The sequence below is a fragment of the Rhizobium ecuadorense genome, assembly GCF_001187535.1.
Lineage (GTDB): Bacteria > Pseudomonadota > Alphaproteobacteria > Rhizobiales > Rhizobiaceae > Rhizobium > Rhizobium ecuadorense.
The window spans coordinates 169,644-226,834 of the sequence record NZ_LFIO01001304.1 but is presented as its reverse complement, the minus strand read 5'-3'; the positions used below and the strand labels follow the sequence as shown (position 1 = coordinate 226,834).

Sequence of the window (57,191 nt, the reverse complement as noted above, 5' to 3'; positions counted from 1 at the left end):
GTGCTGATCCGGCAAACGGCGTCGTCGAGATCGGCGGGGTGGCGCATGGCGCCGACATGAAGCGATCGCCGCTGTCAACCGAAGTGCATTATCTGATGGCCAAGCATGTGTTCGAGGAGCTCGGCTACCGCCGCTACGAATGGAAATGCGACAATAAGAACGAGGCGAGCAAGACGACGGCCGCACGGTACGGCTTCAGCTTCGAGGGCGTCTTTCGCCAGCACATGATTTCCAAACACCGTAACCGCGACACCGCCTGGTTCTCGATGATCGATAGTGAATGGCCTCTGCTCAACGATGCCTTCGAGGCCTGGCTTTCGCCGGAAAATTTCGACGCCGCCGGCAACCAGATCCGCCGTCTGCAGCATATTCGCGCCGATCTCGAGAAGGAAAGGCTTGCATGAGCCCGGAGAGCCGCTCGCAGGCAACCGCCGCCGCCATCATCCTCCTCGGCGCCGGCCTCGTCCTTTATTTCCTGCCGACTATCGTCCTGTGGATCGGCAATTTCTCGCCGACGCTGGCGATCTTCGTCGGCGTCTGCCTGATCATGGCATTTTTTGCGGTCTTCTGGCTGCGGGCGCGTTACCAGCGCGGCAGGGGCAAATAGGGCTAGCCCTGCAGGGAGGCGCCGAGCAACAGGGCGCCCATCAGGATGACGAGCACGGCACCGAGGATTTCGATGGCGTTGCCGACCCAGACCGAAGCGGTCGAACCGCGTCCGGAGAGGCGGACGGCGGCACTCTTGGCGGTGACGGCAAGGGTGGCGAGCAGGGAAACGGTGATCGCCGTGCCGAGCGACATGGCGGCGACCGACAGCACGCCGCCGAGATAGAGCCCGTTCAGCAGCGAGAAGGTCATGACCAGAAGCGCGCCGGAGCAGGGGCGAAGGCCGACGGCGACGATTGCCGACCAGGCCTCGCGGGCGCTGAACCTGTCGCCGGCGAGCAAGGCGGGATCGGGCACGTGGGCGTTGCCGCAGGTCTCGCAGGCCATGCCGGGAACGAAGGTATGGCCGGCTTCGACGGGCTGCGCCTTGCCGTTGAAGGCATAGGCCTGGCGTTCGGCGGCATTGTCCTTCCAGTCGAGCATCATGCTGACCGGACCGGCTGGCGTCGCCATCAGCCGGCGGCGCGGCATCTTGCCCACCATCGAGCGCAGTTTGCGCAACAGCAGCCATCCGCCGAAGAGAATGACCATGACGAAGCTTGCGATCTCCATCGCGTGGGTCGCCGCCGTCAGCGTGATGCCTGTGCCGCGCAGCACCAGCCAGGCGCCGCCGACCAGCGCCACCGCCACAACGCCCTGGATGAAAGCCGAAATGAAGGAAATCACCACGCCGCGCTTCAGCTCGATCTCGTTGGCGATCATGTAGGAGGAGATGACCGCCTTGCCGTGGCCGGGGCCGGCGGCATGGAAGACGCCGTAGGCGAAGGAGAGGCCGATCAGCGAGGCCAGCTGCCACGGATCCTCGCGCATCGCCTTCAAGGCATCGGTCAGCGCCCGGTAAAAGGCCTGCTGCTCATAGTTCACATAGAGCAAAAGCGGCGCGAGCGGCCCACCGGTCGGCTGGAAGCTCGGCTCCGCCGTGCCGATGCCGAGCGGCGATTGCGCATGGGCGAGGCTTGCCGCCGCCAGAAGCGCCAAGACCGAAGCGGCAAGGATGAACGGCGGGCGTTTCGTCAGCATGTGACCTCCAGCCGGGTGGCGAAGAGTTTGGACATGTTGGTGCCGGTGGGGTCATTGAAGAAGGCGTCGGTCAACGACTGCTTGTTCTGCGAGATCACCTGGTCGGCATCCGGCCGCACCACCTGATGCTTGCAGGCTTTGAAGCCGTCGCCGACGATTGCCAGTTCGTTGTCGGTGGGAAAGTCGATCGAGGTATAGAGCGTCGGGTCGTAGACGCCGAAGCTGAGCCTGCCTTTCAGCGGCATCTTCTCCACCGGCTTGACCGCGAAGAACATCAGCAGCTGGCCGTCCTTGTAATCGACATGGATGATGTCGGGCTTCTGAACCGTGATGTTCTTCCCGTTGATCGTCAGGTTCATGTAGTAATCATATTCGGCAAGCGACTGCTTCACCGTTTTTCCGACCTCCGCGAGCTCGTTCGGCTCCAGCTTCAGATCGGTGTTCTTGTCGAAATCCATGACGACCGAGGAGGAGAAAACCTCGTCGAAACGCCAGACATTGCGCAATTCTTCGACGTTGCCATCCTTGTCGGCCACGACCTCGAGGCGAGCCTCCACGAAAATATGCGGATGGGCAAGAGCGGCGGTCGGCGCCAACGAAACAAGCGCGGCCATCAGTATCGTCGAATATCTCATCTATTCCGCTGCCTGTTCGTGATCCTGACTTCTTGCCAGAAATTGGGACGGAATTGGGACCGGATTCCGTGCCGGATTCAGATAGCCGCGGGTTGGACCGGGGCGCGATGTCGCAGCCGCAGGAGCGGCGCTACGGATGTTTCTTGAACCAGGTGTTGAGGTAATCGACGAAGATCCTGACCTTGGCCGGCAGGTAGCGGCGGTGCGGATAGACGGCATAGATGCCGCGGTCGGTCGGCAGGTAGTCGTTGAACAGCGTCACCAGCTCGCCGCTCTCGATCGGCTTGCGGGCGATGAAGTCAGGGATGAGGGCGATGCCGATGCCGGCAAGGGCCGCGCGCAATGTCGCATGCGGGCTGTTGACTTCCATCGGGCCGGAGACGGCGACGGCGAATGAGGTGTTGTCGGGATTGTGGAAGCGGATGCTCGCCTGGGTGCGCGAATTGGTGTCGATGATGAAGGGAACGTTGGAAATGTCGCTCGGATGCGCGAGATCGGGATGGCGCTCAAGAAAATCGGGGGTGGCGCAGAGATGGACGCGGAAATCGGAGACCTTGCGGGCGATCATGCCGGAATCTTCGAGCTTGCTGATGCGGATCGCCACGTCGAAGCCTTCCTCGATCAGATCGACGAATCGGTCGTCGGCGGCGATCTCCAGCGAAAGATCCGGGTTCTCCCTGGAGAAGTCGATCAGCGACTGGCCGACATCGGCATCGACGAAAGTGCGGGGCACGGATATGCGCAGCCGTCCCTTCAGCTGCGCATTGTTTTCGCGCACGAGATCGGCAAGGTTGTCGATCTCCTTGAGGATATCCGAAGCGCTGCGGTAATAGGTGTGGCCGGCCTCGGTCATGGAGAACTGCCGGGTGGTGCGGTTGAGCAGCAGGGCGCCAAGCTCATCTTCTAGCTCGCGCACATATTTGGAGAGCAGCGCCTTGGAACGGCCGGTGCGTCTGGCGGCGGCGGAAAAGCCTTCGGCCTCGACGACATCGATGAAGGCGCGTATGCGGGTCAAGGTATCCATGAATATCCCTCAGGCTGTATCGGAATGTTGAACAAATCGGCTCGCCCTGTTCAATTATTTTTTTAACCCTGAGATCAAAAAAACGCTTGATTATGAAGGCGAATATTCTTATTTCCACCTCAGCCCAAAGTCGCACGTGCCCATGGGTGTCCGCCGAACCCTCGAATTGGTGAGGAAATCGGTAAGGTACCTGGAATTAACCCCTCCAGTCGCTATTCCGGCCAACCGGAAAATGCGAGGACGCCTGAAGCAACGACGGTGCGGGCCTTTTTGTTCTCTCCCTGCTTTCCATCAGCGGGGGTTACTGAAGAGGCACACCATCATTGCCGGAAGTGCGGTTGGGATTCTCCCTCCAATCCATGGCAGACAAAGCCGAACTTACACCGCATCGCGGCGTTGGTTCACGATCAGCGCATCGAGCGCTTGCTATGGTTCCGGGGTCTCCACCGGCTGGTTCCAATGCGAGTTCTCGTATGCCCTTTGTCCTCCGGCTGATGCCGGAGTTCTGGAACTGGAAGAGGGAAACGATATGACCACCCAGCGCATCCGCGACTTTCTCGCAACCCGACGTCCCGACGGTCCCTGCCTCGTGGTTGACCTCGATGTCATCAGCGACAATTTCCACGCCTTCCGTCACGCCATGCCGGATAGCGCCATCTACTACGCCGTCAAGGCCAACCCGGCCCCTGAAGTGCTGAAGCTGCTCGCAGGCCTCGGCTCCAATTTCGATTGCGCATCCGTTGCCGAAATCGAAATGGCGCTCGAAGCCGGTGCGACCGCCGCCCGCATCTCCTACGGCAACACGATCAAGAAGGAACGTGACGTTGCCCGCGCGCATGCGCTCGGCGTCAGCCTCTTTGCGGTCGACAGCCATGAGGAAGTCGAGAAGATCTCGCGCGCCGCTCCCGGCGCCCGTGTCTTCTGCCGCGTGCTGACGGACGGCGAAGGCGCCGAATGGCCGCTGTCGCGCAAGTTCGGCTGCGTTCCGCAGATGGCTGTCGACGTTCTCGTCTACGCTCATCAGCTTGGCCTGCAGTCGTACGGCGTCTCGTTCCATGTCGGTTCGCAGATGACCAAGGTCGATGCCTGGGATTCGGCGCTCGCCGATGCCAAGCGCGTGTTCGTGTCGCTTGCCAAGCAGGGCATCCACCTGCAGATGGTCAACATGGGCGGCGGCTTCCCGACCAAGTATCTGCGCGACGTTCCGTCGGCGGAAGCTTACGGCAAGTCGATCTACCAGGCGCTGCGCACGCATTTCGGCAACCAGATCCCGCAGACGATCATCGAGCCGGGCCGTGGCATGGTCGGCAATGCCGGTGTCATCAAGGCTGAGGTCGTGCTGATTTCGAAGAAGTCGGACAATGACGATGCGCGCTGGGTCTTCCTCGACATCGGCAAGTTCGGCGGTCTCGCCGAGACGATGGACGAAGCCATCCGCTATCCGATCCGCACGGAGCACGACGGCGACGAGATGGAGCCCTGCGTCATCGCCGGCCCGACCTGCGATTCGGCCGACGTGCTCTACGAAAAGAACCTCTATCCGCTGCCGATCTCCCTTTCGATCGGCGACGAGGTTCTGATCGAAGGCACCGGTGCCTATACGACGACCTATTCGGCGGTCGCCTTCAACGGTTTCGAACCGCTGAAGGCCTACGTCATCTAAGGTCGTTTCCGCCGGCCCCGTAACCAGCCGGGGCGGCAATTTCACAATTTTCCTTCATCGCCGCTGATAACGGTATTGGGTACGGGAGGCCAAGATGGCCGCTGTTCTTGATTCTGTCCGCGCATTCTTTGCGCCTACCACTTTCGCCATCGACGCCGAAAATCCGTCGGATGTCGTTGCCCGTGAAAACCTGCTCGACCGAGTCATGGGCGCCGACCGCCGCAAGAAGTCATCGGAAAAGATCCGCCGTAACCGTGTTCCGGCCGAGGGCCTGGCGCTCGTCGCGCGCGATCGCGACGGCCATGTCATCGGCTCGGTGCGGCTCTGGAACATCGAGGCCGGCGTCAACGACGAGGGCACGCCGATCAATGCACTGCTGCTCGGCCCGCTCGCCGTTGCGCCGCATCACGGCGGCAAGGGCATCGGCTCGGCGCTGATGCGCGCGGCGCTTCTCGAAGCCAAGAAGCGCGGGCATGGCGCCGTCCTGCTCGTTGGTGACGCCGCCTATTACGAGCGTTTCGGCTTTTTTGCCGAAAAGGCTCGCCATCTTGTCATGCCGGGACCGTTCGAACGCTCGCGCTTTCTGGCGCTCGAACTCACGGAAAGCTGGCTTGACGGCGCCGCCGGCATGATCGTCCCCTCGGGACGCATGCTGGCTGGCGCGCAGGTTCGCCGCGCCGCCTGAGGCTGTGCCGATCGGCTGGCCGGGGTTGAACGTCCTTACCCCGGCCGGCAATATCCGCGCCGCTTGACCATGGGGGCAGGCGGGCCTGCCATGGTTGCGGCGCGGATTGTTTTTTCGGATGCCGCGGCGCAGGGTGGCCGGGATGCCCGGTAACCGTGGCAACACAATCGCGTGAGAAGCGCCGCCAGCCCGCGAACATGCCGCGGCGATGTCCTATCTTGCGCCGCATGATCCGCGTTCTCTCCCTTCTGCTTCTCTTCTGTCTGCCGCTTGCCGCAACGGCGCCGGCCGCTGCCCAGAGCGTGGCCCGAGCCGACACCGGGCTTGATCCGCGTCTCGATCAGGCGGCTGCTGACCCGGCGATGCGGCCGCTCAAGGTGGTGATCGTCGCGCGCGGCGGGCGGGTGCTTGTCGAACGCGGTTTCCATGGCCATTCGCCGTCGGAATCGACCAATATCAAATCCGCTTCGAAATCGATCATTTCGGCGCTGGTCGGCATCGCCATCGGCAAGGGCTTGCTGAAGGGGCCGGATCAGAAGATCGCAGCGATCCTGAAGGCCGATCTCCCAGCGACGCCGGACCCGCGCATCAACGATGTCACCGTCGGCCATCTGCTCTCCATGCAGGCTGGGCTCGATCGCATGTCGGGGCCGAATTACGGCCGCTGGGTCTCCTCGCGCAACTGGGTGCGTTTTGCGCTCTCGCAGCCTTTCGTCGATCAGCCCGGCGGGGAGATGCTCTATTCCACCGCCTCCACGCATCTGCTGTCGGCCATCCTCACCAGGGTTAGCCGGCGGTCGACGCTGGCCTTGGCGCATGAATGGCTCGGCCCGGTCGACGGTTTTCGCATCGGGGCATGGGAGCGCGATCCGCAGGGCATCTATCTCGGCGGCAATCAGATGGCGATGAGCGCCCGGTCCCTGCTTGCCTTCGGCGAACTCTATCGTAATGGCGGGCGCACCCAAGAAGGAGCACAGGTGGTTCCTGCCGACTGGATTTCCCAGTCGTGGCAGCACCGCACCAACTCGCGTTTCTCGGGGGACGAATACGGCTATGGCTGGTTCACCCGGCAGATCGGCGGCGAGCAGGTGCATTTCGCCTGGGGTTACGGCGGGCAGATGCTCTATATCGTGCCGTCGCTCGATCTGACGGTCGTCATGACCTCGGAGGAAAGCGGTCCCTCGGCCCGAAACGGCTACCGGGATCTATTGCACGGGCTGCTGGCTGATATCATCGGCGCGGTGCGGGCCGCCTGAAAAACCCGATGATCGTTAAACTTCTAGCGAAGCCCCCAATCAAACCGCAAAACGCTTCCTGTATGTTCCGCGAGAATTTCGGGAAAGCGTCATGCTGCTGGATCTCAGGACGATCTATTTCATTGTTGCCGTCAGCTGCTTCGTGCTGGGCATTCTCCAGCTTGCAGCCTATGCGACCGGCCGCTTCGAGAGGTGGCCGCTCTGGTGGGGCTTGAGCAACATGCTAGTCGGCGTCGGGTCCTTCCTCGTCGCACTGCGCAATATCGTTCCCTATGCGGTCTCGATCGATGGCGGCAATATCGTGACCATTGCCGGCTATATGCTGATGTTCTTCGCGGTGCGGGTCTTTGCGGGCCGGGCCCTCGACCAGCGCTATTTCTGGCTCGCCATCCTTCTCGTCAGCGTGCCTGTCGCACTTATCGTCAGCGATCCCTCGGCGGTGTCGGCGAGGCTCTTCTATGTCTCGGTCGTCTGCTGCCTCTGCGATCTGGCCGTCGCAAGGGAGGCAATCGGTATTGCCCGGCGCGAGAAGCTGTATTCGGCCGCCCTGCTCGTCGGTCTCTATGTTTGCACTGCCATGATCTTTGCGGTGCGCAGCGTTCTTGCGGCAACCGGGGCAATCGGCGGGCCGGATCCTTTCGGCGGCAGTGTGGTCCATAGCTGGATGGCGGTATCGGCGGTCGCCTTCATCATGCTGCGCAGCATGGCCATGGTGCTGATGGCCGCCGAGCGCAGCCGAAATCAGCTGACCGAACTCGCTCACCACGATCCGCTGACCGGCGCGCTCAATCGCGGCGGCCTTGCTCAGCATCTGCCTGCTCTCGGCTCCCAGCCGGTCGCGCTGCTGATCATCGATATCGACCATTTCAAGCAGCTGAACGACCGGCATGGCCATGCGAGCGGCGACGATATCCTGCGGCTTTTCGCCAGTGTTTCCAGAGGTGTCATGCGCTCCGGCGATCTGCTCGCCCGGCAAGGCGGAGACGAGTTCCTGGCGGTGCTGAAGAATGTGTCCGGGCAGGATGCGGTGGCGATTGCCGAGCGCATCCGTCTCGCCTTCGCCGCCGCCGTGCTGCAGCGGCAGGATCTGGCCGTCTTTCCGACGCTGAGCATCGGCGTCGCCGCGCGAGGGGAAACCGGCGGAGATCTTGAACAGCTGATGCAGAAGGCGGATGAGGCGCTCTATCGTTCGAAGCGCGAAGGCCGCAACCGGGTCGAAGCCTTCGGAGAAAATCAGCAGGCCGCGTAACGAACGGGGAGAACCCGCCGCGGAACGGCTCTAAAGCACGCCGCATCAAATTTGATTCATGCAACGCGCTTTAGCTCTTTGTTTTGTCGTTATCCCGGAACCGCGGCACACTTCCGGCCGACATGCATTAAATATTCTGATCCATTGTCTCCGCCGGGATTTCGTCGGCGCGGTGGACGCGCACCAGCGTTGCCGGCACGCCGGCGACCGTGCAATGTTCGGGAACCGGCTTCAGCACGACGCTGCCGGCGGCAATCTTGCTGAAGGCGCCGATTTCGATATTGCCGAGAACCTTGGCGCCGGCGCCGATCATCACGCCATGGCGGATCTTCGGATGGCGGTCGCCGGTTTCCTTGCCGGTGCCGCCGAGCGTGACATTCTGCAGGATCGAGACTTCATCCTCGATGGCAGCGGTTTCGCCGATGACGATGCCCGAGCCGTGGTCGAGCATGATGGCAGCGCCGATCCGTGCGGCCGGATGGATGTCCGGGCCGAAGACCAGCGAGGCGAGATTGGCGAGCCAGGTGGCGATCTCCGGCCGGCCGGCATTCCAGAGCGCGTGGGCGATGCGGTGCGTCTGCAGCGCATGAAACCCCTTGAGGTTCAGGAGCGCGTGCAGGAATGTCGTGCAGGCCGGGTCGCGTTCGCGCACGGCGACGAGATCGGCCTCGATCTTGCGCATGATATCGTCGTTGAGGGTGGACAGGATCAGATCGAACAGATCGCCGGTCTCCACCTGTGTCGCAGCGAGCCGCGCGGCGAGCACGCGGGCGATGATCTCATTGCTGCCCGAGGTGGCCGTTACCTGCGCGGCGAGCAGCCGTTGCAGGATCGGTTCGCGCGCGGCAAGTTCGAGTGCCTCGGCGCGGATTACCGCCCAGACGAATGCCTTGTCCAAGGACTGCGGCTGTTGCGCGGCCAGACCAAGGCCGGTCGATTTCGGCATTCCCGTTTCCTCTGTCGGCAACTGCGCAGCCAATGCCTGCGCGATTCATGTTTTGCCCGGGCAAGGCGTTTGGCAAGCCCTGATTTTAGCCGCCAGACGGTCGCAGGCCAGGCGTCAGCTCCGGAAGCTGCCGCCAGTGATAGCGCACATCCGGTTCTTTTTCCTCGTTGTCGGCGCCGTCGGTTTCTTCCTCGACGGAAAAACCGTGCCGCTCGTAGAAGGCGCGGGCGCCCGTATTGCGCTGGAAGGTCCAGAGCCTGATTTCATCCATCTCCTCCTGGGCGCAGCCGAGAAGCAGGGAGCCGATGCCGATGCCCTGGAAATCGGGGAGAACATAAAGCTGCTCTATCCAGTCGTCGCCATAGGCGATGACCCCGGCCAGCCGGTTTCCCATGGCGGCGCCGAGGATGGTGCAATTCGGCAGCAGATGCATGCGCCAGTACTGCTCTTCTTCATCAGGCGTATGCAGATCCGGCAGCCATGGCAGCCGCTGCCAAAGCGCCAGGCGCCTGATCTTTGCGGCCGCCTGCATGTGATCGGCGCCGAGCGCCACGATTTCCGCTTCCGTCACGATGTCTTCCTAGAGCATGATGCCGAAAAGTGTGAGCGGTTTTCGGACGACATCATGCTCTAACTCTTTAAATTTAGAACAGGATTCAGATTTTAGGCCAAACGGGCCTAAAATCATCCTGTTCTAGCCGGCACTATGGCTCAAGCCGAAATATCGATGACGCCGCAATCGCCGGCTTCGGAGGCGAAGGCGAGCAGCTTGCCGTTTTTGCTCCAGCTCATCGCCGTGACCGCGCCCTTGCCGGGGCGGCGCAGCAGCGCCTCCTTGCTGTCGGCGATGCGCACGGCGAGAATCATGCCGTCGATGAAGCCGATGGCGAGGATATCTTCGAGCGGATGGAATTTCACCGCGGTCGCCATGATGTTGGCGCGAGTGCCAAGCTCGAGCGGCGCCTTGCCCATCGGCCCGTCCTTGCCCTGGAAGGGCCAGACGATCGCCGCCGGCGCGCCTGACGAGGCGAGCCATTTGCCCTTGACCGACCAGGAGAGCGATTTCACCTTGGCGGGGTAGCCGGTCATGCGCATGTGGCGGGCTTCAGCGCCGGGCTTGCTGTCGAGTTTCCAGCCGTGCAGCGCGTTTTCCTGCATCGAGGTGACGAGGAAATTGCCATCGGGCGAGAAGGTGACGCCGGTATGGGCGCCCTTCCATTCGAGATCGATCGGCTTGGCGTTCATGCCGATCCAGTGCAGCGACACGCCGTTATAGCGCGCGGCTGCGATGCGCAGGCCCTTCGGCGCGAAGGCAAGGCCTTCGACCGTGCGCTCCTCGGCAAATTCCTTGGTCGTGCCGTCGGCAAGGCGCACGAGCGAACTTTTGCCGTAGGAATAGGCAATGGCGCCTTGCGGGCCGGCCGCGACCTGCGAGATCCATTTGCGCGGCGCGCTGGCGAGCTCGCTGATGCTGCCGTCGGCGGATATGCGCAACACCTTGCCATCCTCGCCGCCCGAGATCAGGCTCTGGCTATAAGGATCGCGGATGGCGGTGAGCATGCCTTGATGGGCTTCTGAAACCCTGTCGCCGCCGTCCAGCCGGTGAAACGTGCCGTTGGCGCTGGCGAAGAAGGGGACATCACCTAAAAAATCGACGGCCAGAATGTGGCCGTCGAGATCAAGCGGTGCAACTGTCGGCATCAGGCGGCTGCCTCACAGGCCTTGAAGGAGGCTTCGAGCTTCTCACGATCGAGATCGCGGCCGATGAAGACGAGACGGCTCTCGTGCTTTTCGCCTTCCTTCCATGGCCGCTGGTGATCGCCCTCGATGATCATGTGCACGCCCTGAACGACATAACGCTCGGGATCGTCCTTGAAAGCGATGATGCCCTTGAGGCGGAGAATGTTCGGCCCCTGCGTCTGGGTGACCTTCTGGATCCAGGGGAAGAAGCGCTCCGGGTTCATCTGGCCGCCGCGCAGCGATACCGACTGCACCGTCACATCGTGGATCGCCGACATGGCGCCATGCTGATGATGCTCGTGCCCGTGGTGATCATGATGATGGTGGTCATGGTCATGGTCGTGATGGTGGTGGTCGTGATCGCAATCCGGGCCGCAGACATGGTCGTCATGACCCTGCTCCAGGAAATGCGGATCGTTTTCGAGCGCGCGCTCCAGGTTGAAGGCGCCCTGATCGAGCACGCGGGCGAGGTCGACGCCGGAGCGGCTGGTCTTGTAGACGCGGGCGGCCGGGTTGATGGCGCGGACGATGTCCTCGATCACATCGAGTTCGTCCGGGGTCACCAGGTCGCTCTTGTTGATGACGACGACGTCGGCGAAGGCGATCTGGTCTTCGGCCTCGCGGCTGTCCTTCAGCCGCAGCGGCAGGTGCTTGGCATCGACAAGCGCGATGACGGCGTCGAGCTCGGTCTTGGCGCGGACGTCATCGTCCATGAAGAAGGTCTGGGCGACGGGTACCGGATCGGCAAGGCCGGTTGTTTCGACGATGATGCCGTCGAAGCGGCCGGGGCGGCGCATCAGGCCTTCGACGACGCGGATCAGGTCGCCGCGCACCGTGCAACAGACGCAGCCATTGTTCATCTCGTAGATTTCTTCGTCGGATTCGACGATCAGGTCGTTATCGATGCCGATCTCGCCGAACTCATTGACGATGACCGCATATTTCTTGCCGTGATTTTCGGACAGGATGCGATTGAGCAACGTCGTCTTGCCGGCGCCGAGATAACCGGTGAGCACGGTGACGGGAATGGGCTTCTGGGTGGAGATCGCGTCGGTCATGAGAACCTCTAGGATTAGGCGTGCGGCCGAGCGGTTTCAGATCGGCTGCTTCAAACGGTTGGTCTCATATAATGGCATGGGCGCGGCAGTTCAAAGGGTTTTATAATGTTATAAGATCACATCATCCGCCCGCTGCAGATCACCCTTTTATCGCAGTTGCGCAACGTCGAAGGCATCGACGTCCTCCAGCAGTTCCACCAGCCCCTTCACCGCATGCGCAATCAGCGCCTCGCCCTTTTCGGCCGTCGCCGCCGCGGCGTTGCCTGCCGCGCCTTGCGGATTGAGATCGGCCATCTTCCAGCCGAAGGCATGCGGCCCGTAGGCGCGCAGATGTTTGAAACGCCCGGCAAATTCACTCTGTCGCGAGGGAAAATCCGCGGCCTTCGCCATATCGACCTTGCCGGGGTGAAGGGCCAGCATCACCGAGGTCTCGATATCGCCGCCATGAATGCCGATCGCCTTTTCCTCCGGCGCGATCACGCCGTCCGGCAGGCCGAAGCGGGTCCAGCTCGTCGCCACCGCCAGCATGGCGAAGCGGATCCGCGCCTCGGTGGCCACGATCGTCATCAGGGGAGAATTGCCGCCATGGGCGTTCAGCATCACCAATTTGCGGGTGCCTTGCTTCGCCAAGCTTTCGGCGATGCCGAGCCAGCGGCTGACCGCTTCGTCGAAGGCGAGCGTCTTCGTTCCTTCAACATCCATGTGCTCTATGGAATAGCCGACGGATTCGGCGGGCAGGAAGGCGACCGGCAGGCCGGCGGGCAGGGCCATCTTCAATCGTCCGGCGATGCCTTCAGCAATCAGGGTGTCGGTTTCGAAGGGCAGATGCGGGCCGTGCTGTTCATGAGCGCCGAGCGGCAGCACGGCGATCGGGCGGCGCCCGCCGCGGACGGAGGCCGGGTCGCTGTCGTCGAAGCGGGGCGAAGGCGTCATCATCCGGTCGTTGCCTCTTGTTTATGACGAGATCCTGGGCAATGTCATATCGCAGCGGCGCCGGAGCTTAAAGATCAAAGGGATGGCTATGGGAAAGAAGCATAAGGACGGTAAGAAGAACAAGTCCAAGAAGAAGGACCAGACCGAGTATACGCTCGTCGACCTCTCGCCGGCGCTCACCCAGGCGGCTCGTTCCATGCGCACCGTGCTCTCGCGCAACCTGCTCGAAAGCGGCCTCTATGCCGGCCAGGACGGCGTCATTCTTTCGCTTGCCGAGAGCGACGGCATGACGGCCGGCGGCCTTGCTCAGAAGCTCGGCGTCAAAGCGCCGACGATGACGCGCACGATCGGCCGCATGGAGGCGCAGGGCTTTCTCGAGCGCAAGCCCGATGCCGAGGATGCGCGTCTCACCAAGGTCTATCTCACAGAGCTCGGGCGCGGCAGCGTGCGGGGGATCGAAATGGCGGCTTCCGCCTGCGACAGGTTGGCGACGCAGGAATTCTCCGAAAAGGAAATCCGCAATCTCGTCCGGTTGCTGAAGGCGATCGACGGCAATCTGCAGGCCGAAGCCCTTCATATCGAAGAACCGGATGAAGAGTGAAATTTCCCCGAAAGACGAATTGCCTCCGCCGGTTAAATCTTTTAATTAAACATTTTAAGGGGCCGCGCCTGATACCGGCGGGGCTTGCTGTCTTGCGTGCTGCCTGGAGGAGGACACGTGGTCCAGAAGATCAAGCTTTCGACGATCGCCGAAACGCTCGGCATTTCAACGGCGACCGTATCGCTTGCCTTGCGCGACAGCCCGCTCGTCGCCGGCAATACCCGGGAAAAGATCAAGGAACAGGCGCGCGCGCTCGGTTACATCTACAATCGCCGCGCCGCCAGCCTTCGTACCTCGCGCTCCGGCATCATCGGTGTCGTCGTGCACGACATCATGAACCCCTTCTACGGGGAGATCCTGAAGGCGATCGAGAGCGAGCTCGATCGCAGCCGCCATACCTTCATCCTTTCCAATCACTACGACAATGTCGAAAAGCAGCGCACCTTCATCGAGACGCTCCTGCAGCTCGGCGGCGACGGCGTCATCATGTCGCCGGCGATCGGCACGCCGCCTGAGGACGTGCAACTGGCGGAAGAAAACGGCATGCCGGCGATCCTGGTCGCCCGTTCGATGGAAGGCCAGGACCTGCCGACCTATCGCGGCGACGACAGCTACGGCATCTCGCTTGCCACCAACCATCTGATCGGTCTCGGCCATCGTTCGATCGCGATGATCGGCGGCACGGACCAGACCTCCACCGGCCGCGACCGCTACCAGGGTTATGTCAATGCGTTGCGCAAGGCCGGCATCGAGGTCGATCCGAACCTGCGCATTCCCGGCCCGCGCTCCAAGCAGGGCGGCTTCGAGGCGGCGGTGCATTTCCTGTCGCTGCCGCAGAAGCCGACGGCGGCCGTCTGCTGGAACGATCTCGTGGCGATCGGGTTGATGAACGGTATTGCCCGTGCCGGCCTGGTGCCCGGACGCGACATTTCCGTCACCGGCTATGACGATCTCGAGGAGGCGTCGATCGCCACGCCGGCGCTGACGACCGTCTGGAACGGCCAGACCGAGGTCGGTCGCCTGGCGGCGCGGGCGCTGCTCGATCGGCTTGCCGGCAGCCACGAGCCCGACGGCATGCATCTGATCAAACCGGAAATGCGCATCCGCCAGTCCACCAGTCCCCATCGGCCCCGCGCCTGAGCCAAGACCGCATCCAAGAGGAAAAGCCATGTCCCGCATCGCCATTCTCGTTCCCGGGAAGATACACGAGCGCGTTCTCGAAAGGCTGGAGGATCGTTTTGACATCATCGCCGTCGCGCGCGAGGAAAGGCTTGCGCTCGACGGCGAGACCGCCGGCCGCATCCGCGGTGTCGCCGTCTCCGGCGCTTTCCCGGGTGTGTGGATGGACCAGCTGCCGCATGTCGAAGTGATTGCCAGTTTCGGTGTCGGCTATGACGGCATGGATGTGAAGCGGGCCGCCGAAAAGGGCATCGTCGTCACCAATACGCCTGATGTGCTGAACGACGAAGTCGCCGATACGGCGATCGGTCTGCTGCTGAACACCGTCCGCGAATTGCCGCGGGCCGAGGCCTGGCTGCGGGCGGGCAACTGGAAGCCGGGCACGGCCTATCCGCTGTCGCGTTTCTCGCTCAAGGGCCGCCATGTCGGGCTTTATGGCCTTGGCCGCATCGGGCTTGAGATCGCCAAGCGGCTGGAGCCGTTCAAGGTGAAGATCAGTTATCACACGCGGTCGCGCCATGCCGATGCACCCTATGATTATCATCCGACGCTGAAGGGGCTGGCGGAAGCGGTGGATACGCTGATCGCCATCGTTCCGAAGACGCCGCAGACGCACAAGACGATCGATGCCGATATTCTGGCCGCCCTCGGCCCGAACGGCATTCTCGTCAATGTCGGCCGCGGCTGGACGGTGGACGAGGCGGCGCTGAGCGCAGCCCTTGCCTCCGGCGCGCTCGGAGCGGCCGGCCTCGATGTCTTCTATGACGAGCCAACCGTGCCGGCCTGCCTGCTGGAACCGGCCAATGCGGTGCTCCTGCCGCATGTCGCCTCGGCTTCGGTGCCGACCCGCAACGCGATGGCCGATCTCGTTGCCGACAATCTCATCGCCTGGTTCGAGAAAGGTGCTGCGCTGACGCCGGTGCCGGAGACGCCGCAGAAGCGTTAAAACAGCACGCTTTCAGCTTCGCCGGTGTCGCACCATCAGGCGATCGCCTGCGCGGGGGTGAGCGGCAGCTTGCCGGCGGCGTAGGCGCGGACGGCATCGCCGAAAGCGGCAAATAGCTGGTTCGAAGGCTCGTCGGTTTCGGCCCAATATTCCGGATGCCATTGCACGCCGACGGCGAAGGCCTTGGCGTCGATGACGGAGACGGCCTCCACCGTGCCGTCTTCGGCGATCGCTTCCACCTGCAGGCGCGGTGCGGTCCTGGCTATCGCTTGACGATGCAGGGAATTCACGCGAACCTCGCCGGGGCCGAGAATAGTCGCGATGCAGGAGCCTTCCTTGACGTGGACGCTCTGGCGAATGGCGTACATGCCGTCGCGGTCGACGCCCTCAGGCCGGCGGTGGTCCGAGATGCCCGGCTGCTCCTGGATCTCGCTTGCCAGCGAACCGCCGAGCGCGACGTTCAGCTCCTGGATGCCGCGGCAGATGGCGAGCAGCGGGATGGCGCGGTCGATGGTGCGGCGGATAAGCGGCAGGCTGATGGCGTCACGGGCAGGGTCGAAGGGACCGTCCCTGTCGCTCGCCTCGGCACCGTAGAGCGAGGGATGCACATTGCTGGCCGAGCCGGAAACCAGGAGGCCGTCGACGCGGTCGAGGATCGCGTCGGTATCGTAGCCTTGCTCGAAAGCGGGGATGATGAAGGCCATGACGCCGGCCGCGTTCAAGGCAGCACGCAGATATTGATGCTGCACGGCATGCCAGGTCGCGCCGTCGAAGCTGCGGATATCGGCAGGAATGGCAACGATCGGTTTCGTCATAGCAACTCCGGTAAAAATCTCTGTGCTTGCTGTTTCTGGCGCCAGAATGGCCCTTAAGTCAACGCTTGGCTGCGCGTGGTGGCCAAAATACGGCGGAAGCGCCCGGTGGCTCCGGGTTCGCCGCTAAGCCGCTGATTTTGATAGGGGCACGCGCATTGCCTTATTGCCGTCTTGATGCCAAAGGCTAATAGACTAAAGCTTGAATCGCGGCCCCCGCCATGCTTAGGTTTGCGCCGGCTGCGGGTGGGGTGAAGATTGGCCGCGCAGTGCCATCCATACGGGAGGTTTTTGATGGATCGTCGTTCGTTTTTCAAGAAGGCGGGAACCGCCAGCGCCGGCGCGGTCGCCGCAACTGCATTGGCAGCGCCTGCGATCGCGCAGGAGAATCCGAAGATCGCGTGGCGCATGACGTCGTCGTTTCCGAAGAGCTTGGATACGATCTATGGCGGCGCCGAGGATATCGCCAAGCATGTCGCCGCGGCGACGGACGGCAATTTCACGATCCAGCCTTTTGCGGCCGGTGAAATCGTGCCCGGCCTGCAGGCCGTCGATGCGGTGGCCGCCGGCACGGTCGAGGCAGCTCATACGACCTCCTATTATTTCGTCGGCAAGGACCCGACCTATGCCATCGGAACGGCCATTCCGTTTGGCCTGAACAGCCGCCTGACCAATGCCTGGTATTACGAGGGCAACGGCAATAAGCTGATGAATGAATTTTATGCCACCCAGGGCATGTATGCACTGCCGGCCGGCAATACCGGTGCGCAGATGGGCGGCTGGTTCCGCAAGGAAATCAATACGCTCGACGACCTCAAGGGCGTCAAGATGCGCATTGCAGGCCTTGCCGGTCGCGTCATGGAGAAGGTCGGCGTCATCCCGCAGCAGATCGCCGGCGGCGACATCTATCCGGCGCTGGAAAAAGGCACGATCGACGCGGCGGAATTCGTCGGCCCCTATGACGACCTGAAGCTCGGCTTCCACAAGGTGGCGAAGTACTACTACTATCCCGGCTGGTGGGAAGGTGGCCCGACGGTGCACGGTTTCTTCAACCTCGAGAAATGGAGCAACCTGCCGAAGCATTATCAGGCAGCGCTGACCGACGCCTGCGCCTTCGCCAACACCAACATGCTGGCGAAGTACGATACGAAAAACCCGACGGCGCTGAAGCAGCTCGTTGCAGAAGGTGCGACGCTGCGCCCGTTCAGCCAGGAGATCATGGAAGCCTGCTTCCAGGCGGCAACCGGCATCTACAGCGAAATCTCGGGCACCAACCAGTATTTCAAGAAGATCTACGACGATCAGACCGCCTTCAAGCGGGACGCCTATCTCTGGATGCAGCTTTCGGAATACACTTTCGATACGTTCATGATGATCCAGCAGCGGGCCGGAAAGCTCTGAGGCTTTCATCGGCGCATGACACCAACGCATGACAAAACCCCGGATCGCTTGATCCGGGGTTTTGTTTTGGCCCTGTTATTTGGCGGGGTTATTTGGCGGGAGGCGGCGGTGCTCCCGGCAGGCCGATTGGCGGCAGGGTCAGGCCGGGGATCTGCGGCGAGCCGTTGCCGCCGCCGCCCAGCGGCGGCAGGCCGAGCTGGCCTCCGAACCCCGGGACTTCGATCTTGATCGAGTTCGGGTCGACCTTCGGGCCGTGATCCAGCCAATAAGTCACCGATTGCGGCCAGAAGATCACAATCGCCACCAGGATCAGCTGCATGCCGACCCAGGGGAGGGCACCCATGTAGATATCCGAGGTCTTGACGTCCTTGCCGGCGATCGAGCGCAGATAGAACAGCGCGAAGCCGAAGGGCGGATGCATGAAGCTCGTCTGCATGTTGACGCAGATCAGCACGCCGAACCAGATCAGGTCGATGCCGAGATGGGAGGCGACGGGGGCAAGCATCGGGATGACGATGAAAGCGATCTCGAAGAAATCGAGGAAGAAGGCGAGCACGAAGATGAAGATATTGACGAAGATCAGGAAGCCGACCGGGCCGCCGGGAAGGCCCGACAGCATGTGCTCGATCCAGCGCGAGCCGTCCATGCCCTGGAAGACCAGGCTGAAACAGGTGGAGCCGATCAGGATCATCACCACCATTGAGGTAATGTGGGTGGTCGATGCCATCGCCTCGCGGATCAGCGGCCAGGTGAGGCGGCGATTCATGGCGGCGAGCGCCATGGCGCCGACAACGCCCAGCGCACCGGCTTCCGTCGGTGTCGCAAGGCCCATGAAGATCGTGCCGAGCACCAGAAAGATCAGCACGATCGAGGGCACCATGCCCATCAGCACTTTGGCGAGCAGCGCCCAGTTGAAGTCGCCGCGCACTTCCTTCGGCAGCGGCGGCATCGATTTCGGCCGGATGATCGACATCACCAGGATGAAGAGCACGAAGATCGACACCTGCAGGATCGAGGGGCCGATCGCGCCGAGATACATGTCGCCGACCGACCGGCCGAGCTGGTCGGCGAGAACGACGAGCACGAGCGAGGGCGGGATCACCTGGGTGATGGTGCCCGAGGCGGCGATGACGCCGGTCGCAAGGCGCGGGCTGTAGCCGTAGCGCAGCATGATCGGCAGCGAGATCACGCCCATGGTGATGACGGAGGCGGCGACCGTGCCGGTGATGGCGCCGAGAACCGCGCCGACGAGGATGACGGCATAGGCAAGGCCGCCCGGTATGCCACCGAAAAGTTTGCCGGTGCCTTCGAGCAGGTCTTCGGCGAGCCCGCAGCGCTCCAGCACCGCGCCCATGAAGGTGAAGAAGGGGATGGCGAGCAGCAGGTCGTTGGAAAGGATGCCGAAGAAGCGCAGCGGCAGCGCCTGCAGGAAGACTTCGCCGAAATGGCCGGTGACGATGCCGATGATGCCGAAGAACAGGCCGACGGCGGCCAGCGAAAAGGCGACCGGAAAGCCGTAGAGCATGAAAATGACCATGCCCAGGAACATCGCCGGCGGGATGATACCGAAATCAAACAAATCCGTTTCTCCCCGGGAGCGCTATTGCAGCGGCTTTTCGTATGTCGTGTCGATCTTGATGTGGCCGGTCAGGGCGGCGATCCGCTTGATCAGCTCGGAAACGCCCTGAAGGGAGAGCAATGCGAAACCGGCGACAAGGACCAGCTTGACGGGCCAGCGGATCAGCCCGCCGGCATTGCCCGATATTTCGCCCTGCTGATAGGACAGCGTGAAGAAGGGCCAGCAGATCCAGGTGAGGAAGACGCAAACCGGGATGAGAAAGACGATGAGGCCGACGATGTCGATCCAGATCTTGGCTTTGTCGGAAACCGAACCATAGATCAGGTCGACGCGAACATGCTCGTTGTTGCGCAGCGCATGCGAGGCGCCGAGCATGACGACGAAGGCGAAGAGATACCATTGGATCTCGAGCCAGCCGTTCGAACTGTAATTGAAGGCGTAGCGGACGATGGCGTTTCCGGCGCTGATCAGACAGCAGAACAGCACCATATATTCGGAAAGTTTGCCCATGATCCGACTGACCGAATCGATCAGCCGGCTTGCCGCCAGAAGTCCCGACATTCGTTTCCCTTGTTTTTGCCCTGCCGTTTTTCCGGCAGCTTTCCCTCTTGCAATCGATGTAGACCACGGCCTTCGAAATTGGAAGGATAAATGCCTCGGCTTGGAGTATAGTCTTAGATGGCGTGACCCGGTGGTGTGGCCGGATACTAATTCGACAACCCAGGCGTGGATAAAAATTTCAACAACCTCGCCAAGAGGCTGCAATAACGCGTGTAAGCTGCACGGTTCATCCTCTGGTTTTAGAAAATTTGACCAAATGTTTGATTCCATTGAAATCAATTTTTAAAGGGTTGGGCTTAGAATTCCCGCGCACAGGGAAAGTGTGGATGAAGCCAGATAACCCGAACAGGGTCCCTTTAGATGTGTATCTGTCGTTTGTGAGTTCCCTTTCCGGGAACCGCATGACGCTTCTCGCCGGCGTGATCGTGCACGTCGCGACGTGCCTTGCCGTTGCCGCCAAGACCCAATCCTTCGTCTACATCCTGCTGGCCGCTGCCTTCCTCCTGGTCTTCTGCATTCGCATGGTCATTTTCCGGCAGTTCGATGGGGTCGACAAGGAGAGCCTGTCGCACGCCGGAATCGAGCGTTGGGAGCGGATCCTGGTTGCCGGTGCGGCCTGCACCACCGCGCTGCTTGGCCTTGCCAGCGGTTACGCCATCTTCGTCGTTCACGATTCCTTTGCCGAACTTGCCTGCATCGCCGTCACCATGGCGACCATGGTTTCCGTCGTCGGCCGCAATTACGGTTCACGCCTGGCGGTCGACCTGCAGACCTTCTCCTGCTGTCTGCCGATGATCGTCTGCAGCCTGATGGCGCTGGATTTCTATCGTGGCCTGCTGTCGATCTTCCTCATTCCCTTCTGGCTGACGACGCGGGCGATGGCGAACGGCGTGCGCGAGTTCCTTTATGAGAATGTCATCGCGCGCCGGGAAATCACCATCATCGCCGACCGCTTCGATACGGCGCTGAACAACATGCCGCATGGCCTGGTCATGGTCGATGCCGAAAACCGTATCCAGGTCGTCAACCGCAAGGCTTGCGAGCTTCTGAAGATCGGTGCGCCGGAGCGGCTGAAAGACCGCGATCTCGGCGCCGTGCTGCGCTACGGCGCGCGCTACAGCTTCATGGACGCCTCGCAGCCGGAACTCATCCTGCGCCAGCTCACCCAGGTCGCCGAAGGCAACCTGTCGCGCACGCTCGTTCATTTTCCCGAGGGCCTGTCGCTGGAATTCTCCGCCAGCCGAAGGGCCGATGGCGGCGCCGTGCTGATCTTCGAGGACGTGTCGAGCCGGGTGAAGGCGGAGCAGAAGATCATGCATATGGTCCGCTTCGATGCGCTGACCGGCCTGCCGAACCGGGAATATTTCGGGCAGCTGGTGCAGGAGTATCTCGCCAAACATCCGAGAAAGACCGGACCGCTCGGCTTCATGGTGCTCGATATCGACGAATTCAAACATGTCAACGACATGCGCGGTCATGTCACCGGCGATCATCTGCTCTGCGCTATCGCCGCCCGCGTCAAGCAGGCCTCCGGCAACGCCATTCTCGGCCGGCTGATGGGCGACCAGTTCATCCTGTTCTTCCCGCATGCGAGGGAGCCGGCCTCGCTCGACATCGAGATCCGCCGTGTGCACGCCGCGATCCAGGGGCACTACGAGGTCGACGAGCTGACTTTCCTCGTTTCGCTCAGCGCCGGCTACGCCATCCTCGAAAGCACCGCCTTTGCCATGGACGAATGGAGCGTCAAGGCGGATCTTGCCCTGTTCGAAAGCAAGTCGCGCTTCAAGGGCGGCATCTCCGGCTTCGAGCGGGAGATGGACGGCCGCTACATCGAACAGCAGAAGCTGAAGGCGGATCTGCGCGAGGCGGTTTCGGCGCAAGCGCTGCATCTGGTCTTCCAGCCGATGTTCAGGGCCGACGGTTCGCGGATCGAATGCGCCGAGGCGTTGGCGCGCTGGGTGCATCCGGAGAAGGGCTCGATCCCGCCCGATGTCTTCATCCGGCTCGCCGAGGATATGGGCATCATCTCCGATATCACCCGCTTCGTCCTGTTCAAGGCCTGCAGCGAATGCATGAACTGGCCGGACCATATCGCCGTCTCGGTCAACCTCTCGGCGCGGGACCTCAGGGATGCAGACATCCTTCAGGTGGTTGCCGCTGCGCTTGCTCATTCCGGCCTCGACGCGGCGCGACTGCATCTCGAAGTCACGGAAAGCTGCCTGATCGACGAGCCGGCGGCTGTGCGCGCCATCCTGGCTGAACTCAGGGCCCGCGGCATCACCATCGCCATCGACGATTTCGGGACCGGCTTCTCCAGCCTCAGCTATCTCGACACGCTGCCGCTTGATATCGTCAAGATCGATCGCTCCTTCGTCCGCAATATCGTCGAGGACACCCGCCGCCTCAAACTCCTGCGCGGCACGGTCCACCTCGCCCGCGAACTGGGCCTGAAGATCGTCATCGAGGGCGTCGAGACCGAAGAGCAGCTCGCTCTGCTCAACAAGCACCGCAGCACCGATCTCGTGCAGGGCTATGTTTTCTCGCAGCCCGTGCCTTCCCAGAATATCCCGCTGTTGCAGCAGGGCATCGGCCGCCGCCCGGTTCAGCGCCGGCGCAACAAGGTCGCCTGAGCCTCCGCATCGGCCGCTTTTCCTCTGACAATTTTCCCCAGCGTTAACCTTAATACTTTATAAACGGCCCGAATTATCGGATTTCCTTGCCTAAATCCCGCCGGCATATGATTAATGATCCGTTAACGAGCGGATCGGGAAAATGTCAGAGACACTGTTCAAGCGTAGCGATTTCAGCGCGAAAATTTTGGAAGTTTTGGATCATGTCGAGTATCGCCGCGTCGAAAGCAGCGAAGACATGGAGCAGGTGGAACGCCTGCGCTACAAGGCTTACAAGGCCCACGACGTGCTCGCGCTCGCCCCGAAGGGACTGCTTGACGACAGCGATTTCGACAGCCACGCCTATATCTTCGGCCTGTATTATTATGGGGAACTGGTCAGCACCATCCGGGTTCATTATGTGACACCGGAGCATCGCCTCAGCCAATCCGGCGGCGCCTTTCCCGAGGCGATGGACGAGCTTCTGGATGCGGGGCTGACGCTGATCGATCCGGCGCGTTTCGCGGCCGATCCCGAACTCACCGCCGATTTGCCCTGGGTTCCCTATCTGACTCTGCGGCCGACCATCGTCGCAGCCGCGTATTTCCGCGCGGACCGCGTTCTCCAGTTCGTTCGGCCGCCGCATGCAGCCTTCTACAAGCGGGTCTTCTATGCCGACACGGTCGTGCCCGGCCGGCTGGCGAAGAATTACGGGATCGACATGACGCTGATGGCGACGAATGTGATCGAGGTCGGGCGCAAGCTGCTGACGCGTTATCCCTTCTTCATCTCCAGCGCCAGTGAGCAGCGGATGATGTTTTCGCGCAATCCCAACGACACATTGCCACCGCTCACCATCATTCCGACGGCGCGCTTCGTGCCGCAAGGCGAACTCGGCACCGACCTGCCGCTGTGATCACGGCGCCGCGGGCTTGAGGCTTGTTCCAGCCCCAGGACATGGCGGTTATCAAGCGCGTCTGCGGCATTCTCATGCATTGCGCTTTCGCCTGTCATTGTGTAATCCCTGCAGGCAGGGACTTCCCGCGCCTGGGCGCGGGAATCAGGCAGCGCAGAGGCATTTCAGGGAGACGATATTTATGGCCGAACATCATACCGGACCGGTCGAGACCGGGGCACCGATGGATTACAAGGAACATGAAAAGACCTACGACATGTTCATCACCGCCACGAAATACGGCTCGATGCTTCTCATCGTCCTCCTGCTTGCGATGACCGCAGGTTTCTTCGGCGGCGCCGGCCTTCTCGGCGGCCTCTTCGTCTTCATCATTCTTCTCGCTGCCGGCGTCTTCCTGGTCCGCTGATCGCGGCAAAGGGGGGAGGGCTTCGCCGAAGCTTGTCACTGAAGCGCGTCGCGATCGGTCAGATTCGCTGCTCGCGCTTCAGGTCTTTATTTTCTCGCATATCGTTATCGCAGAACCGCCGGACAGTTTTGCGCGACATGCTTTAGGTGCTTGGCCTGCGCAGGGAAGCCTGCGGCGGTCTGGCTGACCCGGAGGAGGGGGCAGTTGGGCAATATCGTTTTCGTTGCTAGGGAAATTGCGGGTGAGGAGACGCGCGTCGCGGCCTCCGCCGAGACCGTGAAGAAGATGAAAAGTTTCGGCTTCGACATCGTCGTCGAAGCCGGTGCCGGTGCGGCGTCGCGTGTTCCGGACGGAGAGTTCGAGGCTGCGGGCGCCAGGATCGGCAGTTTTGCCGATGCAGCCTCCGCCGACGTCGTGCTGAAGGTGCGCCGCCCGACCGAACAGGAAATCTCGGGCTATAAAAGCGGTGCCGTGGTCATCGCCATCATGGATCCCTACGGTAATGACGAAGCGATCGCGGCGCTGGCAGGCGCCGGCCTCTCGGCTTTCGCGATGGAACTGATGCCGCGCATTACCCGCGCCCAGTCCATGGATGTGCTGTCGTCCCAGGCCAATCTCGCCGGCTATCAGGCCGTCATCGAGGCGGCGGCGGTCTATGACCGCGCCATGCCGATGATGATGACGGCTGCCGGCACTGTGCCGGCCGCCAAGGTCTTCGTCATGGGCGCCGGCGTCGCCGGTCTTCAGGCGATCGCCACCGCACGGCGCCTGGGTGCTGCGGTCTCGGCCACCGACGTGCGCCCGGCCGCCAAGGAGCAGGTGGCCTCGCTCGGGGCCAAGTTCATCGCCGTCGAGGACGAGGAGTTCAAGGCGGCGGAAACGGCCGGCGGCTATGCCAAGGAAATGTCTGCCGACTATCAGGGCAAGCAGGCCGCACTCGTGGCCGAACATATCGCCAAGCAGGATATCGTCATCACCACCGCGCTGATCCCCGGCCGCGCGGCGCCGCGGCTCGTTTCGCGCGCCATGCTTGCCGCGATGAAGCCGGGCGCGGTCGCCGTCGACCTCGCGGTCGAGCGCGGCGGCAATATCGAGGGCGTCGTCGCCGGCGAGATCGCCGATGTCGACGGCGTCAAGGTGATCGGTTTCGCCAATATGCCGGGCCGGGTCGCGGCCAGCGCTTCGGCGCTCTACGCCAAGAACCTCGTCACCTTCCTGGAGACCATGGTCAACAAGGAAAGCCGGAGCGTCGTCGTCAACCTCGACGACGAGCTCGTCAAGGCGACGATGCTGACCTATGCCGGCGACGTGGTTCATCCCGCCTTCGGCGGCGCGAAGAAGGGAGATCTGTGATGGCCAGTGAAGCAATGGACAGAGCGCTGGAACAGCTCGACCAGGCGGTGACCGCCGTTGTCACCGCGGCGGCCCATGCACCTGAGGCGGCCAGTGCTGCGACCGGCGGGGCGATCGATCCCTTCGTCTTCCAACTGGCGATCTTCGTGTTGTCGATCTTCGTCGGGTATTATGTCGTGTGGTCGGTGACGCCGGCGCTGCACACGCCGCTGATGGCGGTCACCAATGCAATCTCCTCCGTCATCGTCGTCGGCGCGCTTCTGGCGGTCGGCATCTCGACAAGCGGGCTTGCGACCGGCTTCGGCTTCGTGGCGCTCGTGCTCGTCTCAGTGAACATATTCGGCGGCTTCCTCGTGACGCAGCGGATGCTCTCGATGTACCGCAAGAAAGACCGGTGAGGAACCGATGACCAATATCGCAGCCTTCCTCTACCTCGTCTCCGGCGTTCTCTTCATCCTGGCACTGCGGGGTCTCTCGCATCCGGCCACCAGCCGCAGGGGCAATCTCTACGGCATGATCGGGATGGGGATCGCCATCCTGACGACGCTGGTACTGGCGACGCCCAATTTCGGCGGCTTCGTGCTGATCATCCTCGGCCTTGCCATCGGCGGCAGCGTCGGCGCCTATGTCGCCCGCACCATCGCCATGACCTCGATGCCGCAACTCGTCGCCGGCTTTCATTCGCTGGTCGGCCTTGCCGCCGTCCTGGTCGCGGCCTCGGCGCTCTATACCCCCGCCTCCTTCGGCATCGGCGAGATCGGCCAGATCCATACCGAGGCGCGCGTCGAGATGGCGCTCGGCGTGGCGATCGGAGCGCTGACCTTCACCGGCTCGATTATTGCCTTCCTGAAGCTCGACGGGCGCATGTCCGGCAAGCCGATCCTGCTGCCTTACCGGCATGTGATCAACGCGACCCTGCTGGTGCTGATCGTGCTGTTCATCATCGGGCTTGCCGCCACCGAAAGCCATTTCGACTTCTGGGCCGTTGTGGCGCTGTCGCTGGCGCTCGGCGTTCTGCTTATCGTGCCGATCGGCGGCGCCGATATGCCGGTCGTCGTCTCGATGCTGAATTCCTATTCCGGATGGGCTGCGGCCGGCATCGGCTTCACGCTCGGCAATCTGGCGCTGATCATCACCGGCGCTCTTGTCGGTTCTTCCGGCGCCATTCTTTCCTACATCATGTGCAAGGGCATGAACCGCTCCTTCGTCTCCGTCATCCTCGGCGGCTTCGGCGGCGAGACGGCATCCGGCGGGCCGGACACTTCAGACAAGACCGTCAAGCTCGGCTCGGCCGAGGATGCGGCCTATCTGATGGCCAATGCATCGAAGGTCATCATCGTGCCGGGATACGGCATGGCGGTCGCCCAGGCCCAGCATGCGTTGCGCGAACTCGCCGACAATCTGAAGAAGAACGGCGTCGAAGTGAAATATGCGATCCACCCGGTCGCCGGCCGCATGCCCGGCCACATGAACGTGCTGCTCGCCGAAGCCAGTGTTCCCTATGACGAGGTCTTCGAACTCGAGGATATCAATTCGGAATTCGCCCAGGCCGACGTCGCCTATGTCATCGGCGCCAATGACGTCACCAATCCGGCGGCGCGCGACGACAAGACCTCGCCGATCTACGGCATGCCGATCCTCGACGTCGACCGGGCAAAGACCTGCCTGTTCGTCAAACGCTCGCTCGGCTCGGGTTATGCCGGCATCGACAACACGCTGTTCTACAAGGACGGCACGATGATGCTGCTCGGCGACGCGAAGAAAATGACCGAGGATATCAACAAGGCGATCGCGCATGGGTGACGCCGATACAGCCGCCCCTCGGGCGGCTGTTCGATTGAGGGGGATGGCCTGTGCCGTCATACCTCGCCCGGCACGAGCGTCATCTTCTCGACCCCGATGGCAAGGTTCAGCCCTTCCTGGGCCTGGACATTCAGCGGCTGCAACATGAACGCCTTGTTGGTGCCCCCGGCGATCACCTTGGCGCCGGCGCCTGCACCGATGCTCGCATCCGCCCCGACGCCGTAATATTCGCCGGCCAGCGCGTATTGCGGCATATCCGTGCCGGTTTTTGCCAGCACCTGCCAGATCATCACGCTCTTGCCGGTTTGGCCGATGTCGAGGCCGAACTTCTCGATTTTACCGGCATACACAGCCTTGGCGCCGCCCGATGCCGGCGTATAGGTGCAGATAAGGTTCTTTTGCGAGGTGATGATCAGACCCTGGCCGCCATCCGATCCGCAGACCAGGCGGCCAAGCGTGACATAGTTTTCCGCGCCGGCCTGATTTGCCCAGGCAGCGGCCGCCAGAGTAGCGGCTGCGATCATCGTTTGCTTGAACATGATCTTTCTCCTTGAGAACGACCTGTTCGAAACGGGTAGGGGTGGCGATTGTTCCGGGAGTTATTCCCGCTCTAGCGTGGCGCGCTGCGCCGTCAGCACCCACAACAGTCCCTCGGGCCGGAAATCGACCTGCACCGTGCCGCGGAAGGCGGAGGCGGCATGCGCCTTGATGACGGTCGTGCCGAAGCCAGAGCGGGTCGGTTCTACCACAGGCGGGCCGCCGCGCTCCTCCCAGGTGAAGCGGAGCAGGGCGTCCGGCTTGTCCTCCTCCCTGACATCGTGCCATTCGAAGCGGACACGTCCTTGCGGGACGGAGAGCGCACCATATTTCACCGAATTGGTGGCGAGTTCATGCAGGGCAAGGCCGAGATTCTGCACAGCATCGGGCTTCAGCACGAAGTCTTTGCCTGTGATTTCGATCTGTTCATGCGATTGCGGAAAGGCCTGCAGGTGAATGTCGACAACCCGCCGCAGCGATACGCCTCCCCATTGCTCGCTGGTCAGAAGCTCGATCGAACGCCCCAACCCCTCGAGACGATCGGCGACGGCGGCCTGGAAGGTCTGGACGCTGTCGGCCTGTTTGGCGAGCTGGCGCATCATTGCCTGGGCCAGCGTCAGAAGGTTTTTGGTGCGGTGGACGAGCTCGTGCATGACGAAGCGCAGCCGGTCCTCGGTCTGGCTGCGATCGAAGGAGGCATTCGAAAGGGCGATCGCCACCTGGTTCGCCTCGATGACGCTGGTCTCGACCGGCGAGACGATATGGCCTTCACCCATGCGGTCGGCCATTTCGGCGATATCGCGGATGGTGGTGCGCACCTGTCTTGCGACTGCATAGGCGCCGAGCACCGCCACGAGCACCAGAGCCACGCCGCCGATGATGAGGAAACGCCAGGTGCTGAGGATCGATGCCTGGGCGATCGGTCCCCAGATCACCGTTTTCCACGACCAACCGGGAATCCTGGAATAACCGAGCAGCATGTGCGGCAGGATCGTCTCGTCCTGGAAGACGCCGCGTGATGCGGTGAACGCCGGCAGGATGCGCGGATCGAAGGGCGTACCGGGTTCGAGATTGGCGGGGCCGGTGGCGGCGACGACGTGGCCGCTCTGATCGATGACGGCGGCCGACCAGCCGGGAGCGAGCCCCTCGGTCGTCACCAGTTTGCCGAGATCCTTGGCGTCCTGGGTAATGATCAGGGCTGCGACGGGATCATTCTTCCGCGGCAGGGTGACGTTATAGACCCAGTCGCCGCTGGTGCGGCCGCGAAAGACGTCGGAGGCCTCGATGCGACCGGAAGTCATGACTTCCTGGAGGGCCGGGATGTTCGCTATCTCGCCGAGCGGAGTGCCGAACGCCCGGCGCGTATTCAAGAGTTGCTGGCCGGCGCGGTCGACGGCGATGACGAACAGCGTATTGTCTCTGAGGGCCGTTTCCGTGCGCTGATGGAAGGCGGCGAGATTGCCGTCTTCGAGTTCCGGTGAACTCGAAAGCAGTCGCAGCGTCGTCGCCATGTCCTGAAGCTGGCGGTCGATGATGCGTGACAGGGCGAGCGCATCCTGGGCCGTCTCACGCTTCAGCGTCGAGCGCTGATTGTCTTCCAGCTGCAGCAGAAGCAGCGCCACGAAGGCGAAGATCGGCACTGCGATCGCCACCGCCATGGCGACGAGATAGGTGCCGATCGAGGCCTTGGGAAAGAACAGTGCGACGATTTTCATTTGTTGCGCCACATCACATGCAGCGGGCAACGGTTTTTGCGAGCGGTCAGGAAAGCAAAGATCCGCATCTCTCGCAAGCCGCCCTCAAACTGGTTCGAACGCCCGATAGCAGGCTATCGAAGCAGCGCCATGTTAGGGGGAGCAGGAGCAGGTTGCAACATACTATGATATGTCATCGAGGACGACGGCAGTTTTTCGGCTTCTCGTTTCGAGGCCGTGCGGCGGCCGATATTTCGGCCGCCCGTTTCATGTCCTTAGCCGGCTGAAGCGCCGACGCGGGTGAGGCCATCGCGGGCCGGCTGGTACTTGGGATCGAGGCCGACGGCATGGCGATAGGACCGGGCGGCCTTCGCCTTGTCGCCGCGCCGCTCGTAGACGAGCGCCTGGTTGGCCCAGGATTCGGCGATGTTGCCATTGAGTTCGATCGCGTGGTTGAAATCGGCAAAGGCGTTGTCGTTGTCGTTCAGCGCGATGTAGGAAATGCCGCGGCCATTATAGGGCTCGGGCGAATTCGGCGCGAGCGAGATCGCCTTCGAGAAATCGTCGATCGCCTTGTCCTGCTGATTGCGCTTCTGATAGATCAGGCCACGATTATGATAGGCGCGCCCATCGGTGGTGCCGAGTTGGATCGCCTTGTCGAAATCGTTGAAGGCCTGGTCGTCCTGGCCGGCCATGCGATAGACGTTGCCGCGGCCGATATAGGCGACGTCGTAGCTCGGATTGATCTGCAGCGCGGCATTGTAATCGCTGATCGCCTGGGCCTGCTGGCCCATGTTGCGATAGACCAGGGCGCGGTTGGCATAGGCCTGGAAGAACCGCGGATTGATCTGCAATGCAGTGTTGAAATCGTTCAGCGCCTGACGGAACTGGCCGCCGCGGCCATAGGCGGAACCGCGGACGTTGTAGCCTTCGGGATCCTTGGGATTGGCGTTGATGACAGCCGTCAGCGAGGCGATATTTTCTTCCGAACCCTGCGCCTTGTCGATGCGGATCACGGCATCCGTGGTGTTTGTCGTCTCACAGCCGGCAAGGCCGAACATTGCCGCCAGCGCCAAAGCGGGCAGGAATGCGGTTTTCTGCAGGCGCCAGGCGCGGGACGGATTGAAGGTGTTGACAGCCATTCGGGCTCGCTTTCCCCATGCGGCATATCCGATACCGGGATATGCGATCTTCAGCGGCAAACTAAAAAAGGCGGTGGCGAACCCATCGCCCCCGCCACAATGCATCTGAAAACGTCGAAAAAACGACGGCAACGCTCAGCGTGCGACCAGACCTTCGCGCTGGGCGCGCTTGCGGGCCAGCTTGCGAACGCGGCGAACAGCCTCGGCCTTTTCGCGCGCACGCTTCTGCGACGGCTTCTCGTAGTAGTCGCGCATCTTCATTTCGCGGAAAATGCCTTCACGCTGCATCTTCTTCTTGAGAGCGCGGAGAGCCTGATCGACATTGTTATCGCGGACAAGTACCTGCACGAGAATCACGTTCCTTTGGTTGGTGATGCCTGCGGCGGCGCAGCGCCAGGGGCAAAAATATAACGTTCGCGCGGCCGCAGCCTTGCGATTGGTGATGCGGGATAGCAGATCGGGTATTGGAAGTCCAGATGGATATGGGAAGCGGGTGGAAAAATCACGCTTGCCCCTATCCGGTCACGATCCGGCCGCCCCGGGCGCGGTTTCATCAAGTGCGGCGATCGCCTCCTTGAGAGCCGTCCTGACCCGGAGGCGATCGGCCGGCTCCAGCCGGCTCATATCCAGATGCAGGTCGAGGCCCGACAGGTGTTCGCTGAGCACGCGGCTCTTATGGTCGGCCCCGAGCGTCAGCCCATCCACCGCATAGGGCACGATCTCGCGCTGTATGCCCTTCATCGTGATCGGCGGCAGCGGGTGCGCGTCGACGATTTCGGTCACCAGCGCATAGGTTTCGTAGCTGATGACGATTTGTCCGCCCTGGGCGATCGATTGCAGCCGGGCTGCGAGATTGGCCTCCGCCCCGATGATCGTATAGTCCATTCGGTCGCTGCTGCCGAAATTGCCGACATTGCAATAACCGCTGTTGATGCCCATTCGGACGACGAAAGGCTCTTCGGTGCCGTTTCTGCGCCATCTGTCCTTGAGTTCGCCGAGACGGCGCTGCATGTCGACGGCCATGCGCAGGCAGGCTTTCGCGTCCTCCTCCGGACCTTTGGTTTCCGGGTCGCCGAAAAACACCAGCATCGCGTCGCCGATGAACTTGTCCACCGTGCCGCCATGTTCCAGGGCAATGTTCGACATCTCCGTCAGATATTCGTTGAGCATCTCCGTCAGCGCTTCCGGCTGCAGGCGCTCGGTGGTCGCGGTGAAATCCTTGATGTCGGAGAAGAAGATCGTCAGGCGCTTGCGCTCGGTGTGAACGACGACGTCCTTCTGCCCGGAGAAGATGCTTTTGTAGATCTGCGGCGAGAGATAGCGCGAAATCTTCAGGGAAACGCTGGCCAGAAACTCGTTCGCCGCTTCCAGATCCAGGTTGGCACTATGGATCGCACGCGTTTGCTGCCGCTGGAGCAGAATGAAGCTGATGCCGATGAGAGCGACGAACAGGAAATAACAGAGCAGATATTTGAAGGCGAAGACGTTGCTCACATAGGGCTGCCGGATGATGACTTCCTGAATGCCGCGCACATCGCCGACTTTCCAATCGGTTTTCGGGCTTTCGGGATGGGTATTGTGGCAGGCAACGCAGGCCTGGCCCATGACGACAGGGGTGATGAGCCGCAAGGTATCGGTCAGGCCGACACGGGTGAGGTCGTTCAGCGTCTGCTGCGGATTGGCGCGCAGCGCGGCGAGCGCTTTGCTCTCGAAATCGTCGAGCTCGTGGGATGCGCGGCTCTTGAATGGCAGGTCGGAGACGAAACGATAGGTGATATTGGCCTGCTGCTCCTTGATGACGTCGCCGAGTTCCAGGGAAAGGGTGGCCGGCAGCGGAATGGCGCCTGGTATATTCGCGTAATTGTGGGAGACGGTCGTGCCCTCGGTCGCACCGCTGGCGTGGGCGGCGAGAACACGGCCCACGACGTTGGCGGAATAATAGGAGCGGATGCTCGATATCAGCGAGCTCATGTCGCGCGCCTGACGCCGCAGGGTATTTCCCGAAAGATCGCTGATATCGAGCCAGACGGCCAGCGGCAGTCCCGCGAGCATTGCCAGCACGACGACTATCAGCCAATAGCCGCTCCGGCGCGCGGCGGTTTCGGAAATCACGGCGACCCCTCGTTCTTCTCTGGAAAGGCATTCGATTTTCGATCGCTACAAGAACATTTCGCCGGCTGCCCGGCAAGATCGAAGCCCTACCATCCCCTGTCATTCCGGCAAAAGCCCGGCCAAAACTTAAGGCGTAGCGCGGCCCATTGAAAGAGAAGGCCCGGACGGCATGTGCGAATGGCGTTTGGAGCGAAAGCGGCGTAGCCTGCCGGCAGGTGCGGGCGGTTCTGCGGGCCGTGGAAGGGACACCCGGTGAGTTCATGACGCGCGTCCAGCAAATCGGTGTCGTTATCGGCCTGGCGATCGTGGCGCTGCTCACGATCCTGCGGGCAGAAGATCCCGGGATTTTCAAGCTGATCCGCGGTGTGACCTTCGACGAATATCAGCGGCTGGTTCCGAGGACGTTCCAGCCGATGCCGGTCCGCGTCATCGATATCGACGAGGCCTCGTTGCGCGAGTTCGGACAATGGCCCTGGCCGCGGGACCGGCTTGCCCTGCTGGTGGACCGGCTTTCCCAAATGGGCGCTTCCGCCATCGCCTTCGATATTCTGTTTTCCGAGCCGGACCGGCTGTCGCCGCGCAATGTCGTGCGCGAGGCCGCCGGGGTCGATCCTTCGCTTGCCGAGAAGCTGCCCGATAATGACGAGATATTCGCCCGGTCGATTGCCGAGAAGCCCGTCGTGCTCGGCTTCGGCCTTTCCAACGAGGGCAATTACCGGCCGCCGGTCAAAGCGGGCTTCGCCTTCACCGGCGAAAGCCCGGTCGAGGCGCCGCCCTATCTCGGCGCCTCGACGCCGCTCAGGCCGCAATTGGAGGCGAATGCGGCGGGGCTCGGCCATATCAGCCTCAATCCCGGCAATCCCTCGCCGGTGGTGCGGGCGGTTCCGCTGTTTTTGACCGACGGCCAGCAGCTCTATCCCAATCTCGCGATCGAGGCGCTGCGCGTCGCGCAGGGGGTCTCGACCTATGTTCTGTCGGGCGCGCCCGATCGCGCCGGGATCATGACATCGGCAAAGATCGGCGATTTCATCGTGCCGCTGACGGCGGCGGGCGAACTCTGGCTCTATGTCACGCCCGATCGGGCCGAGCGTTATATATCCGCCCGGCAGGTGCTTGCGGCCGAAGGGGCCTCTCCCGAGGTCGCGGCGGCGATCGACGGCAGCATCGTCTTCGTCGGCACGTCGGCGGCCGGCCTGCAGGACATCCGTGTCACGGCGCTCGGCGAGAACGTTCCCGGTGTTTCGCTGCATGCGCAGGCGGTCGAGCAGATCCTATCGGGCCAGTTCCTGTCGCGGCCGGACTGGGCGGATGGGATGGAAATCCTGACGATCGCCGTGCTCGGCTGCCTGCTCGTCGTGGTGACGACCTTCGTCAGCCCCGCCGTCGCGCTGATCTGCGGCCTGCTGATCACGGCCATGGCACTTGTCGCCTCCTGGCTCTCCTTTCTCTATGCCGGGCTTCTTTTCGATCCGCTGGCGCCGATCGTCAGCGGGTCGATCATCCATTTTGCTGCGACCTCCTTCCGGATCCTGGTGATCGACCGGGAGCGGCGTGAGGTGCGGCGCGCCTTCGGGCATTATCTTTCGCCATCGCTGCTTCATCGTATCGAGCATACCCGCGATGCCTTGCGCCTCGGCGGCGACGACCGCGAACTGACGGTCATGTTCGTCGATGTCCGGAATTTCACCGAGATCAGCGAGCGGCTGGCGCCGACCGATGTCGTCGCCTTCCTGAATACGCTGCTCGATGCGCTGAGCCGCCATGTGGTGGGCAATGAAGGCACGCTCGACAAATTTATCGGCGATTCGATCATGGCGTTCTGGAATGCGCCCGTCGACGTGGCCGATCATGAAACCAAGGCTGTCCGGGCAGCGCTTGCCATGCGCGAGACGCTCGCCGAATTGAACGCCGGCGACGCCTTCGGCTTCGGGCCCGGACAACCGGTCGGTATCGGCATCGGCATCCATACCGGCCTTGCCTGCGTCGGCAATATGGGGGCCAAGACGCGCTTCAACTATTCGGCGGTCGGCGATGCCGTCAATGTCGCGGCGCGCATCGAGTCATGCTGCAAGGAGGTCGGCTTCGATATCCTCATCTCCGACAGCACGGCGCGGTCTGTGCGGGGAATGGCGCTGATCGCGGCCGGCGCCCTACCGCTCAAGGGAAAAAGCAGCCGGACGCAGATCCTTGCCGTCGTCGGCGATGAGCGGGTCGCGGAATCTCAGGAATTCGCCGCGCTAGAGGTCGTTCACAGGCAGTTGATGGAGGCCCTGCGATCACATTCGCGGAACAGCCGGAAGCTGATCGGTGCCGTCAAGCTCAGGGCGGTGCAGGTGACCGGCGCTCTGGCGGAATTCTACCAGCGCATATCCGGCAGGACCGATCATTTTCGCGAGGCGCCGGAGGGGAGCGAAAAGAGCGCCGCCGACTGACGGACTTCAGCGTCCGCGATGGAAATTCCGGCCCCTGTCGTTGGCGCGATCTCTGTCATGATCACGATCGCGGTATCCGTCATGATGGCGGTCATGGTCTTGATGATCGTCGCCGTGATTTCCCGGCTTGCCGTCGTTGTCATGCCGGCCATGGCCATCATGCTTGTCGGGCTTATCCGGCTTGTCGTGATGCGGCCTGTCATGATCCGGTTTGTCATGATGCGGTTTGTCGGGCTTGTTCGGCCGCTCCTTTTGCGGCTCGGCCTGTTTCTGCGGCGGATCCTGCTTTTGGGGCGCAGGCTCTATTGCCGGCGGCGGTTTTCTGTCTTTTCTCTCCGGCGCGACCGAGGCCATATTGCAGCCGCCGAGCATGCCAATGCCGCCTGCAAGCCGCTGATTGCCCGAAAGGAAAGGGAGCGCGCGGGGATTTCCGAGCGTATCGAGAATGCTGGGATCGACCCGGCGTGCCGCCGACATATTGCCGTTCGGCTTGGCCACCACGCAATCGCAGCGCTGTTGCAATTGCCGGCAGCCGCCCGGGCCGCAGAACTGGGCCGCGCCATTCAACAACACGACGGCGGTCGTGCCATCAGGGCCGACGTAGAAGTCGAAAGCGGTGCCGCGCACGCCGATCGTGCCGGCGGGTGTCAGGATCTGGTAGGCGGAGGAATTGGAGCTGCCGCTCACCCAGCGGAACGTGCCCTTTGCCGCTCTGATGGTGAGTTTCTTGACCGATTGGGAATCATCGAAAACATATTTGTCGATCACCACCGACGAGCCCCAGCCCACCGCGAGCTTCGTGCCGTCACGAAACAGAAACTGGCCAAGTCCCGAGGGCGATGTCTTGATGCGTTCGTTGCGATGGACGCTGGCGTCGACTTCGATGGGGCCGCTCTGTCCCGTCACCTCCGTCTTGATGACGACAGCCTGGCCGACCGGCTCGGCGGCGAGTGTCGGTTGCGCGACGGCAACCACAATGCAAAACGCCTGGAGTAATGAACGCCGACCCCACATGATACAAGAACCCCGGAAATATAGGGTGAATTAACATTTTAGTAACTGCTTGTCTTCTCGCCCACTTGGGCTAGGACCGGGCGGCGGGCCCGGGGGGAAAGTTGGTTTTGCCTTGTGCTGCCGAGCGGATTTCGCAAGCAGCGCACGATGTCGTCTAAAAACCGCGCCGTTTTCGGCATCATGTCGCTTAGTGTCAAAAGCAAAGCGTTCGGCTGTCGCAAAAGAACCGTTGTGCCGCATTTGGATTTGCGATTTGTATGGGCGCGGAGAACAGCCCTTTCCTGAAGGAGAAGAAGGCGGATGCGGAAATATTCGGTTTTTGCCGTGGCGAGGGAGGCCCTTCGTGGCCATAAGGGCTGGGAGAAGCAGTGGACTTCGCCGGAGCCGCGCGCCGAATACGACGTCGTCATTATCGGCGCTGGCGGTCACGGGCTGGGTGCGGCCTATTACCTCGCCAAGGAGCACGGCATCACCAATGTGGCGGTGATCGAAAAGGGCTGGCTCGGCGGCGGCAATACCGGGCGCAACACCACCATCATCCGCTCGAACTATCTCTATGAAGAGAGCATGCACATTTACGAGCATTCGATGAAGCTCTGGGAAGGGCTTTCTCAGGAGCTCAACTACAATGTGATGTATTCGCCGCGCGGCGTGATGATGCTCTCGCACAATATTCACGACCAGCAGTCGTTCAAGCGGCATATCCATGCCAACCGGCTCTACGGCATCGACAATGAATGGCTGACGCCGGAGCAGGCCAAGGCCTATTGCCCGCCGCTGGACATCTCGGCGAGCGCCCGCTACCCGATCAACGGCGCGGCGCTGCAGCGGCGCGGCGGCACGGCGCGGCACGACGCGGTTGCCTGGGGCTATGCGCGTGCGGCCTCGGACCGAGGCGTGCACATCATTCAGAATTGCGAAGTGACCGGCATCCGCCGCGGCCCCGATGGACGCGTGACCGGGGTCGAGACCTCGCGCGGCTTCATCGGCGCCAAAAAGGTCGCCGTGTCGGCCGCCGGCCATACGTCGACGATCATGAAGATGGCCGATGTGCGCGTGCCGCTACAATCGAGCCCGCTGCAGGCGCTGGTCTCCGAGCCGCTGAAGCCGATCTTTCCGTGCGTCGTCATGTCGAACACGGTGCATGCCTATATCTCCCAGTCCGACAAGGGAGAACTCGTCATCGGCGCAGGCACCGACCAGTATAATTCCTATTCGCAGACCGGCGGGCTACAGATCATCACCCATACGCTCGACGCCATCTGCGAGCTCTTCCCGATGTTCCGGCGCGTCAAGATGATGCGGCAATGGGGCGGCATCGTCGACAATACGCCGGACCGTTCGGCGATCCAGTCGAAGACGCCGGTTCCCGGGCTCTACGTCAATTGCGGCTGGGGCACCGGCGGCTTCAAGGCGACGCCGGGCTCGGCCAATCTCTTCGCGCATCTGATTGCCCGCGACGAACCGCACAAGTTCAATGCCGGGCTGACGCTGGAGCGTTTCCGCAGTGGCCGGCTGATCGACGAGGCGGCGGCGGCGGCGGTGGCGCACTGATGATGAGTGCTTTCCCAACGCTCGCTCCTTTCGTCGCTCACCCCCTCATCCGCCTTGCAGGCACCTTCTCCCCGCTGGGGAGAAGGGGAGGAGAAGGAAATCCTACATGCTGCTGATCCATTGCCCTTACTGTCAGGAAGAGCGCTCGGAGCTTGAATTCCGCGGCGCGGGTGACGCGCATATCGTGCGGCCCGCCGATATCGCCTCCGTCTCGGACGAGGAATTCGAGGCCTATTTCTTTCTGCGCGACAATCCGAAAGGCCTGATCTTCGAACGCTGGCGGCACATTCACGGCTGCGGGCGCTTCTTCAACGCGGCGCGCGATACGGTGAGCGACAAGTTCATCGTGACCTACAAGGCGGGTGAGCCGAAGCCTGAGATCGGTGCGGCGGCCGAGAAGCATGCGCCTGTCGAGACATATGAAGCCGTGGAAGGAGAGGCGCAATGAGCGGCGTGAACCGTATCGTCGGCAAGGGGCGCCTGACGCCGGCCAAAACCGCACGCTTCAGCTTCGACGGCGAGACCTATACCGCGCTGGAAGGCGATACGGTCGCCTCGGCGCTGATCGCCCACGGCGTGCATCTTCTGGGACGTTCGTTCAAATATCACCGGGCTCGCGGTATTCTTTCGGCCGGCGCCGAGGAGCCGAACGCGCTGATCGACGTCGCCCGCGATAAGGCGCGCAAGCAGCCGAACGTGCGCGCTACGGTGCAGGAAGTCTTCGACGGCATGATCGTCAACTCGCAGAATCGCTGGCCCTCGCTCGCCTTCGACGTCGGCGCGGTCAACAATCTGATGTCGCCGTTCTTCGCCGCCGGCTTCTACTACAAGACCTTCATGTGGCCGCGCGCCGCCTGGAAAAGCGTCTACGAACCGCTCATCCGTCGTGCCGCCGGCCTTGGCGTCGCGCCGACGGAGGAAGATCCGGATCATTATGCCAGCCGTTATGCCCATTGCGACGTGCTGGTGGTCGGCGCCGGCGTTGCCGGACTTTCGGCGGCCCTGGCCGCGGCCGGGACCGGTGCCAAGGTGATCCTCTGCGACGAGCAGGCGGAAGTCGGAGGCGCCTTGCGCTACGATTCCGGCGTGACGATCGACGGCCAGGAAGGTTATGCCTGGGCGCAGAAGGCCGTGGCGCGGCTGAAGGCGATGGACAACGTCGAAGTGCTGGTCCGCACCACCGCCTTCGGCTACTACAACCACAATTTCGTCGGTCTCGCCGAGCGCGTGACCGATCATATCGCCAAGCCCTCTCAAGATTTGCCGCGCGAACGGCTGTGGCAGGTGCGGGCCAAGCGAGTGATCCTCGCCAACGGCGCGATCGAGCGGCACATGGTATTTCCGAACAACGACCGGCCGGGCATCATGCTGGCTTCGGCGGCGCGGATGTATCTCAATCACTACGGCGTCGCCGTCGGAACCAAGGTAGGCATCTATACGGCGCATGACTCGGCCTATGAGGCGGCTTTCGATCTGAAACGATCAGGTGTTTCGATCGCTGCCATCGTCGATTGCAGGCAGGGGCCGGGAGCGGCGGTGCTGGAGGAGGCGCGTGCGCTCGGCATCGACGTCCTGACCGGGCAGTCGGTGATCAACACGGCGGGGCGGCTGCGCATCTCGTCGATGACGGTGGCGCGCAACGGCGGCGGTTCGCCGCGCAAGATCGCAGTCGATGCGCTGCTGGTTTCGGCCGGCTGGACGCCGTCGGTGCATCTGTTCTCGCAGTCGCGGGGCAAAGTGGCCTTCGATGCCGAAAGCCAGCGTTTCCTGCCCGGCACTTACGCGCAGGACTGCCTTTCGGTCGGCGCCTGCAACGGCACGGACGATCTGCAGCGGACGATCGAGGAATCGCTTGCCGCCGGCGAGCTGATGGCGCAGGCCACCGGCAAAAGCAGCGGCGAGAAGATCGCTATTTCGGCCGAGCAGGCCTATGACTGGACGGGCGGCATGATCGGCGCTGCCGAAGGCGCCGGCCCGAAGACCAACGCCAAGGCCTTCATCGATTTCCAGCACGACGTCTGCGCCAAGGATATCCGCCTCGCCGTGCGCGAGGGCATGCATTCGATCGAGCATATCAAGCGCTTCACGACCAACGGCATGGCCTCGGACCAGGGCAAGCTTTCCAACATGCACGGCCTGGCGATCGCCGCCGAAATGCTCGGCAAGGAGATCCCGCAGGTCGGGCTCACCACTTTCCGCGCGCCCTATACGCCTGTTACCTACGGTACGCTGGTCGGCCATTCGCGCGGAGAGCTGTTCGATCCGACGCGCAAGACGCCGCTGCACAACTGGGAAGAAGCGCATGGCGCCGTCTTCGAGGATGTCGGTAACTGGAAGCGTGCCTGGTTCTATCCGCAGGCGGGTGAGAACATGCACCAGGCGGTCGCCCGCGAATGCCGCACAGCCCGAGAGTCGGCCGGTATTTTCGACGCTTCGACGCTTGGCAAGATCGAGGTGGTGGGGCCGGATGCGGCGAGGTTCCTCAACCTCATCTACACCAATGCCTGGGACACGCTGAAGCCGGGCAAGGCCCGCTACGGCATCATGACCCGCGAAGACGGCTTCGTTTATGACGACGGCGTCGTCGGGCGACTGGCCGAGGATCGTTTCCATGTGACGACGACAACCGGCGGAGCGCCGCGCGTTCTTCACCACATGGAAGATTACCTGCAGACGGAATTCCCGGACCTGAAGGTATGGCTGACCTCGGTGACCGAGCAATGGGCGGTCATTGCCGTGCAGGGACCGAAGGCGCGCGAGATCGTCGAGCCGCTGGTCGAAGGGGTCGATCTTTCGAACGAGGCCTTCCCGCATATGAGCGTTGCCGAGTGCACGGTCTGCGGCGTGCCGGCGCGGCTCTTCCGGGTCTCCTTCACCGGCGAAATCGGTTTCGAAATCAACGTGCCGGCCGATTATGGCCAGTCGGTGCTCGAAGCCGTCTGGGCCAATGCCGAGCCGCTCGGCGCCTGCGTCTACGGCACGGAGACGATGCACGTTCTGCGCGCCGAGAAGGGCTACATCATCGTCGGCCAGGATACTGACGGGACGGTTACCCCGGATGACGCGGGCGTTGCCTGGGCCGTTTCGAAGAAGAAGAAGGACTTTGTCGGCATTCGTGGCCTGCAGCGTCCTGATCTCATCAAGGAAGGGCGCAAGCAGCTCGTCGGCCTTGTCACCAAGGATCCGAAGCTGGTGCTCGAGGAAGGCGCGCAGGTCGTCGCGAACCCGAACGAGCCGAAGCCGATGACCATGCTCGGCCACGTCACCTCGTCCTACTGGTCGGAAAACTGCGGCCGGTCGATTGCCTTCGCGCTCGTCGCCGGCGGCCGGGCGCGGATGGGCGAGACGCTCTACGTGCCGATGCCGGATCGGACGATCGCCGTCGAGGTGACGGATCTGGTGTTCTTTGACAAGGAAGGAGGCCGCATCCATGGCTGATGTCGCAATTCGCAAGCCTGTGCTTGCCGGCCGTCTCGGCGGCTCCGCCACGGTTCGGTTGACCATCGCACCCACCGCAAGCCGGGTGGCGCTGCGCGCGCCGGCGGGTTCGCTTGCCGCGCTTTCCAAAGCGCTCGGCCTGTCCGTCCCGACCGTCCCGAAAACATCGGGGCGGGCCGGCGCCCGATCGGTGCTCTGGATCGGGCCAGACGAATGGCTTGTCATCGACGAGGACGGGGCCGATCTGATGACGGTGCTTTCCGGGGTCAGTGCCGTGCATTCGGCGACCGACGTTTCGCACCGCAATCTCGCGATCATCGTCTCGGGACCGGGTGCGGAAAAAACGCTTGCCGCCGGCTGCCCGCAGGATCTGTCGTTGTCTTCCTTCCCGGTCGGAGCAGCGTCGCGGACGATCCTCGGCAAGGCGGAGATCGTGCTTCTGCGCACGGATAAAGACACGTTCCGGGTGGAGTGCTGGCGGTCGTTTTCGGACTTCGTCTTCGGGCTGCTGAACGAGGCGGCTCATGATGCCGGCCATTGAAGCCGGGCTAATCCTGCCTTCATAGGCGACTATTTGAGAGAGAGACGAATGCTGCACCATGCCTCCCTCGGCGTTTCCGATATCGAGCGGTCCGTAGCATTTTACGATGCCGCCCTTGGTGCTCTCGGTTATGTCAGGGTCTGGGACGACATCAGGCCGGGGCAGACGGGACAGGCGGTCGGCTACGGCCTTCCCGGCGGCGGAGACAAACTGGCGATCAAACATCGGCCGGATGGCCAGCGCCCGGCCGGCCCGGGTTTTCATCTGGCCTTTGCCGCTGCGAGCCGCGAGGCGGTCGATCACTTCCATGCCGCGGCAATCGCGCATGGCGGCGATGACAATGGTGGTCCAGGCTTGCGCGCCCACTACGGCGAACACTATTATGCGGCGTTCGTGATGGATCCGGACGGGCACGCACTTGAAGCCGTCTGCAAGTCGGCCGAGTAGCAGACGGCATTTTGCTCAAACGTCCTCGGGACGGTCCTTTGGGTCGAACTGGATGATGGTGATCCATCTTGCCGTCAGCGCCGGCTTCTTCTCGTTTTCGATCTCGATCGAGGCGTCATAGGTGGTCATCAGCATGCCGCCGCCGCGGAAGCGGGCGTCGGCGAGCAGGAAGCGGCCGCGGACGCGGGCGCCGCTCTTCACCGGCGTCATGAAGCGGACGCGATCGAAGCCGTAATTGATGCCCATGGTCTGCTCGCGCACTTTCGGCAAGCAATTGTAATTCATCGTCGACAGCAGCGACAACGTCAGGAAGCCATGGGCGATGGTGCCGCCGAAGGGGCTTTCTGCCGCCGCGCGCTTGGGATCGACATGAATGAACTGATGGTCGTCGGTTGCCCCTGCAAAGGCGTCGATCATTGTCTGGTCGACGGTGATCCAGTCCGAAAGGCCCGTTTCCATGCCGATCAGTCCCCGCACGTCGGAGAGTGAAATTTCCGTGACCATGAATTCCTCGTGAGATAGGCCGCCGGCTCAAGCCTTATCGTGCATTTATGACGATTGCGACAAGGATTTGCCCAGGTGGACCGAGGGGGTCAGTTTTAGACGAAAAAGGCGACGGAGCGTGGCTCGACGGTAACGCTGGCACCGGCTTTTTTCGTTCCCTCCGGCGTCAGCTGCCGCCAGGCCGCCTCGCCTTCCGAGGGAAGCGTGAAGATCTGGCGGCGGTCCGACCGGTTGAAGAGCACGGCAAGCCGGGTCTGCCTGCCGCGCGCGGAGCGGTCGCCGGTTGAAAGCAGCATGCCGAGGGTGGAAAGCGACGGCGTCTCCCATTCGGCGACGGTCATCGGTTCACCCGAAAGCGAAATCCATTCGACATCGCCGTTTCCCGACAGGAAGCTTGTTTCGGAGAAGACCGTGAAGCGGCGGCGCAGCCCGGCGACGAAGGCGGTATGGGCGACGAGATCCTCGTCCAGCGCCTTCCAATCCAGCCAGGTGATCTCGTTGTCCTGGCAATAGGCATTGTTGTTGCCATGCTGGCTGCGGCCGCCCTCATCGCCCGCCGTCAGCATGATGCTGCCGCGGGTGGCAAAGAGCGTCGATATCAGCGCCATCACATCGTCGCGGCGACGCTTGCGGATCGAGGGATAGAGAGTTTCCCCTTCGACGCCGTTGTTCCAGGAGTGGTTCTCGTTATGGCCGTCACGATTGTGCTCGCCATTGGCGTCATTGTGCTTGCCGGCGTAGGAAACGAGATCGGTCAACGTGAAGCCGTCATGGGCGGCGAGGAAATTGACGCTGCGCGTTCCCTTGCCGTCGTTGCGGGAGAAGATGTCGGATGAACCGGCGAGCGCGGTCGCGAGCGCCCCGGTCTTCCAATCGTCGCCGCGCCAGTAGCAGCGCAGATCGTCACGAACCCGGTCGTTCCATTCCAGGAAGGGCGGCGGAAAATTGCCGAGCTGATAACCGCCCGGGCCGATATCCCAGGGCTCGGCAATCATGATCCGGTCGGCAAGCACATTGTCGGAAAGGATTGCTGCAAGCGTTCCGCCGTCGCGCTCGAAGCCTGTCGCGGTGCGGCCGAGCACCGGGGCGAGATCGAAGCGAAAACCGTCGACACCTGAATTGAGCACGAAATGGCGCAGGCTGTCGATGACGAGACGGCGAACCTCGGGATGATCGCAGGCGAGCGTGTTGCCGGTGCCGGTGTCGTTGACGAGTTCGCTGGGGCTGTTCTGGGCGTGGCGATAATAAGGCAGGTTGTCGAGGCCGCGCAGCGACAGCGTCGTGCCGTAACGGTCGCTCTCGCCTGTATGGTTGAAGACGAGGTCGAGGATGACCGCGATGCCTTCGGCATGCAAGGCCGTGACCGTTTCGCGCAACTCCCCCATGCCGCCCGGCGCCAGCCGCGGATCGAGCGCCATGAAGGCGACCGGATTATAGCCCCAGCCGTTGGTAAGGCCAAGCGGTGGCAGGTGGCGCTCGTCGATCCAGGCGGTGATCGGCATCAGTTCGACGGCGTCGACACCGATCCGCTTCAGATGCGCGATGACCGAGGGATGGGCAAGAGCTGCGACCGTGCCGCGCTGAGCCTCCGGCACGTCGGGATGGAGGATGGTGAAGGGCCGGACAGCCACCTCGTAAATGAAGCCGCCCGGTTTGAAGAGCGGCTTGGCGATTGCGGCGCGTGTATCGGTGGTGACGATTGCCTTCGGCATCAGATCCTGGCTGTCTTCGCCATAGATGCCGAGGCGGGGATCGTAGCGGAACGGCCTGTCGATCTCCTTGGCATAGGGGTCGATCAGCAGTTTGGAGGGATCAAACCAGAGGCCGCTGTCGGGGGCGTAGATGCCGTCGGCGCGGTATCCGTAGCGCGCGCCCGCCTTCAGCCCGTCGACGAATAGACGATGGACGTGATTGCCGTCGCGCGCCATCGGCAGGCGCGCGAATTCCCTGTTGCCGTCATCCTCGAAGAGGCAGAGTTCGATCTGTGCGGCATGATGCGACCACACGGCAAATTCGACGCCGGTCTCGAAGACGATCGCGCCGCTTTGCGCCGAACTTTCTCCCCGCATATTCCCCCCGGATCAGGTGATCACGGTTGGCGTATCGCGTCCCGTGCGTTCACGAATGCTGGCAATGCTTTCGGCGGCGGCGATCAGATCGGCGAGCGCTTCCTGCGTTTCGATATTGTGGCGAGTCGAATCCGGCTCGTAGCGCTCGATATAGACACGCAAGGTTGCGCCAGACGTGCCGGTGCCGGACAGGCGGAAGACGACGCGGGAGCCGCCTGCAAAGAGCACGCGGACACCCTGATGCTCGCTCACCGATTTGTCGATGGGATCGTGATAGGCGAAGTCGTCGGCCTTTTCGACCTTCAGGCCGCCGAAGTTCTTGCCAGGCAGGGTGGAAAGCTGGCTGCGGAGGTTGTCGACCAGGCCGTTCGCCGCATCGGTGTCGAGGCCTTCATAGTCATGGCGCGAATAATAATTGCGGCCGTAGGTCTGCCAGTGCTGGGTGACGATATCGGCGACGCTCTCGCCGCGCACGGCAAGGATGTTCAGCCACAGCAGCACCGCCCAGAGGCCGTCCTTTTCGCGGACGTGACTGGAGCCGGTGCCGGAGCTTTCCTCACCGCAGATCGTCGCCATGCCGGCGTCGAGCAGATTGCCGAAGAACTTCCAGCCGGTCGGCGTTTCGTACATGCCGATGCCGCGCTTTTCGGCGACGCGGTCGGCCGCACCCGATGTCGGCATCGAGCGGGCGATGCCGGCCAGGCCGCCGGAATAGCCGGGGGCGAGATTGGCGTTGGCGGCCAGGATCGCCAGGCTGTCGGAAGGGGTGACGAAGATGCCGCGGCCGATGATCAGATTGCGGTCGCCGTCGCCGTCGGAAGCCGCGCCGAAATCGGGCGCGTCGTCGCCCATCATCTCATCGAAGAGTTCCTTGCAGTGAACCGGGTTCGGGTCCGGATGATGGCCGCCGAAATCCGGCAGCGGCATGAAATTGCGCACCGAGCCCAGGGGAGCGCCGAGACGATTTTCGAAGATTTCCTTGGCATAGGGGCCGGTGACGGCGCTCATCCCGTCGAAGGCAATGCGGAAGCCGAGGCTGATCAGATTGCGGATGGCGCCGAAATCGAACAGCTCTTCCATCAGCGCGGCATAGTCCTCGACCGGGTCGATGACCGAGAGGATCATGCCGCCGGGAAGCTCGTCCTTGCCGATGCGGTCGAGATTGACGTCGGCGAAATCGGCGATCTTGTAGCTGTCGATCGTCTTCGAGCGCGCATACATCGCGTCGGTGATCTTCTCCGGCGCCGGGCCGCCATTGTTGATGTTGTATTTGATGCCGAAGTCTTCGGTCGGGCCGCCGGGATTGTGGCTGGCGGAGAGGATGATGCCGCCGAAAGCCTTGTATTTGCGGATGATGTGGGAAGCGGCCGGCGTCGACAGGATGCCGCCCTTGCCGACCATGACCTTGCCGAAGCCATTGGCGGCGGCCATCTTGATCGCCTTCTGGATGACTTCGCGATTGTAGTAGCGTCCGTCGCCGCCGATGACGAGGCACTTGCCCTGAAAGCCTTCCAGCGAATCGAAGATCGACTGGATGAAGTTCTCCGCGTAGTTCGGCTGCTGGAAGACCGGAACCTTCTTGCGCAGTCCCGACGTGCCGGGTTTCTGGTCCAGATAGGGCGTGGTGGGTACGGACTTGTTCATTTTAGTTCACATGCCTTTCGAGACGAGGCTTGAATAGAGGGCAGCGTAGCGTTCGGCGCTCTTCTCCCAGGAGACATCCGATTTCATGCCTTGCTTTTGCAATTGGGTCCAGAGTTTTCGGTCCGCGTAAAAATGCATCGCACGGCGGATTGCCTGTAGCATGCCGGTTTCCGTCACGGGTGAGAATTGTATGCCGGTTGCCACTTTCGCCGCAAGCGCGGCGTGATTGGCGTCGATCACCGTATCGTTCAGCCCGCCGGTGCGGGCGACGATCGGCACGCAGCCGTAACGCAGGCCGTAAAGCTGGGTCAGGCCGCAGGGTTCGAAACGCGAGGGGATGATGATCGCGTCGCAGCCGGCCTGCATCAGGTGCGACATCGGCTCGTTATAGCCGATCGAGACGCCGATGCGGCCGGGATGGCGGCTGGCGGAGGCAAGCAGTGCGCCTTCGAGTGCGGCTTCGCCGGAGCCGAGCACGACGAGCTTGCCGCCCATGGCGACGATTTCGTCGGCGACATTGGCGACGATATCCATGCCCTTCTGCCAGGTGAGCCGACTGATGACGCAGAAGATCGGGGCGTCGTCATTGTCGAGATGGAAGAATTCGGCGATCGAGCGGCGGTTCTCCTCGCGGTTCTTCAGCGTCGTCGGGCCATAATGGGTGTGGACGACAGGATCGGTCGCCGGATTCCAGATATCGGTGTCGATGCCGTTGACGATGCCGTGAAGATCATCGATGCGGCTGGCGATGACACCGTCGAGCCCCATGCCGAATTCCGGCGTCAGAATCTCGTCGGCATAGGTCGGGCTGACCGTGGTGATCGCGTGGGCGGTCTGCAGGCCGCCCTTGAGGTAGCCGACCGTGCCATAATATTCGATGCTGTCAGTGGCAAAGGCATGGGCGGGCAGGCGCAGGCCGGGAAAGATCTCGGGGCCGAACTGGCCCTGGAAGGCGATGTTGTGGATGGTCAGCACGCTCGGCAGTTCCGGCGTCGGATAGTAGCGCATATAGACCGAGGTCAGCGCCGCCTGCCAATCATGCGTGTGGACGAGATCCGGCCGCCAGCCGGGCAGAAGGCCGGCGGCGATCTCGGAGGCCGCGAGCGACAGAGCGGCGAAACGCCGCCAGTTATCCGGATAGTCCTTGCCGAGCGGATCGACATAGGGGCCGCCCGGCCTGTCGTAATAGGCTGGCGCATCGAGAATGAGCAGATCGAGGCCCTCGTGCTGGACCTCCAGCACGGTCGCCGGCTCGCCGAGCAGATCGGGGAATTCGAGCCTGACGACCGGGTCGCGAATGACTTTCATCACGGCGGGATAGCCGGGCAGAAGGGTCTTGGTCTCGACCCCGAAGGCTTTGAGAGCGATTGGCAGGGCGCCTGACACATCGGCCAGGCCCCCCGTCTTGATCAAAGGGAAGACTTCGGATGAAACCGAAAGAACTTTCATAAGTCAGATATCCAGCTTGTCGATCATCGGTTGGGTGATCAGGCAGATGCCGCTTTCCGTCCGCCGGAAGCGCTTGGCGTCGAGCTCGGCGTCCTCGCCGACGACCAAGCCTTCCGGAATGACGACACCATGGTCGATCACCACATTTTTGAGCTGCGCCCGCCGCCCGATCTTGACGTTCGGCAGGATGACCGCCCCTTCCAGTTTGGAGAAGGAGTTGGCCCTGACGCCGGTGAAGAGCAGGCTGTTGTTGAGGCTGGCGCCGGAGATGATGCAGTCGCCCGAGACCACGGAGGAGGTGGCCGAGCCGCGGCGGTCCTCATCGTCATGGACGAATTTCGCCGGCGGGGTGATCTCGGCATAGGTCCAGATCGGCCAGGACTTGTCGTAGATGTCGAGCTCGGGAACGATCGCCGTCAGGTCGATATTGGCCTGCCAATAGGCGTCGATCGTGCCGACGTCGCGCCAGTAGGGCTCGTGCTCGAAATCGGAGCGGACGCAGGACTTGGCGAAGCGGTGGGCGACCGCCTTACCGTGCTCGACGATATAGGGGATGATGTCCTTGCCGAAGTCGCGGCTCGAGTTCGGGTCGGCGGCGTCGCGGCGCAGCGCATCGAGCAGGAACTTGGTGTGGAAGACGTAGATGCCCATCGAGGCGAGGGCGAAATCCGGCTTGTCGGGAATGGGCGGCGGATCGGCCGGCTTCTCGACGAAGGCGATGATCTCGTCCTTATCGTTGACATGCATGACGCCGAAGCCCACCGCCTCCATGCGCGGCACTTCCAGGCAGCCGATGGTGACGTCGGCGCCGGAATCGACGTGCTGCTGCAGCATCCATTCATAGTCCATCTTGTAGACGTGGTCGCCGGCGAGAATAACCATGTACTCGACACCGTAATCCTCGATGATGTCGATGTTCTGGTAGACGGCGTCGGCGGTGCCCTCATACCACTGCGTTTCCGAAACGCGCTGGCTGGCCGGCAGGATGTCAAAGCTCTCGTTACGCTCAGGGCGGAAGAAGTTCCAACCGCGCTGCATGTGGCGGATCAGCGAATGCGCCTTGTATTGCGTCGCGACGCCGATGCGGCGGATGCCTGAATTCAGGGCGTTCGACAGGGCGAAATCGATGATGCGGGCCTTGCCGCCGAAATAGACGGCGGGCTTGGCGCGCCGGTCGGTGAGTTCCTTGAGACGGCTCCCCCTGCCGCCGGCCAGAACATAAGCCATTGCATCGCGGGCAAGTGGCTGAACACGCTTTTCTACCATTTTCTCCTCCCACCAGTACTAATTTTCAGGTTCAAGCATGATTGTCGCCAAGGGCGGCAAGGTGATCGAGCAGGTGATGTCGCCGCCGGCATCGACGGCCTGCACGCGCCCGCCATTGCCCTTGCCGCTGCCGCCATAGATGTCGGCATCGGTGTTCAGGATTTCCCGCCAGCGGCCTGCGGACGGCAGGCGGATCGTGTAGTTCTCGCGGTAGACGGGGGTGAAATTGGTGATGACGGCGACCGGCTTCTGGCCCGGCGCCTTGCGCAGCCAGGCAAAGACCGAATTCTGGTGGTCATCGGCGACCAGCCATTCGAAACCTTCGCCCTCGCAGTCACGCTCATGCAGCGCCGGCTTGCTGCGATAGGTGAAGTTGAGATCGCGCACCAGGCGCCGCATGCCCTCGTGCATGCGGTATTGAAGCAGGTTCCAGTCGAGCGATTTCGCCTCGCTCCATTCGCTCCACTGGGCGAATTCCTGGCCCATGAACAGCAGCTTCTTGCCGGGATAGCCCCACATATAGGCGTAGTAGGCGCGCAGATTGGCGAATTTCTGCCAGTCGTCGCCCGGCATCTTGGCGATCAGCGAGCCTTTGCCATGGACAACCTCGTCATGCGAGAGCGGCAGGACGAAATTTTCCGAATAGGCGTAGAGCAGGCCGAAGGTAAGTTCGTTGTGATGGTGCCTGCGGTGTATCGGATCGCGGCTCATATAGCTCAGCGTGTCGTGCATGAAGCCCATGTTCCACTTGAAGCCGAAGCCGAGGCCGCCTTCATGCACGGGCTGCGAGACCTTCGGCCAGGAGGTCGATTCCTCGGCGATGGTCATGACGTTGGAATGATTGCCGTAGATGCGGGTGTTGAGATCCTGCAGGAAGCGGACCGCTTCGAGGTTCTCGTTGCCGCCATATTCGTTCGGGATCCATTCGCCGTGTTTGCGGGAATAATCGAGGTAGAGCATCGAGGCGACGGCATCGACGCGCAGACCGTCGAGATGGAATTTCTCGGCCCAGTAGAGCGCATTGTTGACGAGATAGGAAACGACCTCGGTGCGGCCGAAATTGTAGATCGCCGTGCTCCAGTCCGGGTGGAAGCCCTTGCGCGGGTCTTCGTGCTCGTAGAGCGCCGTGCCGTCGAACCAGCCGAGGCCGTGCTCGTCGGTCGGGAAATGCGCCGGCACCCAGTCGAGGATGACGCCGATGCCGACCTTGTGGCAGCCGTTGACGAAACGAGCGAAACCTTCCGGCTCACCGAACCGGGCGGTCGGTGCGTAGAGGCCCGTCGTCTGGTAACCCCAGGAGGGGTCATAGGGATGCTCGGTAATCGGCAGGAATTCGATATGGGTGAAGCCCATGTCGGCGCAATAGGGGATGAGGCTGGAGGCCAGCTCGTCCCAGGACAGCATCGTGCCATCATCCCGGCGCCGCCAGGAGGCGGCATGCACCTCGTAGATCGAGATCGGCTGGCGACGCTTGTCGGTCTCGCGCCAGTGCTTCAGATGGGCTTCGTCTTCCCACTCCTGCTCCAGATCGGCGGCGGTGATCGAGGCGGTCTTCGGCCGGAGCTCGCTGCGGCGGGCGAAGGGATCGGCCTTCAGCGGCAGCAGCACGCCGTCCTGGCCGCGGATCTCGAATTTGTAGGCAACGCCGATCGGGACGTCAGGGGCAAAGATCTCCCAGATGCCGCTATCGGAGCGGAAGCGCATGACGTGGCGGCGGCCGTCCCAATTGTTGAAATCGCCGACGACGGAAACGCGCTGCGCATTCGGGGCCCAGACGGCGAAATGAATGCCCTGGGCGCCGTCATGCTTGATGAGGTGGGCGCCCATCTTGTCGAACAGGCGCAGATGCGAGCCCTGGCGGGCGAAATAATCGTCCATCGGCCCGAGCACCGGACCGAAACTGTAAGGATCGGTGACGGCCCATTCGGCATCGCCGCGCCGAGCGCGGTAGCGCACCGGCTGGAGCTTGGTGAGGGAAACTGGGCCGGCGAAGAAGCCGTCGGCATGGAGCTGTTTCAGTTCGCCGACGGCGCTGCCGTCGAGCGCCATGGCGGTCACTTCCTCCGCGCCCGGGATGAAACACCTGGCGACGAAGGCGTCGCCTGCCTGATGCACCCCTAGGACGGCAAAGGGATTGGAATGCGAGCCGGCAAGGATCGCCGCGATTTCATCTGCCGAAATTTCCCAGGAAAGCTTTACTTCAGGGACGTTTTTCGGCGTTTTCATCCGGCTCTCCAGATTTCGTCTGCATATTGCCTGATCGTACGGTCGGACGAGAACCAGCCCATCCGCGCCGTGTTGTTGATCGTCTTGGTGTACCAGGCGGACTGGTCGGTCCAGATCTGATCGACTTCGCGCTGGGCCTGGGCGTAGGCGTCGAAATCGGCGGCGACCATGAACCAGTCATGCGAATAGATGCCGTCGATCAGCGAGGTGTAGCGATTGCGGTCGTCGGGCGAGAAGACGCCCGAGCCGATGGCTGAGAGCGCCTGCGCGAGTTCGCGCGATCCCTCGATGATGGCGCGGGGATTGTGACCGTCGCTGCGGACCTTTGAGACCTCGTCGGCCGTGAGGCCGAAGATGACGATGTTGTCTTCACCGACATTGTCGCGCATCTCGACATTGGCGCCGTCGAGCGTGCCGATGGTCAGCGCACCGTTGAGGCCGAACTTCATGTTGCCGGTACCGGATGCTTCCATGCCGGCGGTCGAGATCTGTTCGGAGAGGTCGGCGGCCGGAACCATGACTTCGGCAAGCGAGACGTTGTAATTCGGCACGAAGACGACCTTCAACAGGCCGCGCACCGACGGGTCGTTGTTGATCGTGCGGGCGACGTCGTTGATCAGCTTGATGATCAGCTTGGCATTGTAATAACTCGGCGCAGCCTTGCCGGCGAAGAGTTTCACGCGCGGCACCCAGTCGAGTTCGGGGTGCGAACGGATCTGGTCGTAGAGGGCGACGGCCTCGATAATGTTTAGCAGCTGGCGCTTGTATTCATGGATGCGCTTGATCTGGATGTCGAATATCGCCGACGGATCGAGCTTGACGCCCATGCGGCTGGCGACGAGGTTGGAGAGTGCCACTTTGTTGGCCCGCTTCACCGCTGCGAACTTCTCCTGGAAGCTCGGATCCGAAGCATGCGCCTCGAGCGGGCGCAGCTTCTCGGCATCGTCGAGGAATTCGTCGCCGATCGCCTCGCGGATCAGGCCGGTGAGACCGGGATTGCACTGCTGCAGCCAGCGGCGCGGCGTGATGCCGTTGGTCTTGTTGTTGATGCGATCGGGATAGAGCTTGTGCAGGTCAGCAAAGACCGTGACCTTCATCAGGTCGGTGTGCAGGGCGGAGACGCCGTTGATCGAATGCGAGCCGACGAAAGCAAGGTTGCCCATGCGCACGCGGCGGTCGCCACTTTCATCGATCAGCGAGATCGAGCGGATTTCCCCATCGGAGAAGTTTTTGCCTTTGCGCGCGTCGAGCAGAATCTTGGCGTTGATCGCATAGATGATCTGCATGTGGCGCGGCAGCAGACGTTCGAACAGCGGCACCGCCCAGCTTTCCAGTGCTTCCGGCAGAAGCGTGTGGTTGGTGTAGGAGAAGGTCCGGCGGGTGATGTCCCAGGCCTGGTCGAAATCCATCCCGTGGACGTCACAGAGCAGACGCACGAGTTCGGCCACCGAGACGGCGGGATGGGTGTCGTTCAGCTGGATCGCCACCTTATCCGGCAGCGAGGTGAAATCGTCATATTGCTGCAGATGACGGCGCAGAATGTCCTGCAGCGAGGCCGACGAGAAGAAGAATTCCTGGCGCAGGCGCAGTTCCTGGCCGGCCGGCGTGGCGTCGGCAGGATAGAGAACCCGGGTCAGGCTTTCGGCCTTGTTGCTTTCGCGCAGCGCACCGATGTGGTCGCCGGCATTGAAGGCATCCAGCAGGATCGGATCGATCGGCTGCGCCGACCAGAGGCGCAGCGTGTTGACGCGCTTGCCACGCCAGCCGACGGCCGGCGTGTCGAAGGCGGCGGCGATGACACGCTCGGCCGGTTTCCAGACGTAGCGCGGCTGGTCGTCATGGGTCGTGATGAATTCGACCGCGCCGCCGAAGCCGATTTCATAGGCGCTCTCGCGGCGCTCGAACTCCCAGGGATTGCCGTGGGCGAGCCAGTTTTCCGGCAGTTCCACCTGCCAGCCATCGGCCAGCTGCTGGCGGAAGAGGCCGTGCACATAGCGGATGCCGTAGCCGTAGGCGGGTACATCAACCGTTGCCATGCTCTCCATGAAACAGGCGGCGAGACGCCCGAGGCCGCCATTGCCGAGTGCGGCATCGGGCTCGAGGCCGGCAATGACGTTGACGTCGACGCCGAGCGAGGCGAGCGCATCGCGCACCTCTTCCATCAGGCCGAGATTCGAGACGGCATCGCGCATCAGGCGGCCGATCAGGAATTCGAGAGACAGATAATAGACGCGCTTGGCGCCAGTTGCATAAACCTCGCGGGTGGAGGCCATCCATCTGTCGATGATGCGGTCGCGCACCACCAGGATCGTCGCCGTCAGCCAGTCATGCGGCTTTGCCACCTTGGCGTCCTTGCCGATGCGGTAGGTCAGGCGTTCGATGATTTCTTCGGCGAGAATTTCCGGCTTCGAGCTGCGCGGGGCGGGGGAAGGGATAACCGGCTTGGAAACGGTGTTCATTGTCAGATCTCGCCAATTTTAATTTGGTTTCAGGGTGTTATGCCTGATCTAATCGATTTGTCGCTTGCACTGCCCCCAGTTTATGCATCGTTAGGAAGCACTTGCAACAAGGGATTTGGACAAACGAAAAATTTGCGAAACCTTCATAGTCACGGGGCGCGAGGGAATTGATTTCAAACGCTTTTCCCGATTGGATGGATGGGGTAGCGATAACGAAAAACCGCGCCGGTTTGTTCCGGCGCGGCTTTTTTTGATCGGCTTTTAGTTGGCAGTATCGTCAGTTCGTCAGGCGCGTCACTTGTGCGGATGCCTTCGCTCCGATCGCCTTGAAGGCGGCAAGGAGATCTTCCATCTTTTCCGCCTGGAAATAATGAGCGTCATCGGAAGCGCAATAATGCAGCAGCGCCTGTCCGCCCTCGGGCGCCATGAAGGCGATCGTATAGATTTCGAGGCCCTTGGACTTCGCGTCGTCGCACGTCTTCTTGGTCAAGGTGTCATACGAACGGCCACCGCTGCTATCGTCGTTGTTGTCACCGTCCGTCATGAAGACGATGTATTTTTTGGGTATCTGCCCGGTCTTAAGTTTGTGAGCGGCGTCCTCGGCATCGTTTCCCGCGGCGTTCTTGGCTGTCAAAGAGGTGTAGGCCGTGTTCATCGCGCCGCTTGAATTTGTGCCGCCATTCGCCTGAAGTGCGTTGACATAGCTGGTGACACCGGTGATCCCCCACGCGAGATTGCTCGGGGTGTATTGGTTGATATCATAGGACACGGCGCCGGTGCGCACGTATTGGGCGTTGGGGTCGGCGCTGTTCAACTGGCTGAAGAGATTGCCGGCGGCGATCTTAAGCGCCTCTATCTTGGTGTAGTAATTTGTGCGGCTGCCCGTGCATTTGTCGTAAACCCACTTATTATTCTTGCTGTTGTAGTGGAGGTTGCAGTCGTAGGTGAACGTTTCCGTTGGATCCTCCGCATTGACGGTCGCGGTAGCGTCTCCCATCGATCCTGATTTATCAAGCGCGAGGAACATAGAGATCGAGCCTTGGGTCTGAGAATGGCCGCCGACCGTCGTGCCGGAGGTCGAGAGATGCTGCGTCTTGAAGCCGACCGCCTGCATGAGTGGATTGAGCGTGAGGTCGTAACCCGGTGAAACCGTAACCTGATAGGATGTCGACTTGCCCGATGTGCTCGTCTGGACATTGACGGCTGTCCCGTTCTTGATATCGACGCCGTTCTGCAGGTAATTCGCCATTTGCCCGGCGACGAAATTCTGCGCAAAGGCCTCGGCCTGCGACGTTTGGATCGTGCCGTTCGCCAGCGCGGTCGCGGTTGCGAGCGCGGCCGAGTCGGCCGCTTCCTGGAGTTGCTGTTTGGAGAGCAACATGTCGCCCACCTGGATCGCCATGCCGGCGACACCGAGGAGGACGGGCATCATGATCGCCGTCATGATACCGAAATTGCCGCCACGGTCGCTCAACATGCGACGCAGGCAGGGATGCAAGAAGGAGGTGCGCATCATGTTCACCCGAAATGGACCCTGTGGGTTACATTAGGCATCGCTACTTCTTTACGCCGTCCTTACGGCGTCCATTCAATTCTAACGAATCGGCGGATTTTTCCAGTTTTGGGATTATTTCAGCGGGATCACGTCGACCGCCTGGACGGCGCGCTGGCCGCCATAGCTTTTCAACACGCCGATGACGGGGACGACGTCGGAATAGTCGCGGCCGTAGGCGACGACGATGTGGTCGGTGCCGGCTGATATGTCGTTGGTGGGGTCGAGCTCGATCCAGCCGATGGTTTCGCCGCACCAGATCCTGACCCAGGCATGCATGGCATCCGCCCCTTCGAGGCGTTCCTTGCCGGGCGGCGGGATGGTGCGCAGGAAACCCGAGACGTAACCCGCCGGAATGCCGAGGCTTCTGAGCGCGAGGATCATGATGTGGGTGAAATCCTGGCAGACGCCGCGCTTCAGCCTGAAGGCCTCGAGCGGCGTCGTGTCCACCGTCGTCGCGTCGGCGTCGTAGCTGAAATCCTTGTGGATGCGGGCACAGAGCGCATAGGCGATCTGCATTGCCGTCAGATCAGGCGTGGCGCAGCTTCGCGCATAGTCGCTGATCTCGCGCGTCTGGGTCAGGCGCGGGCTGTCGCCGAGGAAATGGTGCGGCGAATCCGGCGCCAGCGACCAGATGCCGGATATTTCCTCCGGCAGGTCGGCCAGCAGCGGTGAGAAATCGGCGGCGATCGGCTGGCTTTCCACCTGCACGCGGGCCTGCATGCGAATGTCGAGCGTCTCGTGCGGCGCGCGCAGCATGAAGGCGGTGGCGGGGTGATCGAAGAAATCGACGAAATGCGACTGCTCGTCCGGCGTCGGCGAAATGGTGATCGAGCCGGCGACCAGGCGCTGCCGATTGGTCAGCGACAGCGGCATCAGGCGCATGATGTGGCGGGCGCCGGAGGCGGGAACGTCGTAGCTGTAACCCATGCGCAGCGAAAGATCGTAAAGCATCGCCGTCACCCGAGATAGGTCTGGGCGAGCAGATCGGAAAGCTGCTCCAACTCGCGTTCGAGCCGCTGATAGACCTCGGCCCCCATGCCCTCCGGCGTCATGACCGCGAGGCCCGAGTGGAGCCGCATCGCCTCACGGTAGAAGGGCGACATCTGGCCGTTGATCAGCGCATTCGGCAACTGCTCGACCTCGTGGTGGATCTCGTTCACCTGGAAGAGCACCGAACGCGGGTTGAGGGGGTCGAGCGCCAAAAGGTCGGTGACGGTCAGCCGCGCCGTGTTGACGTTGTAGCGGCGGCGGTGGGTCATGACGCTGTCGCCGATTTCGAGCAGCATGTCGAGCGCGCCATCCGGCGCTTCCGGGCCGGACATGTGGCCGAGCAGCCGCGTCATGTGCAGGCCGCGCTCGATATAGCGGCCGAGCGAAAGGAAGCGCCAGCCCATGAAACGGTACATGTTTTCGTGCACGAGGCCGGCAAAACCCGCGAGCTTGCGCAGAAGGATCGTCATCGCGTGGCTGGCATCGTCGCCGGCAGCCACGGTGACATGGAAGCGGCGGGCGGTCTTGGCGAGATCGTTGAGCGCGAGCCAGCCATCCGGCGAGAAGCGGTCGCGGATATTGCTCGCGGAATAAACGGCGCTGTCGATGTGGCGCAGGAGCGTCTCCGGCACCGGTTCGGCGGTATCGATATCGACGGCGGCAAGATAGTCGGAGACGTCGGCTAGCAGCGGCTGGCTCGGATCGGCGGCTTCGGCATAACGGGCATGCCAGGCGCGCAGGATGCGCAGCGCCCCTTCGGCGCGCTCGATGTAGCGGCCGAGCCAGAACAGATTGTCGGCCGCCCGGCTTGGCAGGCTGCCCGGCATGTTGCGGGTGAAGCTGCCTTCGGCCGGCAGCAGCGTGTGGCGTTCGACCGGCTTGTCGCTGACGATCCAGACGTCAGCGGCCGCTCCGCCCGACTGCATGGCGATCGCCGCGACATCGGCGCCGGAGCCGATGCGGGCAAAACCGCCGGGCATGATCTGCCAGCCGTTCGCCGTGCGGGCGGCAAAGACGCGCAGCGACATCGGCCGCGGCACGAGCTTGCCATCCACCCAGGCGGGCGTCGTCGAGAGT

Annotated in this window: 49 protein-coding genes (2 of these 49 cut by a window edge); 22 read left to right on the top strand and 27 right to left on the bottom strand. The window is 62.4% G+C overall.

Annotation, left to right across the window (positions count from 1 at the left end; translation table 11 throughout):
- Both AF337_RS28345 and AF337_RS28340 read left to right on the top strand, forming a co-directional pair.
- A protein-coding gene (locus tag AF337_RS28345) for a GNAT family N-acetyltransferase (protein ID WP_049734765.1) crosses the window boundary here: on the top strand, window positions 1-404 show its 3' portion. 292 nt of this gene lie to the left of the window's left edge; 404 of the gene's 696 nt are visible here — the last part of the coding sequence; its start codon lies beyond the left edge, outside the window; the stop codon is at window positions 402-404.
- A complete protein-coding gene (locus AF337_RS28340; RefSeq protein ID WP_049734764.1) occupies window positions 401-607 on the top strand; it encodes a hypothetical protein in 207 nt (68 codons plus the stop codon). Before AF337_RS28345 ends, AF337_RS28340 begins: the two co-directional genes overlap by 4 nt.
- A 2-nt stretch (window positions 608-609) precedes the next feature.
- Here the strand turns inward: AF337_RS28340 and AF337_RS28335 are convergent, their stop codons facing one another.
- The 3 genes from AF337_RS28335 to AF337_RS28325 form a co-directional block, all read right to left on the bottom strand.
- Window positions 610-1,686, bottom strand: coding sequence for a nickel/cobalt transporter (locus AF337_RS28335; RefSeq protein ID WP_049734763.1), 1,077 nt, complete (start codon window positions 1,684-1,686; stop codon window positions 610-612).
- The gene (locus AF337_RS28330) at window positions 1,680-2,321 is read right to left on the bottom strand and encodes a DUF1007 family protein (protein WP_049734762.1); all 642 of its coding nucleotides are present in this window, start codon (window positions 2,319-2,321) and stop codon (window positions 1,680-1,682) included. Before AF337_RS28330 ends, AF337_RS28335 begins: the two co-directional genes overlap by 7 nt.
- 130 nt (window positions 2,322-2,451) lie before the next feature.
- Window positions 2,452-3,345, bottom strand: a complete 894-nt coding sequence (locus AF337_RS28325) for a LysR family transcriptional regulator (RefSeq protein WP_049734761.1) — start codon at window positions 3,343-3,345, stop codon at window positions 2,452-2,454.
- A gap of 529 nt (window positions 3,346-3,874) precedes the next feature.
- Here AF337_RS28325 and odc2 point away from each other — a divergent pair.
- The 4 genes from odc2 to AF337_RS28305 all read left to right on the top strand — a co-directional run bounded on the left by odc2 (window position 3,875) and on the right by AF337_RS28305 (window position 8,198).
- The gene (gene odc2, locus AF337_RS28320; protein WP_049734760.1) at window positions 3,875-5,008 is read left to right on the top strand and encodes an ornithine/lysine decarboxylase; all 1,134 of its coding nucleotides are present in this window, start codon (window positions 3,875-3,877) and stop codon (window positions 5,006-5,008) included.
- 94 nt (window positions 5,009-5,102) lie between these two features.
- Window positions 5,103-5,693 carry a GNAT family N-acetyltransferase gene (locus AF337_RS28315; protein WP_049734759.1) on the top strand — a complete coding sequence of 197 codons (591 nt, stop codon included), beginning with the start codon at window positions 5,103-5,105 and terminating at the stop codon, window positions 5,691-5,693.
- A 227-nt stretch (window positions 5,694-5,920) separates the two neighbouring features.
- Window positions 5,921-6,949, top strand: coding sequence for a serine hydrolase domain-containing protein (locus AF337_RS28310; RefSeq protein WP_049734859.1), 1,029 nt, complete (start codon window positions 5,921-5,923; stop codon window positions 6,947-6,949).
- 91 nt (window positions 6,950-7,040) lie between these two features.
- On the top strand, window positions 7,041-8,198 hold the full coding sequence (locus AF337_RS28305) for a GGDEF domain-containing protein (protein WP_049734758.1): 1,158 nt from the start codon (window positions 7,041-7,043) through the stop codon (window positions 8,196-8,198).
- 127 nt (window positions 8,199-8,325) lie between these two features.
- Here the strand turns inward: AF337_RS28305 and cysE are convergent, their stop codons facing one another.
- From cysE to AF337_RS28280, 5 genes are all read right to left on the bottom strand, one after another.
- A complete protein-coding gene (cysE, locus tag AF337_RS28300) occupies window positions 8,326-9,144 on the bottom strand; it encodes a serine O-acetyltransferase (RefSeq protein ID WP_049734757.1) in 819 nt (272 codons plus the stop codon).
- Window positions 9,145-9,229: 85 nt separating this feature from the next.
- Entirely contained in the window at window positions 9,230-9,676 is a 447-nt protein-coding gene (locus AF337_RS28295) for a GNAT family N-acetyltransferase (RefSeq protein ID WP_049734858.1), read from the bottom strand.
- A gap of 179 nt (window positions 9,677-9,855) precedes the next feature.
- Window positions 9,856-10,845 (bottom strand): WD40 repeat domain-containing protein, encoded by a 990-nt coding sequence (locus AF337_RS28290; RefSeq protein WP_049734756.1) that lies wholly within the window; start codon window positions 10,843-10,845, stop codon window positions 9,856-9,858.
- Window positions 10,845-11,942, bottom strand: a complete 1,098-nt coding sequence (locus AF337_RS28285; protein ID WP_049734755.1) for a CobW family GTP-binding protein — start codon at window positions 11,940-11,942, stop codon at window positions 10,845-10,847. The genes AF337_RS28290 and AF337_RS28285 overlap by 1 nt, the downstream gene beginning before the upstream one ends.
- Window positions 11,943-12,089: 147 nt before the next feature.
- Window positions 12,090-12,878 carry a creatininase family protein gene (locus tag AF337_RS28280; protein ID WP_049734754.1) on the bottom strand — a complete coding sequence of 263 codons (789 nt, stop codon included), beginning with the start codon at window positions 12,876-12,878 and terminating at the stop codon, window positions 12,090-12,092.
- A gap of 85 nt (window positions 12,879-12,963) precedes the next feature.
- Here AF337_RS28280 and AF337_RS28275 point away from each other — a divergent pair, with 85 nt between their 5' ends.
- The 3 genes from AF337_RS28275 (at window position 12,964) to AF337_RS28265 (ending at window position 15,601) form a co-directional block, all read left to right on the top strand.
- The gene (locus AF337_RS28275; RefSeq protein ID WP_049734753.1) at window positions 12,964-13,476 is read left to right on the top strand and encodes a MarR family winged helix-turn-helix transcriptional regulator; all 513 of its coding nucleotides are present in this window, start codon (window positions 12,964-12,966) and stop codon (window positions 13,474-13,476) included.
- 117 nt (window positions 13,477-13,593) lie between these two features.
- Entirely contained in the window at window positions 13,594-14,616 is a 1,023-nt protein-coding gene (locus AF337_RS28270) for a LacI family DNA-binding transcriptional regulator (RefSeq protein WP_003590238.1), read from the top strand.
- 28 nt (window positions 14,617-14,644) lie between these two features.
- Window positions 14,645-15,601, top strand: coding sequence for a 2-hydroxyacid dehydrogenase (locus AF337_RS28265; RefSeq protein WP_049734752.1), 957 nt, complete (start codon window positions 14,645-14,647; stop codon window positions 15,599-15,601).
- A gap of 35 nt (window positions 15,602-15,636) precedes the next feature.
- Here the strand turns inward: AF337_RS28265 and AF337_RS28260 are convergent, their stop codons facing one another.
- Window positions 15,637-16,416 (bottom strand): gamma-glutamyl-gamma-aminobutyrate hydrolase family protein, encoded by a 780-nt coding sequence (locus AF337_RS28260; protein WP_049734751.1) that lies wholly within the window; start codon window positions 16,414-16,416, stop codon window positions 15,637-15,639.
- Between the two features lie 291 nt (window positions 16,417-16,707).
- On the opposite strand from AF337_RS28260, the gene AF337_RS28255 reads away from it, so the two are divergent.
- Entirely contained in the window at window positions 16,708-17,814 is a 1,107-nt protein-coding gene (locus AF337_RS28255) for a TRAP transporter substrate-binding protein (protein ID WP_007631767.1), read from the top strand.
- A gap of 88 nt (window positions 17,815-17,902) precedes the next feature.
- Here AF337_RS28255 and AF337_RS28250 read toward each other — a convergent pair whose 3' ends face one another.
- Both AF337_RS28250 and AF337_RS28245 read right to left on the bottom strand, forming a co-directional pair.
- Window positions 17,903-19,393, bottom strand: coding sequence for a TRAP transporter large permease (locus tag AF337_RS28250; protein ID WP_049734750.1), 1,491 nt, complete (start codon window positions 19,391-19,393; stop codon window positions 17,903-17,905).
- A gap of 21 nt (window positions 19,394-19,414) precedes the next feature.
- Window positions 19,415-19,954: a TRAP transporter small permease subunit gene (locus AF337_RS28245; protein WP_049734749.1), complete on the bottom strand. Its 540-nt coding sequence runs from the start codon at window positions 19,952-19,954 to the stop codon at window positions 19,415-19,417.
- A 326-nt stretch (window positions 19,955-20,280) separates the two neighbouring features.
- Here AF337_RS28245 and AF337_RS28240 point away from each other — a divergent pair, with 326 nt between their 5' ends.
- The 6 genes from AF337_RS28240 (at window position 20,281) to AF337_RS28215 (ending at window position 27,041) form a co-directional block, all read left to right on the top strand.
- Window positions 20,281-22,584, top strand: a complete 2,304-nt coding sequence (locus AF337_RS28240; RefSeq protein WP_049734748.1) for a putative bifunctional diguanylate cyclase/phosphodiesterase — start codon at window positions 20,281-20,283, stop codon at window positions 22,582-22,584.
- Window positions 22,585-22,726: 142 nt separating this feature from the next.
- Complete coding sequence (locus AF337_RS28235; protein WP_007631761.1) at window positions 22,727-23,479, top strand: N-acyl amino acid synthase FeeM domain-containing protein; 753 nt, start codon at window positions 22,727-22,729, stop codon at window positions 23,477-23,479.
- Window positions 23,480-23,660: 181 nt separating this feature from the next.
- Window positions 23,661-23,885 (top strand): aa3-type cytochrome c oxidase subunit IV, encoded by a 225-nt coding sequence (locus AF337_RS28230; RefSeq protein ID WP_049734747.1) that lies wholly within the window; start codon window positions 23,661-23,663, stop codon window positions 23,883-23,885.
- A gap of 204 nt (window positions 23,886-24,089) precedes the next feature.
- The gene (locus AF337_RS28225; RefSeq protein WP_049734746.1) at window positions 24,090-25,238 is read left to right on the top strand and encodes a Re/Si-specific NAD(P)(+) transhydrogenase subunit alpha; all 1,149 of its coding nucleotides are present in this window, start codon (window positions 24,090-24,092) and stop codon (window positions 25,236-25,238) included.
- A complete protein-coding gene (locus AF337_RS28220) occupies window positions 25,238-25,636 on the top strand; it encodes a proton-translocating transhydrogenase family protein (RefSeq protein WP_007631757.1) in 399 nt (132 codons plus the stop codon). Before AF337_RS28225 ends, AF337_RS28220 begins: the two co-directional genes overlap by 1 nt.
- A 7-nt stretch (window positions 25,637-25,643) precedes the next feature.
- Entirely contained in the window at window positions 25,644-27,041 is a 1,398-nt protein-coding gene (locus AF337_RS28215; RefSeq protein ID WP_049734745.1) for an NAD(P)(+) transhydrogenase (Re/Si-specific) subunit beta, read from the top strand.
- Between the two features lie 56 nt (window positions 27,042-27,097).
- Here AF337_RS28215 and AF337_RS28210 read toward each other — a convergent pair whose 3' ends face one another.
- The 5 genes from AF337_RS28210 to AF337_RS28190 all read right to left on the bottom strand — a co-directional run bounded on the left by AF337_RS28210 (window position 27,098) and on the right by AF337_RS28190 (window position 32,526).
- On the bottom strand, window positions 27,098-27,580 hold the full coding sequence (locus tag AF337_RS28210; protein ID WP_049734744.1) for a DUF992 domain-containing protein: 483 nt from the start codon (window positions 27,578-27,580) through the stop codon (window positions 27,098-27,100).
- 60 nt (window positions 27,581-27,640) lie between these two features.
- Window positions 27,641-29,293, bottom strand: coding sequence for a sensor histidine kinase (locus tag AF337_RS28205; RefSeq protein ID WP_049734743.1), 1,653 nt, complete (start codon window positions 29,291-29,293; stop codon window positions 27,641-27,643).
- Between the two features lie 254 nt (window positions 29,294-29,547).
- The gene (locus tag AF337_RS28200; protein WP_049734742.1) at window positions 29,548-30,414 is read right to left on the bottom strand and encodes a tetratricopeptide repeat protein; all 867 of its coding nucleotides are present in this window, start codon (window positions 30,412-30,414) and stop codon (window positions 29,548-29,550) included.
- A gap of 135 nt (window positions 30,415-30,549) precedes the next feature.
- Window positions 30,550-30,762 (bottom strand): 30S ribosomal protein S21, encoded by a 213-nt coding sequence (gene rpsU, locus AF337_RS28195; protein ID WP_003585885.1) that lies wholly within the window; start codon window positions 30,760-30,762, stop codon window positions 30,550-30,552.
- A gap of 174 nt (window positions 30,763-30,936) precedes the next feature.
- Window positions 30,937-32,526 (bottom strand): adenylate/guanylate cyclase domain-containing protein, encoded by a 1,590-nt coding sequence (locus tag AF337_RS28190; RefSeq protein ID WP_049734741.1) that lies wholly within the window; start codon window positions 32,524-32,526, stop codon window positions 30,937-30,939.
- A gap of 260 nt (window positions 32,527-32,786) precedes the next feature.
- On the opposite strand from AF337_RS28190, the gene AF337_RS28185 reads away from it, so the two are divergent.
- Window positions 32,787-34,958 carry a CHASE2 domain-containing protein gene (locus tag AF337_RS28185; protein ID WP_049734740.1) on the top strand — a complete coding sequence of 724 codons (2,172 nt, stop codon included), beginning with the start codon at window positions 32,787-32,789 and terminating at the stop codon, window positions 34,956-34,958.
- Between the two features lie 6 nt (window positions 34,959-34,964).
- On the opposite strand, the gene AF337_RS28180 is transcribed toward AF337_RS28185, so the two are convergent.
- Window positions 34,965-35,972, bottom strand: a complete 1,008-nt coding sequence (locus AF337_RS28180) for a FecR family protein (RefSeq protein ID WP_049734739.1) — start codon at window positions 35,970-35,972, stop codon at window positions 34,965-34,967.
- A gap of 300 nt (window positions 35,973-36,272) precedes the next feature.
- On the opposite strand from AF337_RS28180, the gene AF337_RS28175 reads away from it, so the two are divergent.
- The 5 genes from AF337_RS28175 (at window position 36,273) to AF337_RS28155 (ending at window position 41,952) form a co-directional block, all read left to right on the top strand.
- Window positions 36,273-37,526, top strand: a complete 1,254-nt coding sequence (locus AF337_RS28175; RefSeq protein WP_049734738.1) for a sarcosine oxidase subunit beta family protein — start codon at window positions 36,273-36,275, stop codon at window positions 37,524-37,526.
- Window positions 37,527-37,632: 106 nt separating this feature from the next.
- Window positions 37,633-37,974: a sarcosine oxidase subunit delta gene (locus AF337_RS28170; RefSeq protein ID WP_049734737.1), complete on the top strand. Its 342-nt coding sequence runs from the start codon at window positions 37,633-37,635 to the stop codon at window positions 37,972-37,974.
- Window positions 37,971-40,964, top strand: coding sequence for a sarcosine oxidase subunit alpha (locus AF337_RS28165; RefSeq protein ID WP_049734736.1), 2,994 nt, complete (start codon window positions 37,971-37,973; stop codon window positions 40,962-40,964). The genes AF337_RS28170 and AF337_RS28165 overlap by 4 nt, the downstream gene beginning before the upstream one ends.
- Window positions 40,957-41,505 carry a sarcosine oxidase subunit gamma gene (locus AF337_RS28160; protein WP_049734735.1) on the top strand — a complete coding sequence of 183 codons (549 nt, stop codon included), beginning with the start codon at window positions 40,957-40,959 and terminating at the stop codon, window positions 41,503-41,505. Before AF337_RS28165 ends, AF337_RS28160 begins: the two co-directional genes overlap by 8 nt.
- Window positions 41,506-41,553: 48 nt before the next feature.
- Entirely contained in the window at window positions 41,554-41,952 is a 399-nt protein-coding gene (locus AF337_RS28155; protein ID WP_049734734.1) for a VOC family protein, read from the top strand.
- A 15-nt stretch (window positions 41,953-41,967) separates the two neighbouring features.
- Here the strand turns inward: AF337_RS28155 and AF337_RS28150 are convergent, their stop codons facing one another.
- The 10 genes from AF337_RS28150 to AF337_RS28105 all read right to left on the bottom strand — a co-directional run.
- Entirely contained in the window at window positions 41,968-42,456 is a 489-nt protein-coding gene (locus AF337_RS28150; protein WP_049734733.1) for a MaoC family dehydratase, read from the bottom strand.
- A gap of 95 nt (window positions 42,457-42,551) precedes the next feature.
- Window positions 42,552-44,525, bottom strand: coding sequence for a glycogen debranching protein GlgX (gene glgX / locus AF337_RS28145; protein ID WP_049734732.1), 1,974 nt, complete (start codon window positions 44,523-44,525; stop codon window positions 42,552-42,554).
- Between the two features lie 12 nt (window positions 44,526-44,537).
- Window positions 44,538-46,169, bottom strand: a complete 1,632-nt coding sequence (locus AF337_RS28140; RefSeq protein ID WP_049734731.1) for an alpha-D-glucose phosphate-specific phosphoglucomutase — start codon at window positions 46,167-46,169, stop codon at window positions 44,538-44,540.
- A 6-nt stretch (window positions 46,170-46,175) separates the two neighbouring features.
- Complete coding sequence (glgA, locus tag AF337_RS28135; protein ID WP_049734730.1) at window positions 46,176-47,618, bottom strand: glycogen synthase GlgA; 1,443 nt, start codon at window positions 47,616-47,618, stop codon at window positions 46,176-46,178.
- 3 nt (window positions 47,619-47,621) lie between these two features.
- On the bottom strand, window positions 47,622-48,884 hold the full coding sequence (glgC, locus tag AF337_RS28130) for a glucose-1-phosphate adenylyltransferase (protein ID WP_049734729.1): 1,263 nt from the start codon (window positions 48,882-48,884) through the stop codon (window positions 47,622-47,624).
- A gap of 18 nt (window positions 48,885-48,902) precedes the next feature.
- Complete coding sequence (glgB, locus tag AF337_RS28125) at window positions 48,903-51,110, bottom strand: 1,4-alpha-glucan branching protein GlgB (RefSeq protein WP_049734728.1); 2,208 nt, start codon at window positions 51,108-51,110, stop codon at window positions 48,903-48,905.
- The gene (locus tag AF337_RS28120) at window positions 51,107-53,569 is read right to left on the bottom strand and encodes a glycogen/starch/alpha-glucan phosphorylase (RefSeq protein ID WP_049734727.1); all 2,463 of its coding nucleotides are present in this window, start codon (window positions 53,567-53,569) and stop codon (window positions 51,107-51,109) included. The genes glgB and AF337_RS28120 overlap by 4 nt, the downstream gene beginning before the upstream one ends.
- Window positions 53,570-53,846: 277 nt before the next feature.
- The gene (locus AF337_RS28115; RefSeq protein WP_049734726.1) at window positions 53,847-55,082 is read right to left on the bottom strand and encodes a TadE/TadG family type IV pilus assembly protein; all 1,236 of its coding nucleotides are present in this window, start codon (window positions 55,080-55,082) and stop codon (window positions 53,847-53,849) included.
- A gap of 114 nt (window positions 55,083-55,196) precedes the next feature.
- The gene (locus AF337_RS28110; RefSeq protein ID WP_049734857.1) at window positions 55,197-56,075 is read right to left on the bottom strand and encodes a transglutaminase family protein; all 879 of its coding nucleotides are present in this window, start codon (window positions 56,073-56,075) and stop codon (window positions 55,197-55,199) included.
- A gap of 5 nt (window positions 56,076-56,080) precedes the next feature.
- Window positions 56,081-57,191 carry the final stretch of a circularly permuted type 2 ATP-grasp protein gene (locus AF337_RS28105; RefSeq protein ID WP_049734725.1) on the bottom strand. 1,307 nt of this gene lie beyond the right edge of the window, so the window shows 1,111 of its 2,418 coding nt (coding positions 1,308-2,418); its start codon lies beyond the right edge, outside the window — the gene reads right to left on this strand; it ends in the stop codon at window positions 56,081-56,083.

What these genes read in the sequence shown, in the direction of transcription:
- AF337_RS28340 (WP_049734764.1), top strand. Translation starts at nt 401, where the DNA reads ATGAGCCCGGAGAGCCGCTCGCAGGCAACCGCCGCCGCCATCATCCTC.
- AF337_RS28335 (WP_049734763.1), bottom strand. Translation starts at nt 1,686, where the DNA reads ATGCTGACGAAACGCCCGCCGTTCATCCTTGCCGCTTCGGTCTTGGCG.
- AF337_RS28330 (WP_049734762.1), bottom strand. Translation starts at nt 2,321, where the DNA reads ATGAGATATTCGACGATACTGATGGCCGCGCTTGTTTCGTTGGCGCCG.
- AF337_RS28325 (WP_049734761.1), bottom strand. Translation starts at nt 3,345, where the DNA reads ATGGATACCTTGACCCGCATACGCGCCTTCATCGATGTCGTCGAGGCC.
- odc2 (WP_049734760.1), top strand. Translation starts at nt 3,875, where the DNA reads ATGACCACCCAGCGCATCCGCGACTTTCTCGCAACCCGACGTCCCGAC.
- AF337_RS28315 (WP_049734759.1), top strand. Translation starts at nt 5,103, where the DNA reads ATGGCCGCTGTTCTTGATTCTGTCCGCGCATTCTTTGCGCCTACCACT.
- AF337_RS28310 (WP_049734859.1), top strand. Translation starts at nt 5,921, where the DNA reads ATGATCCGCGTTCTCTCCCTTCTGCTTCTCTTCTGTCTGCCGCTTGCC.
- AF337_RS28305 (WP_049734758.1), top strand. Translation starts at nt 7,041, where the DNA reads ATGCTGCTGGATCTCAGGACGATCTATTTCATTGTTGCCGTCAGCTGC.
- cysE (WP_049734757.1), bottom strand. Translation starts at nt 9,144, where the DNA reads ATGCCGAAATCGACCGGCCTTGGTCTGGCCGCGCAACAGCCGCAGTCC.
- AF337_RS28295 (WP_049734858.1), bottom strand. Translation starts at nt 9,676, where the DNA reads ATGCAGGCGGCCGCAAAGATCAGGCGCCTGGCGCTTTGGCAGCGGCTG.
- AF337_RS28290 (WP_049734756.1), bottom strand. Translation starts at nt 10,845, where the DNA reads ATGCCGACAGTTGCACCGCTTGATCTCGACGGCCACATTCTGGCCGTC.
- AF337_RS28285 (WP_049734755.1), bottom strand. Translation starts at nt 11,942, where the DNA reads ATGACCGACGCGATCTCCACCCAGAAGCCCATTCCCGTCACCGTGCTC.
- AF337_RS28280 (WP_049734754.1), bottom strand. Translation starts at nt 12,878, where the DNA reads ATGATGACGCCTTCGCCCCGCTTCGACGACAGCGACCCGGCCTCCGTC.
- AF337_RS28275 (WP_049734753.1), top strand. Translation starts at nt 12,964, where the DNA reads ATGGGAAAGAAGCATAAGGACGGTAAGAAGAACAAGTCCAAGAAGAAG.
- AF337_RS28265 (WP_049734752.1), top strand. Translation starts at nt 14,645, where the DNA reads ATGTCCCGCATCGCCATTCTCGTTCCCGGGAAGATACACGAGCGCGTT.
- AF337_RS28260 (WP_049734751.1), bottom strand. Translation starts at nt 16,416, where the DNA reads ATGACGAAACCGATCGTTGCCATTCCTGCCGATATCCGCAGCTTCGAC.
- AF337_RS28255 (WP_007631767.1), top strand. Translation starts at nt 16,708, where the DNA reads ATGGATCGTCGTTCGTTTTTCAAGAAGGCGGGAACCGCCAGCGCCGGC.
- AF337_RS28245 (WP_049734749.1), bottom strand. Translation starts at nt 19,954, where the DNA reads ATGTCGGGACTTCTGGCGGCAAGCCGGCTGATCGATTCGGTCAGTCGG.
- AF337_RS28240 (WP_049734748.1), top strand. Translation starts at nt 20,281, where the DNA reads ATGAAGCCAGATAACCCGAACAGGGTCCCTTTAGATGTGTATCTGTCG.
- AF337_RS28235 (WP_007631761.1), top strand. Translation starts at nt 22,727, where the DNA reads ATGTCAGAGACACTGTTCAAGCGTAGCGATTTCAGCGCGAAAATTTTG.
- AF337_RS28230 (WP_049734747.1), top strand. Translation starts at nt 23,661, where the DNA reads ATGGCCGAACATCATACCGGACCGGTCGAGACCGGGGCACCGATGGAT.
- AF337_RS28220 (WP_007631757.1), top strand. Translation starts at nt 25,238, where the DNA reads ATGGCCAGTGAAGCAATGGACAGAGCGCTGGAACAGCTCGACCAGGCG.
- AF337_RS28215 (WP_049734745.1), top strand. Translation starts at nt 25,644, where the DNA reads ATGACCAATATCGCAGCCTTCCTCTACCTCGTCTCCGGCGTTCTCTTC.
- AF337_RS28210 (WP_049734744.1), bottom strand. Translation starts at nt 27,580, where the DNA reads ATGTTCAAGCAAACGATGATCGCAGCCGCTACTCTGGCGGCCGCTGCC.
- AF337_RS28205 (WP_049734743.1), bottom strand. Translation starts at nt 29,293, where the DNA reads ATGAAAATCGTCGCACTGTTCTTTCCCAAGGCCTCGATCGGCACCTAT.
- AF337_RS28200 (WP_049734742.1), bottom strand. Translation starts at nt 30,414, where the DNA reads ATGGCTGTCAACACCTTCAATCCGTCCCGCGCCTGGCGCCTGCAGAAA.
- AF337_RS28185 (WP_049734740.1), top strand. Translation starts at nt 32,787, where the DNA reads ATGACGCGCGTCCAGCAAATCGGTGTCGTTATCGGCCTGGCGATCGTG.
- AF337_RS28180 (WP_049734739.1), bottom strand. Translation starts at nt 35,972, where the DNA reads ATGTGGGGTCGGCGTTCATTACTCCAGGCGTTTTGCATTGTGGTTGCC.
- AF337_RS28175 (WP_049734738.1), top strand. Translation starts at nt 36,273, where the DNA reads ATGCGGAAATATTCGGTTTTTGCCGTGGCGAGGGAGGCCCTTCGTGGC.
- AF337_RS28170 (WP_049734737.1), top strand. Translation starts at nt 37,633, where the DNA reads ATGCTGCTGATCCATTGCCCTTACTGTCAGGAAGAGCGCTCGGAGCTT.
- AF337_RS28165 (WP_049734736.1), top strand. Translation starts at nt 37,971, where the DNA reads ATGAGCGGCGTGAACCGTATCGTCGGCAAGGGGCGCCTGACGCCGGCC.
- AF337_RS28160 (WP_049734735.1), top strand. Translation starts at nt 40,957, where the DNA reads ATGGCTGATGTCGCAATTCGCAAGCCTGTGCTTGCCGGCCGTCTCGGC.
- AF337_RS28155 (WP_049734734.1), top strand. Translation starts at nt 41,554, where the DNA reads ATGCTGCACCATGCCTCCCTCGGCGTTTCCGATATCGAGCGGTCCGTA.
- AF337_RS28150 (WP_049734733.1), bottom strand. Translation starts at nt 42,456, where the DNA reads ATGGTCACGGAAATTTCACTCTCCGACGTGCGGGGACTGATCGGCATG.
- glgX (WP_049734732.1), bottom strand. Translation starts at nt 44,525, where the DNA reads ATGCGGGGAGAAAGTTCGGCGCAAAGCGGCGCGATCGTCTTCGAGACC.
- AF337_RS28140 (WP_049734731.1), bottom strand. Translation starts at nt 46,169, where the DNA reads ATGAACAAGTCCGTACCCACCACGCCCTATCTGGACCAGAAACCCGGC.
- glgA (WP_049734730.1), bottom strand. Translation starts at nt 47,618, where the DNA reads ATGAAAGTTCTTTCGGTTTCATCCGAAGTCTTCCCTTTGATCAAGACG.
- glgC (WP_049734729.1), bottom strand. Translation starts at nt 48,884, where the DNA reads ATGGTAGAAAAGCGTGTTCAGCCACTTGCCCGCGATGCAATGGCTTAT.
- glgB (WP_049734728.1), bottom strand. Translation starts at nt 51,110, where the DNA reads ATGAAAACGCCGAAAAACGTCCCTGAAGTAAAGCTTTCCTGGGAAATT.
- AF337_RS28120 (WP_049734727.1), bottom strand. Translation starts at nt 53,569, where the DNA reads ATGAACACCGTTTCCAAGCCGGTTATCCCTTCCCCCGCCCCGCGCAGC.
- AF337_RS28115 (WP_049734726.1), bottom strand. Translation starts at nt 55,082, where the DNA reads ATGCGCACCTCCTTCTTGCATCCCTGCCTGCGTCGCATGTTGAGCGAC.
- AF337_RS28110 (WP_049734857.1), bottom strand. Translation starts at nt 56,075, where the DNA reads ATGCTTTACGATCTTTCGCTGCGCATGGGTTACAGCTACGACGTTCCC.